The organism is Cohnella phaseoli (assembly GCF_003386235.1).
In the GTDB taxonomy this organism is placed as follows: domain Bacteria; phylum Bacillota; class Bacilli; order Paenibacillales; family Paenibacillaceae; genus Cohnella; species Cohnella phaseoli.
On the sequence record NZ_QRDZ01000041.1, the window covers coordinates 1 to 57,671 of the forward strand.

Genomic DNA, 57,671 nt, shown 5'->3' on the forward strand with positions numbered 1-57,671 from the left:
TTAAAATCCAAACGGATTTTTGGGGCGGGGGGTCTTTTTTTGTCCAAAATCCGTTACAACGCGCGTTTAAAGGTAGTCCGAATTTTCGTATTAAACCGTACAAAGCAGCTCGAACCGGGCTGATATGCGGACGTTTGTTCGGAAAATCGTACAAAGCAGTTCAATTCAGGCTTAAACGACGAGCATTTGTAGGGAAAATCGTACAAATCGTCCAAAATCAAGGGTTTCGATAAGCCTATTCCTCCAGAACGATCGGATGAAAGCTGGAGGAGCTCCACACCGCTCCGACGCCCCAGCCGTAAAACCCGTTTTGGCGGTAAGTGCGGAAGAAGTAGCCCTGCAGATCCTTCGTTACGGTCGGGTCGACTTGGATGCTGGAGAACGGAATGACCTGAATCGAGTTCCAGCGATCCGTTCCGATGGCGGCATAAGCCTCCCATTGCCCGTTATAGCCGCTGTTCTGGACCGGACCGCTGTATTCCAGCTTCAGCGCTTTGGCGTTGTTGAAGAAAACGTAATACGACGCGGCTGCCGGGTGGCCGGTAATGAACGTCTCGTTATCGTCGTCCGACCCGCTTGCCCACCATTCGCCGGGCGCCGTATCGCTAGCCACGATCGCGGCCGGATCGGCGTCAAAATTCTCGTAGCCGACGTACAGGTTCTCATCGTCCCAGAGCAGGCGTACTTTTGTCTGCACGGGTGCCGGATTCTGCGTGTTCATGACGTAAAACTCCGTTACCGGCTCGGCTGCGGCCCACGGCCCCTGCTCGAAATCGGTCGCGCCGACGATGTCGGCCTTGTCGGCGTTCGTTCTGGCCGCCTTCGCCTCCAGATACGGAATGTCGAGCTGCTCTCTTACAACTCGCTCGAACGTCGTCTTGATCGGTTCAATCCTGGCTTTGCCGTCGTCGTCCGCAAGCGCCCATGCCTCGTCCAAGGCGGCTTGGGCTGCGTCCTTGATACCCGCTTCGATGACGTATTTGCCGATATAGGTGTTCGCGCTCGTATTGTACCCGATCGGATCGTCGTATTGATTCCAGCCTTGCTCGATCAGATCGTAATACGTCGTCATCGCGGCGGCGGCCGCTCCGTAGGCTTTGCGAATATAATCCGCCTTCAATTGCTCCAGATCGGCCTCGGGGTCCCACATGAGCTGCTGGAACAGCCAATATTGCAGAGCGTTGATCGACCAGTCGGGAATGCGGGCGTCCATGGCGATTTCCGGCATCACTCCCATTACCCCGACATCGCTGTAATACCGCATATCCGCTTGAACCTTGGCGGCGATCGGCCTTTCGTATACGCCGGACAAGAACGAACCGTAGTATTTGTACATGATGACGTTCTGCGTTTTTTGCAGCCAGCCCTCAAGCTTCAGCCTGTGCGGGTAGTTCGGATTGCCGACGTCCTCCGTATTGAACGGCACGCGGTCGTCCCCGGACAGCGGAGCCAGGACGACGACGATATTGTCCTCAAGCTGCAAACGCGGCGGAACGTCCGTGAAGAAGTAGGCGAACGTCACGATTTGTACGCCCGGATTGGTCGATTTCACTTGCCTGGCGATTTTGTTCAGGAAAGCGAAGAACACCGTCGACTTGTAATCCGGCTCGTTCGGGTACACGGTCACGCCGTCCTCCGTAACGAACGGAGACGAGCTGAGCGAGCCTTGTTGAAAATAATGCGTATCGTTGATGCCGATACCGACGTAGTCGATCGGATTTTCTAGCAGAAACTGCTGCACGCGCCCTGCGATCACCCCGGGAACGTCGGGATGGTAGAAGTTGATCTGCGTATCGTCGGCTACGGGAATGTAGTGCTCCCCGTTCACGTCCATATTGTAATAGTCCGGATGCTCGGCAAAATACTCTTCGTTCGGCAGCCAGTAGCCTAGGTTATGACCCAAGGTGACGGACTTGACTCCGACTCTCTCGTGACGGCTCCAGAGAGATTGGTTGGCAAATTCGGCCAGCTTAGCGTTCATTTTATTGCGCGCGATCATCGCTTCCGTGCCGGGATCCTCGTGGTATTCTCCATTGGCGCCGTAACCGATTAAGTTAAACCCTCGCAGCGCAAAAGGAGAACGTTCGCGGTAGTCGATCTTCGTCGCGGCAATCGTGCTCTGAGGGTCGAACAAGGTACCGATGTCCGTTATGCTCGATCGCGTCCATAATACCCCGGCGTTCTCGTTCAAGAAATCGTAGACGCCGCTCAGAACGCCCTTAGGCTCCGTCCCGAACACGTAAATCCGGTTGCCGACTTTGCGGATCGCGAAGCCGTCGGAATCCGCAAGATAAGCGATGTCGTCCGCGAAGAGATTAGCCAGGCCCGGATAAGAATCCGGGGTCGCCAACACGATCTGCAGCCGCTCTTCTTCCGCTCCTTCGCCGCCTTCGAGGCTCAAGGCCTGAACCTCGGCCGTATCCTTGGCGATCGTAGGGCCGGTTCGGTACGCGCTCGGATTTCCACCTGTTGGCGTCAGCTTCACGTCGTCGATCCACAGCCGCTCCGTTCCCGTTACCGTAAAGAAGAAAATCCAGACGTAATCCAATTGATTTTCCGCAACGGGCGTATACTTCAATTCTATTCTCGTCCACTCGTCGTCGACGTCGAAAGCCGTTTGCGGCGTGCCGGCTTGGGTCGATCCGTCGTTGCCCATCTCCGAGTATTGCACGATCACCTTCTGTCCCGACGGCTCCTCGCCTTTCACCCAAGCTTCGAGCGTATATTCCGTCCCGGCCTGAAGCTGAAGCCGCTGATCCGTACGGGCGTAAATATACTCCCGTCCCCCGAGATCGATGCGAAGCGAGCTTGTTCCTGTTCTCGCCACCTGGTTGTCGCGCGTGCCCGAAGGCACGTCCCAGCCCGTCGGGAGCAGGCCGTCCTGCGACGCCGTCTCTAATCCCGCATTGTCGATCAGATTGCCGTCCGGCTCGGGCTCCTCTGCCGGAACGGTCTCCATGAGCGTAACATCGTCGATCCACAATTGATCGGTTCCTTGAACGGCGTAGAAATAGACCCAGTGAAAATCGAATACGGCGTTGGCGCTCGGCGTGTATTTAAGCTCGATTTGGCTCCACTCGTCCGTAATATCGTTTACTTGCTGTCCCGAGCCGTCTTCGTAGCCTCCGTCGTTCTTCATGCGCATGAACTGCGTGACGATTTTCTGCCCGGCGGGGGCGGTTCCCTTCACCCATGCTCGAAGCGTGTACTCCTTGCCTCGCTCCAGCATGATCTTGAATTCAGTGGTTGCGTTAATGTAAGGATGCGTTCCGAGATCGATGCGCAGAGAGCTTTGTCCGGTTCGCGCCACTTGCTCGTCCCTCGCCCCCGAGGGCACGATCCAGCCTTGCGGCAAGCTTCCGCCCAGCTCGAATCCGCCGTTGCGGATCAAATTCCGGTCGACGTTAACCGTCAGCGTCAGATCGGAGAATGGAACGCCGCCGGCGCTTGCCTGCAGAACAACGGTGTGCGTTCCTTCCGGGGCCGCCTCCGGAACGGTTACGGTTCCTTCGACGATGGCGCTTCGTTTGGCGGCAAGCGTTGTCTCTCCGCCCCACGCGACGGTAATCGGGTCGCCCTCCGTCTGCGCGAAGTCGATCGTCACAGGCTCGTTCCCATTATTAATCAGGGAAATCCGGATCGGATACGCGCCCGACTTGCTCACGTTCAGCGTATCGCTCCACAGCGTCGCACTGACCGATTCGCCATCCAGGTCCCCCTTGTAGATCGAAAGCTCGGCTCCGCTCACCTTCTTCAACGTATCTCTGAGCTCTTCCGCCGCAAGCATCTCCATCTCGTCAGCCGACGAGGAGACGAAGATGTCCGCTTGAGACACTCCGTCGGCGACAATGGCCGGGGCTGTAGGCTCTGGAGTCGGCGATGGCGTAGGCTCGGGGCTTGGCGATGGGGACGGGGATGGAGACGGAGATGGCGTTCCTCCCGACGATCCCGAAGCACCCGTTCCAGCGGTGCCGCCGCCTGACGAAACCCCTCCGCCCTCCTCGCTGTCCGGCTTACGTTCGAACACGGTATCTCTCCCTCTTTCTCCGTAGACGGCTTTGCCGATCTTGCCCTTTCCGAGCACTCGGATCGCCTCGTTTAGACTCAGTTCGGCCACGCTCGCTCCTTCCTCTACGACAAGCGTTACGTTTGCGCCCAGACCTGCCGGAACGATCAGCCTTAGCACCTTGGTCGTCCCTTCCAGCACGATGCGGACGCCTCCGCCGGCCTTCTCGATCCGCACGACGTTCAGCGTCGCATTGCGGAGATGAACGCTGTTCGGTCCGCCTCCCTGAATCGCCGTCTCGCCTTGAACGGTAACGTTGTCCAGAACAACGTCTCCTTCGCCCACATCTTCCCCGACAATCAGATCGCCGGAGATGACCATGTTGCGCAACGTAACGCCAGCCACATTAATCGCGACGTCGCCCTGCACCGCGCGAGCTCCCATGGACGGCCCGTACGATCCCGCCCGTCCGAACGAGCGGCTCTCCTCTGCCAGCGCCCGATCCAACAGGACAACAAGCTCCGCCCGGGTTATGTACGCTTCGGGTTTAAAGCGAGCGTCCGCATAGCCCTTCATGATGCCGGCTCCGGCAACGGCGTCCACCGCATCCTTGCTCCACTTGGCGATTCGCTCCGCATCCGCGAATTGAGCTGCGGAGCCTTGGTGCGCGCCCGGGGCCAATCGGAGCAGCCGAGCGATCGCGACGGCTGTCTCTTGCCGGGTCACGTTCCGCAGCGCTCCGATCTCGCCGCTTCCGTATCCCTGCAAATAACCTGCGCTCACTGCGGCGGATAGCTCCTTATAGGCCCAATTCGCAGCCGTCAGATCCTTAAATGCCTGATCGTTCTCTTCCCCGACGCCGAAACCGAACGTACGGTTCACCAGCGCGGCCATCTCCCCCCTTGTAACCGTCGTGTCGGGCCGAACGGTCCCGTCGGGGTAGCCTTGAATCCAGCCGTTGTCCAACCATTGCAATAGCTGCTCCGCCGCCCAATGCCCGGAAAGATCACGCGGAGCCGAGCCGACAACGGCCCGTTCTCCGTCCTCGCCTTTCTCCGCACCGTAAGCCGCGGGCTGAACGCAGGACATCAGCATCGTCAGAGCGGCGATAAGCGCCATACCGGTTCTTGCCAGGAAGGAACCTCTACTTCTATGCCTGTACCTGATCATAGGAACGCCTCCATACGTAGAATGGATTATGAAGCGGTGTCGAGAATGATCCAATCGAAGACGATAACGAAGTTGTGCACGTCCAGAACGGGCTGAACCTCGTCCTCCATCTCCCACAGCTTGAGCTTAAATGCGGCCCAATTCTCGCGGGCTTCGTCGAGCTTTTGTTCGTAAAACAGTTGGAGAATGCGCGTCATTTCCAGCCAGATTTCCCGATGCTTGCTTAAGTAGCGCCAGGAGACGGAATGGCAAGCTTGCTCGGCGGACAAATTCTTCTCGATCACGGGCCCGAACCGGACGAGCAGCTCGCGGATCTCCGCGAAAGCCGCTTTGAGCGCAGCCGGGTCCTTCCGGTCTCGTTCGGCCCAACGCTCCAAGCCGATTTGTTCGTAACGCTCGGACAAAATAGTCAAATAATTCCGACAATTTAAACCATCCGGACCGTATGCGCTTATGAAATACTCCTCGATCAGCCGTTCATAGTCCGTCGTCTCATCCCATAGCGTCATGCCCATCACCGTCAACCCGAGACCGTTCGGGAAAAAAGCCCTCTGAACCTGGCAGCTGAAGTATCCGTCCAATCCCAGTCGGCGCAGGTGGCGAATGTCCTCGTGCAATATTTTCGCGATCGTCGTCTGTCCCGGGTCCCGTTGATGCGCCCACATAAAATGGTAATCGAAATCAAAGGCTTCCCCGACGAACGATTCCTGCCACTGCTTCAGAAAAGCGACGTTCTCTTCCACCGTAAGCGGAAAAACGATGCGGTTTCTTGTCAGCGGGACCATCTTCGGCAACACTGAAGCTTCGGCGAACGTATGGCGGTACGAACGGGTAATCGGAGCGAACATCATGACGAACCGTTCCGAATGCCTAAACCGCTCCTTGAGCGGCGCCCACAGCAGCTCCTGATAAAGCAGGAACGCGATGCGGATTCCCAAGCCCTTTTCGGTTAATGCCGCATCCAGCTCGTTCAGCAGAAGCACATACCAGTCCGACGGCGTAGCCCCGACGCAGGACGAGCACTCGCACTGGTTGTTGTGCCCGTCGGACAGCCAGACGTGAAGAACGTCGACCTCCGCATGCTCCGAAGCGTACTGTACGATCTCGCCGATCATCCTCCTTCTCGCTTCCGGATTGGAATAACAAAGCTCCGTGTCCAGCGCCACCCCCTTCCATAATCCCCGCGTTCCGTTCACCTCCGCCAAATACGGCGTAACTTCCGCTTCCTCCGCTTGGGCCGCTTTCCCCCAGCCCAATCCCGGAATACCGAATGCGGTGCACGTCCATCCGTGTCCGACGGCGTGATACTCCATGCCGCGCCTCTTCAGTTCCGTTGCAATCGCTTGCACGAATGAAAGCGAAGTCTCTACCGTCAGCTTCGAATCGCTTTGCTTCAACGGGTTGTTCGCATGGTCGTACCATCGTTCGAAAAAAACGTGAGCTTCCCTGAACTGAACAAAATACCCGTTAAAGCCGACTTTGGGCATCCATTCGATCAGATCGACGACGTTCTCGAGACGATTCGCGCCCTCTATGCAAATTCCCCGGAAGCGATAAGATGCCGCCTCCGACACTTCGACCGATTCGGACAGAAAGTCAATTCGCGGCACGACTTCGCCCTCGATGCCTGGTCTTACCCACCTGCAGCCCAATTCGCGCAAATAACGGTAGACCGCGATCAACGCGCTGCCAGGGTTCGAGCCCAGAATAACGCCGCTTCCGTTCGCCACGCGGATGCGAATCTCATCCTTGCGATCCCCTGAGCCGCCCATTCCGGGCGGACTCGATCCTTCCGGCTCGAACAACCCGATCCGTATACCTGGAACGTCCCGGCCTAAACGATCCTCACTGCGAATCTCGACCTCCACTGCGGACATTGCGGACAAATATTTTCGCAGCTCCTCCGCCGCATAAGCGACAGGTTCCTCCCTTCCGGTCGAGAGGATATAAATTACTGCAGATTTCCGAGCCGCCATTCGCCATTCCCCCTTCAAAAACCGTCAGATTCCTTGCAGCTCCTTGTATTCCTGAGGCGTCATACCGTTCTGCTTTTTGAAAAACCGGATAAACGCATGCGAAGAGTTGTAGCCCAGCTTCGCGGCGATCTCATGCACCTTCAGATGGCCGGCCGTCAGCAGCTCCTTGGCTTTGCGGTCGCGAAAATCGGACATATACTCCGACAGACCCGTTCCGGTCATTTGCTTGTAAAGCCGGGACAGGTAGGAAGGATTCAAGTGAACGTGGTCCGCCAACTGTATGAGCGACAGGTCGGCCGATAAATTCGTCTCGATGAATTCATGCACTTTGCGCACGACGTCATGAGTGCTTTGCTCCTGGTCCTCCCGGTTCGCGGCGAAAATCAACGATGCCAGCTGGCCGAAGAAAGCGTACCATTGATGCCACGACACGCCGTCGTCGTACCGGACGAGCTTGTTCCAATCCGCTTGCGCGCTCAGCTCGTTCTCCAGGCCGTATTTGTTAACGAAGGTCAAGAACACGTAGCATAACGCGTGGTACAGCTCGATTTTGCGCATGCCCGGGAAGCTTTCGTCCGCGAACACCGGGGCCAGCTCCTCGTACGTCCGCGCGAACTCCTCCTCGTTGCCGCTTTCCAGAAAGCTCAGCAGCAGCGGAATTTTGCCGGTTAACTGCCGGATGCCTTGCTTTGCGGCCGCGGACCCACGACCATCGGCTCCTTCGGACAGCCCCCCTCCGGCCTTGCCTTCCGTCGCGCCCGGTTCCGTCAGCAGCGCGCCCTTGCGGCCGCCCAGTCCTCGCGCGAGAAGAACAGTCAACTCATGGAACCGGTCGGATGCTTCATTCCACGGCGTCTCTTCTCTGGCCAGCACGAACGACACCGACTGCTTGAGCAGCTCCGCGCATTTGCCCTGAATGTGCTCCAGCATGCCGTTAACGCCGCGGAAGGCCGCCTCCCGGTCGCTCTTCTCCGTCTCCCGGGACTGAATGAGCCAGATGATCTTGGAGGATTCGTAGACGAGAGAGATCGACAAGACAAACTCCGCAAGCAGCTCCTCGACGATGTTCTGAACCGCATACACGATCAACGATTTGTCGGGAGCCTTCATAATCTCGTTCCAATCGTCGATCCGGCCGACGAGCAGCAGCACGGATTGCTCGGCCCGGAGCGAAAGGCGCAAATTCGCGAAATGCTCGGCCAGAAGCTCTTGGCCGACCTTCTTGCCCTGGATCAACGCGCTCAGATACTCCTTCTGCAGAGTCGGCAGAGCCAATCTCATATGCTCTTCGGCTTTGCGGATCAGCCTCGTGGCGTCCGCGTCCTTATCCAGCGCCTGAATCGCTTTCCTTACAGCCAGTACGATCTTATCGTCGCTCTCCGTCTTCAGAATGTACTCCAGCCCGCCGAGCGACAGCGCGCTCTGAACGTAATTGAAATCGCTGTGGCTCGTCAGCAGAATGACCTTGCATGCCGACCAGCGATCGTGAATCTCCTTCAGCAGCTCGATTCCGTCCAGCCCCGGCATCAGAATGTCGGACAATACGATATCGATGCGCTCCCGCTCCAGAAGGTCCAGAGCCTCGATTCCGGAATAGGCCGTGACGATATCCAATTCCTCTCCGAGCTCTTTGCGAAACAGCTTGGCCAAGCCGTCCGTAATGATCGGCATATCGTCCACGATCAGCAATCGGTACACGTTCAATCCTCCCCTTCCGTCAGCGCCAGCCGCATCGTCACCTTCAAGCCTCCGAGCTTCGATCTGGACATCGCCAGGCCGTAATCGGCGCCGTACATAATCTGAATGCGTCGATGGACGTTAATGATGCCCGTCGTATCCTCGATATGGTGCGCCGACAGTGTCAACCTGCGGTTCAGAAGCTCGATGTCCCGATCCGTCAGCCCGTCGCCGCTGTCTTCCACGTATACGAACAAATCGCTCTCCCGCCGCTCCATATGAATCGCAACGCGTCCGCCCGACACCATCGCCCGGATCGCGTGCTTGTATACGTTTTCCACAATCGGCTGCATGATCAGGCGCGGTACATAGCGATCCGCGATATCGCGATCCAATTCGTCGAACCTCACTTGAATTCTATCGCCGTAACAGACGATCTGGATGTCGACGTACGTCCGGACGTGCTTCATCTCCGTCTCCAGCGTCACCTCGTCGGAATCGTCGCGGGTAATGAACTGAAAATAATCGCCGACATATAGACAGAAGCGGTACGCCAGCTCCAGATCCTCCGACTTGATCAGCCGGCACAGAACGAAGAAGCAGTTGTACAGAAAATGGGGATTGATCTGCGATTGCAGCCTTTTTAGCTCGGAGCGCTGGCTGTGGATTTTCTGCTCGTAATTTTCCTGGATTAGCGTCTTGAGATGAACGGCGGTCTCGTTGTACGCCTTGTACAAGTAGTCGAATTCGTCGTGCCGCGAAGGCGACGCCATCGGCATGATCTCCCCGATTCTCATCCGTTTGAAGGAGACGATCAGCTCCTTCATCGGACGGTGGATCATGCGATAGATGGACATCGAGAAGAACAGCACGATAAAGACGGACAGCACGGATACTCCCAGAATCCAATACTGGTATTTATCGAGCGGACCGGTCACATAGCTCTCCGGCACATAGCTGACAAGATAGGACGACAACAGCTCGGAATATTTGTAGGAAACCATATAAGGAATTCCGTTCACCGCCAGCTTCTCGTACCCCGTATATACGCCTCTTTGCATTCGTTCGACCATGTAGGCGCGCAGCTGCTCGATTTTGCCCGGGTCGCTCTCGCTGGCGATCGTCCAATTCCGATTCACGTTCAGAAGAGCGGCATGGCCCTCCGGAATGCCAATCGTTCCGCCAAGCGACCGCCTGAGCTTATCCGTCGAGAACTCCACGCCCACGACGAATGTCGCTCTCCGATCGGGAATCGTCGGATATTGCATGGCGACGAACAGCCGGTCGTTCCAGAACGTCAGCAGCTCCGGCTCGGGAACGTTTCTGAGCTGCAAAGCCTCGAACTCCTCCATATTCACGTCGGTATCGAACTTGGAGCTCAGAATGGTGCGCTTCAGCAGCGGGATGTACGCTCTGACTTCATTGATGTACGTGCTGTTGTATTTAATCAGATTGATTCGTCTCTGAATAGCCCGGATATTGTCGATTTTCTCGTAATCGTTCATCGCGCTCCCGGTCGTACTGAGCGCCATAAGGTCGTTGTCCGCAACGTACTCGGGCAGCATTCGGGCCACCCTCTCGACCTCCATCTCCAGCACCGCCAAATACGAATCGTTGCGGCTTCCGATCGATTGGGCGATTTCGCCGCGGATGCTCTGCGCCCCCTTCTCGTTAATGATCAGCGTGAGGGCGTACAGAGGGGCTAATACGGCGACGAATGTGAGCATCAGCTTCGCGAAAATCGTTAAGCGATTTTTCCTCGTGCTCTTCTGAATATCCATGGCTGCCTCCCGGTCGACGAATGCGTTCGCGTGTCGTATTCACACTGTACCACAGAGACCGGGACGTCCGGCAAGCCGGAATCGAGCTTGTTATTCCTTCACGCTACCCATGACGATCCCCTTGATGAAAAAGCGCTGCAGGAACGGATAAACGAGCAGAATCGGTACGGAGGCGACGAAAATTTGCGCAGCCGAGCTCGTGCGGTCCGAAATTTGCTTCAGCAGCTCCACGTCGTCCGCACTGATAAATCTCATGTCCCTCTGAATGACGATCGTCTGCAGAAACGATTGAAGCGGATAATGCTCGGGGCGATTCATCAGAATAAGTCCGTCGAACCAGCTGTTCCAGTGCAGCACCATCGTAAACAGGCCTACCGTAGCCAGCGCCGGCTTGGACAGCGGAACGATAATGCTCCACAACGTGCGGAAATGGCCCGCTCCGTCCATTCTCGCGGATTCGTCCAGCTCCTTGGGCAGTCCCCGATAGAAGTTGAGCAGAAGAATGACGTTGAATACCGATACCGCTCCCGGAAGAACGAGCGCCCAGATTGAATCCATCAGGCCAAGCTGTCGAATCGTCATAAACCAGGGCACAAGACCGCCGCCGAACAAAATCGTAAAGACGAAAAACCAGGCATAGACGGTACGGAACTGAAAGCTGCGGTTCTCCTTGGACAACGGATAGGCCGTAATAATCGTCAGAACCATCCCGATCAAAGTGCCGAGCGCCAATCTCTGCACCGACACTCCGAACGCCGTCAAATACTGGGGTTTGTTCATAATGTTCTTGTACGCCGCCGTCGTGAACTCTACGGGCCACAATCCCACTTTGCCCGCTGCCGCCGCGGCTCCCGAGCTAAACGACAAGGCCAGCATATGGATCAACGGAAACAAGCAGAGCAGGGACAGCAGCGCCAGAAAAATATAATTGAAGGCAATGAAGCTTTTGCGGCTGGCGGACATACGCATATACGCCAACTCCTCTCTAGAAAATCCGGTATCCCGCGAAACGGTACGCCATGCCGTAAGAAACCGACAGGAGAACGAGCGAGACGACGGATTTCAGCAGTCCAACCGCCGTAGCCAATCCGTAGTGCACCTGTTCGAATCCCATGCGATAGACAAACGTATCAATGATGTCGCCGCTCTCGTAGACGGCAGGTCCGTAAAGATTAAAGATTTGCTCGAAGCCGGCGTTCAAAATGTTGCCGACGCTCAGCGTCGCCATCAGGACGATAATCGGCAGCATGCCCGGCAGCGTAATATGCCAAGTCATTTTCAGCCGGCCGGCCCCGTCCACTTCGGCCGCTTCGTAGAGCGCGGGGTTAATGGCGGTCAGCGCGGCCAAGTACACGATCGTGCTGAAGCCGAACTCCTTCCAGATGTCCGAGATCACGAGCGTATAAGGAAACCAATCGTTGCTGCCGAGGAAAAATACCGGTTCAATGCCGAACGTGCCGAGCAGTCGGTTTACAATGCCCGAGGACGGGGACAAAATGTCGACGAGAATGCCGCCAAGCAGCACCCAGGACAGAAAATGCGGCAAATAGACGAGCGTCTGAACGGTGCGCTTAAACACTTCTTTGCGCACCTCGTTGAGCAAAATAGCTATCGTAATCGGCACCAGCAGGCCGCCGACGATCTTCATCACGGCGATGAAAAGGGTGTTGTACACGATTCTGCCGATGCCGGGATATTCCAGCATATATTGGAAGTTGGCCCATCCGACCCATTCGGAGCGAAAAATGCCCTTGCTGGGAATGAACTTCTCGAAGGCGATGGCAATGCCCGCCATCGGAACGTAGCTGAACACGATAACCAGAACAATCGCGGGCAACAGCAATAGATGAAGAGGCCATTCCTTGGCGAACCTCTTGATGATCATGGCAAGACGCCTCCCGTGCCGAACGGCTCCGCCGCGGCTTCGCGGCGGAACGTCCGGTTCCTTCTTAATCGGTGACTAAACGGCGGTTATTGAACTGCGCTTGCGTACCACTCGTTCACTTCCGCAGCAATCTCGTCTCCACCGAGCCTTTTCCACTCTTCCACGAACTTGTCGAATTCGTCGATCGATACTTGATTCATGATGATTTTGATGAACGTTTCGCTCATCTTCGCGTCGAGGACCGGCTTCTTCTCCAGCATGGCCGAGCCCGGCGCGCCGTAAAATTCGTTGAAGTGATAGCGATCCGCCTTGGAATAATCGAACATGATCGAGAACGCGCCGCCCGGTCCGGAGATCGGATATTCGGCCCACTCCCCGACGTCCCCGTCCAAATATTTGACAATTTTACCGTAACGGTTAGGAGCTTCGAGACCGGTAAGCGAGGATGGATCCTTCGCCTCCACCGCTTTCGGGACCATCTCTCCCAGCATGAGATGCTCGGTCTGCGAGAACACCTTGATCGGACTCAGCTTCCAGTAGCTTGCCGCCTCGTCGTTCTGCAGGAAATACACGCTGTCCGAATCCGTAGGCATCGTATACGCTTGAACCCATTTGTTAAGCAGCTTGATGGCCGCTTCGGGATGCTTGGCTTTCTTGGAAACGACGTAGTATTTGGCCACTCCCAGCTCGATCTGCGATTTGGCAGGCTTGTCGTCGATCGAGGCGATCGGGTACGGCCACCAGTCCTGAACGAGCTTGCCGTCCTTCACGGCGTTGCCGTTCAGCGGGTAAGCGCTAAGCCAGAACGGTCCGTATACGACTCCGATCTTGTCGGAAGCGAGCAGTTCGTTCTCCTTGACCAGATCTTTGACCGCGAATTCCGGATCGATCTGGCCGGCCTTGTACATATCCTGAAGCTGCTTCAGCGCCTCTTTCATCTCCGGCTGGATGTCGCCGCTGACGAGCTGGCCCGAAGCGTCCTTGACCCATTGCGTCGGATAAGCGTGATAGCCGTTAAAGAAGCCGCGGATATCGAATGTGACATCCTTGAACAAATCCTTGGTCAGCGGCAAGCCGTAGGCCTTGCCCGTGCCCCCCGGGTCCTGCTTGGCGAACGCGTCGATGATCGCAAGCACGTCCTGCATCGTCTTCGGCTCCGGCAGGTTCAGCTGCTTCAGCCAATCCCGGCGAATCCACACTTGCGTAGAAGCTCCGTAAGGACCGTTCGTCTGCGGAATCGCCATCAATTTGCCCGCATGCTTGGCCGAATCGAGCTGCTTGCCGCCGTCTCCGGTTAAGTAGGCTTTAGTCTCGGGCGAAGCATGCTGCTCGTACAGCTCCGTCAAATCCGCAATCATATCCGCTTCGATGAGCTGTTGAAGCTGAGCCATCGTGACGGCCATCAGGTCGGGAATGTCGTTCGAGGAGATGCTCATCTGCACCTTCTGCTCGTATTGGGCGGTTTCCGCCACCCACATGTTTTTGATCTTGATGCCGGTATCCCGCTCCAGCGCCTCGGTCACCGAGTTCTGGTCCATCGTCTCCCCGGCGAGAAACTTAATGTCCGCCTCATTCTCGCGGGCCATCGTAAGCTCGATGGGTCCCTCCGCCTCTCCCGATGCGGTCGACGAAGCGCTGCCGGCGGATGGCTTCTGACTCCCTTCGTTCGACTCGTTCCCCTTGCTGCATGCCGCCGCGAATGCCATTGTTGCGGCTAGCAAGCTTAACAGTACGATTCTGCCCATGCGTTTCATCCAGAAATCCCCCTTGTTAATGTGTTGTCGCGAACCGGATGTGCAAGCCATACTCGAGAATAAGTAACATAAAAATAACTTTACAGGTCATTTTATTTAACACTTATATCTCGTGACCTCATTATATCGACCCTCTTGGGCGGCCTCTATACACTAGATTTTACATTCGTACACTTTCGTTTACTTCCTTGCGGAATCCCGGACGCGACAGTGCAGAACGATCATCGACAGCCCCGGCACCCTCGCGTTCAAGGCGATTGTTCCGTCGGATTCTAACAGCTCCTGTTTGTTTCCCAAAGGCTCATTTCTGCTATATAGTACCCAGTCTCCGTTAGCAAGGACCGGCCCCGCGAGCGTTATGCCCTCGATGTCGTCCAAAGAGTGATTGGCCACAGCAATAACTGCGCCGTCGTCCGTCTCGTATTCATACACGGCGGCATGAGGCGCATAGCTGGCAATCCGCAGCGGCTCGCCTCCCGCTCCCGCAATGTTCTCGACCGCCTCGTGAACGACCGCCCGGCGGATCGGATTAAACAAGCCGTAATGCCCCTCTTGCCCGTATGGCATAATAAAAACTTTTCCTCCTGCGATCGCCATGCCGGGACATAAATCCGCCCCGTCCGGCCGGACGATGCGGGAGAAGCACTCCGCTGCGCCGGGATCGTAGCGGATATCCAAATAACGCGCAACCGCCAAATACGGCCTCATCCTGCCCTCTTTAATCCCGGCGTACGTTCGATCGTTGCAGATCCGCTCGATCGTCTGCGCCTCCCGCCATATCGCTTCCCGGATGCCGCACAGTTCACCGAGTCCCAGCCCGACAAGCGTGTCGACCGCTTCTCCGTCCAACAGTACGGCATGCTTGGCGAACAGCTCGCGAATTGCGGCTTCGCTGCGGCCGCGAAGAAGCTGGCCGGACACCGCGACGATTTCCGATTCAAATGGCGTATCGACTGAGACGGCATTGGCAATGCCGTAAGCCGACAACAGCCCCGCCCAGAACGTCTCACTCGGGTAAAGCGCTTCCATCTCAATCCGACCGTCCGTTTGAAGCGAGTAAGAAGATCGCTCGTCTACGAGTACCCGAACTCCGCGCATTCGTCCGGAACGCAGTCGAAGCGACGCGACCGAATTCAGAAAATCCTTGGCCTCGTTCAACCAACGCTGCGCGCCTTCTTCCGGATATACCCCGTTGCCGACCATGTCGACGACGTTTAACGTAATTCCTTTGCTGCCGAGCAGCAGACTTGTCTCCAACTGATATCTCTGAAACTTCTCCGACTTGGCGAAGCGAGTGTAAGGAACGTTCTCCAGCTCGGGATACATGGCCGTCGTCTCCGGCAGCAGCGCCGCCGTCAAGCGCGATACCGCATTGAATTCCCAAGCGTAGCTCATACCGCTCGTCTCCATATATGCCGGCAGATGCGGCCGGACGATCGCCCTACTGTCGCCGTCGACAGCGCCAAGGATTCCGTGCCAATCCCGCCCTTCCGCGGCGTGAGCGGCAGGATGGCTCGTCATGAGCCCGATGCGGGTTTCCGGAGAGACGCGGTGAACGGCTCGGCCGATGGCATTCGCCAATTCTACCATCGTCTGTCGGCACGAGTCCAGCCATATTCGCCGATATTCGTGCGGCTCTCCGGCCGCCAATAAGCCGCGGACGAACTCCTCTCGGCCAATTGAATCCGAGCCCGCCTCGCGGGCGAACAGACGCATATGCTCCTCGCAGAAACAGCCTCCCCATGCAAGCGGTCCGTGATTGTGAAACCGAAAGTCGTCCTCTATCCATAACGAGTAAGGTTGCAGCGCTGCATACCGAGAATACATATCGACGATATATGCGCGCCACTTCGGACAGAGCGGGCAGGGCGTAACGGCGGACTCGTTGCCGTAGGGATCGACCATCATGCGGAAATCGAGCCCCTCCGGCAGAACGCCGCCGGCGGAGTCGTGCGTCAGCGTGTTCAGCGGATTGATCGACGTCGTCACCCCATTGGCGGCAAGTGCATGCTTGGCTCGGCGGATCGCGCTCAACCATTCGTCCGCCTCCTTCTCGGAAATATGATTGAGATTAAGCGGCGCGATAAAAAACATAACATCGTCGACCCGGCTTTGTCGGCAGAAGCGGACCAGTTCCTCCAAACGTTCCTCTTCGAAATGGCCCGGATGAAGGGTAAAACGCAGCATATAAGCGTAATCGGACATTGCTATTCACCTGTTTTCTATTCGATCTCGACGCCGTAGAACGAAAGCATCGGAAGCTGGGTACCGGTATCGAGCAGGGGGAACGCGGACGGATTGGCTTCGAACGCACCATGAACGAAGGCTTTACCTTCAAGCGGACGAGACAAGATCAATTCTATCCGGCTTCCTTCGCGGACTTGCCATCGGTCTACAACATGGAAGCCTTTCTCGTCTTCTATGGAAAAAATCCTTTCCCCAGGCCCCACCGCGAATAACTGTCCATGAATGTCATCGAATTGGAGCAATACGGTCTGCTCGGCTTCGCCGCGCACCGCAAGAGCCAAATTGGGGGCCCGATGGGGGATCGCTTTACCGTAAACGGCCCCCAGCGCCGTGTTCGCCAATCGCCATCCGATCATCAGATTACCAGCAGGCCCGTTATGAATAATATCGGAGAGGGGGCTATCGAGAGAAGGAACAATCTCAACCCCCGCGATCCGTTCCGCGGCGCGACGCTGCGCTTCGCGGACCAGGCCCCAGCAGCGATCTCCTTCAATTCCCTCGGCATAGGCAGCGTTCCGGTTCAACTGTACGGAGAGAAAGGGCAGCTTGTCGTCGCCCGTGTCCTGGCGCCAGCGCTCCACCATCAACGCGAACCGGCGATAGTAAGACGGAGCGTTCTCCGAGTCGCAATCGCTGCAGCCTTGATACCATAACACGCCTTTAATCTCTCCCCCGGCCGCCCCGACGACCTCCATCATATTCCGGTACAAATCCCCGTCTTCGTTCGGATTCCAACGCGAGAGGGGCGATCCGCCCAGAGCCGTCTGCAGCAGGCCGATCGGGATGCCGGTCGCCTTCTTCAGCTCTTTGGCAAACGCCAGATAGGGCGAGTGCCCGGGGTTAACCGGCTCTCCGTTCAAAGGCTGGACGGTATCGGTCGACTCGTTGAACGGATGAGTCGCCAAATCCCAGCGACCGTTATGGCGTAGCAGATGAACGCCCGTCTCCGGCGAATCGGAGACCGCTCCCCTCCCGTAACCTGTCGCATTGCTCTGCCCGGCGATAACCCAGATATCTCCGATTCCGATATGATGGATCATATCTCCCCTCGCAGCCAATTCCATAGGCTGAAGATCATTCAGGCGAAGGCAGGTTTCGATGCGGTAGAGCCCGCCCTCCGGCACCTCAAGGCGGACGGACCACGTTCCGTCTTCTCCCGTCGCGCAACGAATCCAGGGAACTACGGCGCCTCTCCCGTCCTCGTGGACTACGCGCGCGTGGACCGTAGGCTGATCGGGCCGGCTTCCGTCGCGGGTCGACCATTCGCCCGCCAAGGCGATCGTTCCGCTCTCCCGTTGCCTCTGGACGATCGCCCAATGCTGCGGCCCTTCCGTAATTGTTGCGCCGAACGTACGCGTTGTCACACTCGCTCCTCCTCCTTTGTCGAAAATTATACGGGCGAGGGGGAGCGCGTTCTATACACTTGTCTTTACTTTCGGGTACATCTGTTTACCGTTTTGACGATTCGTCAGGAAAGGAGCGGAACCGCTTTAGGAGCCGCGCGCTGCCGCACCCATCATTTTCCACACAACAAACCGTCCTTTCCTCTCGTCAAACCTAATAAGGCATACATAGAAAGGATGATCACGGCAAGATGCTAAAGAGAATCGGATCCATGGCCTTATTGGGCCTGCTGCTCGGACAAGCGCTGCCTGCGCACGCGCAGACGGGCGCCGCGCCGGATATCTACATAGACGGAAAGAAGCTCGTTCTGCCTGTCGACCCGGTCATCGCGGGAGGAACTACGTTTGTCCCGATGCGGGCGGTCTTCGAGTCGCAGAAAGCCGAGGTTCGGTGGTCGAACGCCACTCAGACGGTAAACGCGGTGAAGGACGACATTCTTCTCACCTATCGCATCGGGGAGAAAACGGCTAAACTGAACGGAAAAACGATCCCGCTACCGCAGCCGGGATCCCTGATAAACGGAACGGTCATGCTGCCGCTGCGCTTTGTCGGAGAATCGTTAGGCAATGTCGTGCAGTGGCACCCTGCGCTTAACGACATTTCGATCTCCACCCTTCGAGAATTCCGCAATTCCGTCGCTTACGGCGTGAATCTGCGAACCGAGCCCGACAACAGCCCCGATACTCCGATTCGCGGCATGCTGGCCAAGGGCGAGAAAATTCAGGTGCTCCGCGAGATCGACGCGAAGTGGCTGGAGGTTCGCACTCAGGACGATCGGATCGGTTTTGTCTCGGCCAAGCCGCTGTACACCGATTATACGAGTCCCGAGCTTGCCAAGCTTCAGGGCGAAGAGCTGATTGCCTTCGGCACGCAATACATAGGCACGCCTTACGAATTCGGCGCCGCGCTTGATCAGACCGATACGTTCGACTGCTCCTCCTTCGTTCATCACGTCTTCGAGGAAGTGTTGTCGCTCGACTTGCCGCGCGTCTCGTACAATCAGGCCAAGGAAGGGCGCGAGGTCGGATTGGACGAGCTTCGCGTGGGGGATCTGCTATTTTTCGGAGCGCGCGGGCTTGAGATCGGACACGTCGGCATCTATGCGGGCGACAATCGCATTTTGCATACCTTTTCCAAGGACAAGGGCGTTCACTTCGACGACTTCGACGAGAAGTGGAAAAAAAGATTCGTGACAGCTCGCAGACTGATTTAACTTTATCTATACAACCAGAACAGCATCCATCTCGATCTATTAAGGTCAAGATTTGGATGCTGTTCATTTTTTATTCAGATAGATTCCTTATAATCGCCCTAACAGCGGTGCTTGGGGCATAACGACCCGCACACTTGAGACCGGATAACACGATTTCGAACGCACCAACACAAGAACCGCTGAAAGAAAAGGAGAGAAAAGGAGACCTGTACCGAAATGAAAAAACGCATGTCCGCATTGGGAATCGTATGGCTGTTAATCGTTAATGTATTTGTCGGAGGCTCGGCTGTATATGCTGCGGAGGGAGAAGAAACCGTCGGAGCGCCCGCGGCGGCAATCGAAGAAAACATTCTGACTAAGGTGATCCTGAAGGATGCGCACGGCTCGGTCGTCGATGCGGTCTACAATCCGGATTACCGCTTCGAGATCGGCTCCGCAGTCCATCTGGAATTCGAATGGGAGCTGCCGAACGGTCACGGCTACAAGGCGGGGGATACGTTCTCGTTCGACCTGCCGCCGGAGTTCGCCATTTATACGGAGATTGAAGGGCCGCTCGCCAATGGCGACAGCACCGTCGGCTCCTTCACGGTTGACCGTGGCGGACGAGTCGTCATGACCTTCAACGATTACGTGGAGAACCATTCCAACGTTAAAGGCGGATTGAAAATCGTTACCGAGTTCAGCGTGGAAATCGTCAAGGGCAGCGAGGAGGTCGTCATCCCCGTGCCGGTTCGAGACGGCTTGCAGACCCTTGTTGTCGTACTGAAGCCGGACGTTGAAACGACGGTCGACAAGCAGGGCCGTCCGGCGGCCGACAACAGCCGAATCGACTGGACGATCGACATCAATAAGAAGCTGGAAAAAATCGAACAGGCAACCGTTGCCGACCCGATGCCTGAAGGGGTGAAGCTGATCGCCGATTCTGTCAAGGTGTACCGGCTGCAGGTGAATGCGGACGGCTCGACGGCAAAGGGAGCGACGGTGGATCCGAACGCTTATTCGTTGGAGGCGTTCGATGACCGATTCGAGCTGAAGTTCGCCGATCCGATCGACCGAGCGTACCGGATCGAATATTCCACGGACATCGAGGGCGGTCAGAGCAAGTTCGTTAACACGGCTACGCTGTCGGGAACGAATATCGAGAGCGTTCAGGCAACGGCCAGCGTAACGATAGAGCGCGGCAAACGGCTGGATAAAGCGGTCGGACGATACGATTCGTCTTCGGGCGTCATCGACTGGATTATTCGCTACAACTTTAGCGGCGATTCGATTCCTCAAGCCCAAGCCTGGCTGAAGGATGAGTTCGGCAGCGCGCAGACGCTCGTATCTGGTTCGTTCCAGGTGTTCAAGGGCGATACCGAAGAAGCGCTTGGATCGAACCTGTACGAAATCACGGAAACCGCTCACGGCTTCGAACTGCAATTCCTGAGCGAAGTGACATCGCCGTATACGATCAAATATCGGACAAAGCCCTCGGAACGTCCTACAATCGGGGACACGATCAAAAACGTCGTGACGGACGGACTTGGCGGCAAAGCCGAAGCCAGCCAGCGGCATAAGCAGGGCGTGATCGTCAAGTCGCATAAGTCGGCGGATTACAAAGAGAAAACGGCGAAGTGGGAAATCAAAATCAATACCGATACGAAGCCCGACGGCAGCCGTTACGTCATGAAAAACGTTAAAATTGCGGATACGTTCACGAACGGCGGTCTCGAACTGATTCCGGACAGCCTGAAGATTAGAAATTCGCTAGGCCAGGAGTTGGAAAGCGGAATCGATTACTCGCTTGCTTATACGGACCTGAAAGACGGCTTCGAAATCGTCTTTAATGCCGATGTCGTCGACACCTACACGATCAGCTACGAGACGAAATTCGATGCGCAATGGTTAAAGGATGCCGACAAACGAATTTACAACAGAGCCGTCGTCACCTGGACGGATGAGAACGGCAAAGAGCAAGAGGCGGTTGCGGAAGTCGACTTCGACTTGAACCGCCACACGAAAAACAACGGCGGCAAATCCGGCTCGTATAATGCGGAGACTAAGGAAATCACCTGGACCGTTCTCATCAACTACAACCGCGACAAACTTGGCGGGGTCGGCGTCTCCGACAAGCTGCTGCAAGGCCAGAAGCTGGTGACCGACTCCGTGAAAATGTACCCGATGACGATAAAGCCCGACGGAGGCGTACAGCAAGGAAAAGACGAGGTGTCCCAGGACGAATATGAGGTTGTTCTTCCGAATGCGGACAACGACAACGTCTTGACCGTCCGGTTTAATGAAGAAATCTCTTCCCCGTACTGGCTCTCGTTCAAGACTACGCTGGAAGGCTCGCTGATCGAACGCGAAATTTTTAACTATGCGGATTTTCTGATCGGCGGCGTAAAAAAGACGACATGGGACGCTAAAGTAAACGTACCGAACGGCGGCCAGTATGTAGGCAAGTACGGTGTTCAGAACGGCAAATCGATCGACTGGACGATTCGGATCAACGAGGGACAGTCCTATCTGACCAATGTGAAAGTCATCGACGTGCCGACGCCGAACCAGGAGCTGGAGGCGGATTCCTTCCGTCTGTACGCGACGTCCGTCAAGGCCGACGGATCGATCTCCGAGGCTGAAGAGCTGAAGAAGGACGAAGCTTTCACGCTTCAGATCCGAACCGATACGGACGGTGCGCAATCGTTCGAGCTGGTTTTCAAGGAGGCGATCGACAAGCCGTACATTTTGAAGTACAGTTCCGTAATTAAGGCGAACGATAAAGAGAAAGTCGGCAACACCGTCTATTTGGAAGGCGATGGACTGACGACGGAACTTCGGGAGAAAATGGAGGAAATCGTCGTGCGCACCTCGTCCGGTTCGGGCTCGGGAAGCGGCGAGACCGGAACGCTGCAAGTCGTCAAGGTTGACGCGGCTAATCCCTCCACTGTGCTTGCGGGAGCGGAATTCAAGCTGATCGACAAGTCGGGCAATCGCGCGCCGCGCACTGGCACGACCGACGAGAAGGGCGAACTGCGCTTCGCCAACCTGTTGTTCGGCGACTATGTCCTGGAAGAAACCAAGGCGCCGGAAGGTTATTCCATCGATCGAACGCTTTACGACGTGACCATAGACAGCACGACAGTCGACCATACGAAGACAGTCGTCATTACGGTAAAGAACAATAGAACGTCGACTCCGGTCGACCCGGGCAATCCAGGCAATCCAGGCGAGCCAGTAGATCCGGTCGACCCTGTAGATCCTGTAAAACCGGTTGAACCGGTCGATCCCGGCGAGCCGACGGAAGAAATTCCTGTAGCTCCGACCGATCCGGTCGATCCCGTTAATCCAGAGGAGCCCGAGAACCCGGGCGAGGAGCTGGTGGAAGTTCCGGACGACGACATCCCGCTCGGCGGCACAGAGCCCGAGACGGAACCGGGATCGAATACTCCCGGAGGGTCAGGCGTCCTTCCGAAGACCGGCGAATCGAATCCGCTTCCGTATTATGCGGCGGGAGCCGCTCTAATCGCGGCTGGGTTATGGCTTGGATTTAACCGCAGCATCCGCCGCAAATCGATCTAAGCGGCAAATTGTATTTCGAACAAGGAAACGGCGATATCGGGGTCGGCATGACCCGTATCGCCGTTTCTTCGAATACGTTTATTGTTTCAGCACCTCGAACTCCTTCAGCATCTGATAGAACCGGGCGCCGTGCCCTTCGGACGCTTCGAAGAAATACTTCTCCGTAATCGCGAAGCTGCCGTTCTTTCCATTGTCTACGGCGTAGATGACGACAACCTCGCTATCCCATTCCTTTCCGGCCAGCGCCCGGACCATGTAGCCCTGCACCGGCTCCGACACCTTCTCGACTTTGCGCACGTCCTCGTACTTGCCGGACAATTCCCCGCTCAAGCGTTTGATCAGGTCTTCCGGCTTCACGTCCTTAACCTGCTCGATCGTCATCGACACTTCGGGATATCGCTCGGGCAGCGGCTCCTTCGTCGTAATGACGTCCTTGCCGCCCTCTTGAACGAGCTTGTAACGCTCCTGATCGTAGTAGATGACGTACTTGCTCTCCTCGTTCTGATGGAGCTTCTGGTCCGTCTCTTCCTTCTGGCCCTCCACTTCGACCTCGACTTTCTTCTCCGGCGCAAACCACTGTTTGACGTCTTTCATAAAAGCCGTTCCGGCCGGCATCGCCAGGAAGATCCCGAAAGCCATAAAAGCGACGGCGACCCCCATTGCAATTTGTAATTTTCTCATCGATCGTTTGCCCTCCCCCGTGTAATGTCTCGGTGCCCGCGCTCTTGTTTCCGCTCTCGACGGCGTCGCCGGCTCATCGTCCAGCCTCGCTTCGATCCGGTCCCATAGCTCCTCCTTCGTCTCCTCGGCGTAACGGCTCTTCTCGAGCAGCGTGTCTTTAAGATTCCGTTCCATAGCGTTCGCCTCCCAGCCCTTTCTTCATCTTTTCCCGTCCCTTAAGCAAGCGCGATTTCAGCGTATTCAAATTCACGTCCAGCATGTCGGCGATTTCCTTCTCGCTGTAGTCGTGCAAATATTTCAAAATCAGCGGAATGCGATACAGATCGTCCAGCGACTGCAGCGCTTCGTACACGTCCACCGATACATCGGGCAGCTTCTGTTCCACGCCGATTTTCTCAAGCTGTTCGCTTAGCGGCACGACCTTTTTCTCCCGTTCCATCACCCTGTAGCACTCGCGGAGCAAAATACAATAGAACCATGGCTTAAACGGCTTGCTCCTGTCGTACTGCCAGATGTTCCGATATATCCGAAGGAACGTTTCCTGCACCGCGTCCTTCGCCCACTCCTCGTGTTTCGTCACAAGCTTGGCGGTGCGCATCGCATAGTCGAAATATTCGTCGTACAGCGACCGAAACGCGCTGCGATCTCCTTGGAGAATGCGTTCGATCAACCGATTGTCCACTCGAATCCCCTCTTTCCTGCTGTTCTATAAGTATTACCCGGCGAAAAAGCGGAAAGTTTGCTGTCGGATGAAAAAAGATAAAAAACTCGCGCATAAGAGATTGGCGGAACGACAAAAGCCCGCCGGAAACCCGGCGGGCGGAAGAAAAACGAAGGTCGCGGCTATTACGTCTCCGTCATCACCCCGCCGTTGACATGAAGCACTTGTCCGGTGACGTAGGAGGAATCGTCGGAGGCTAAATAGACGTACGTCGGAGCCAGCTCGAACGGCTGTCCGGCGCGCTTCATCGGCGTCTCGAGCCCGAACGTCTTCACGTATTCGGCTGAGGAAAGTGATCGGCACCTGCCGGCACTTCGTTTCTTGCCCGTAATACGGATATCCGGGAACCGTCGAATAACCCTCCATCTATCGAACTGATAGCAGGGGAGACAGCTTCGAGATTCCCTTGATTTTAATCGGGGTTATCGCAAAATTGCGTACACTTCAATCTCGACAAGGAGCCGAGGGTCGATTAGCGCTTGCACCTCAACCATTGTCGCGGCAGGTTGAACCTCCTTGAAAAACTCGCCGTGCGCCTTGCCGATTTCTTCCCACTTGGAAATATCCGTGACAAACATTCTCGTCCGGACAACGTCCGACATGCCGGAGCCTAATTCGATGAGAGCCTGTTCTATCGTTTGCAGGATGAACTTCGTTTGTTCATAAGGATTGCCGACGCCTACTACTTCGCCGTCTTTCATCGCCGTCGTTCCCGCAACCTCGATTCTGTCCCCGATCCGTATAGCTCGGCAGTACCCTACAAGCGGCTCCCATGGCGACCCTGTAAATACTCGTTTTCTATTCATTGTTCTCCTCTATGGCTGTCGAACCTCCTCGCAACTTGCGTCGGAGGCAGGCGAAAATGTGACAGTCTTTTTCCGATACATAATGTATCATTCATTTAGAAATAGCGATTCGAGCTTATCATCCCTGTTTAACGAGGTGAAGCAATGTCCATTACATCTATGCCCTGCTATGTCTTCCATAACGATTCGGCTGCTACGATGCGGCTCGCGAACAAGTTCGGCGCGTATTTCGGAAAGCTTCCGAGGCATAGGCGCATCGTTGTCGTCTGTATCGGCACCGATCGCTGCACGGGAGATTCGCTAGGCCCTCTGACGGGCACCATGCTCGGTAAGTACCGCTCTTCGGAATTCGATATTTTCGGCACGTTGGAAAATCCCGTTCATGCGATGAATCTCGCGGATACGATGGACAAGCTGCAAATGCTGTTCGACGATCCGTTCGTCATCGGCGTCGACGCCTGTCTCGGACAAGCGTCCAGCATTGGCGCCGTAATGGTTGGAGACGGCCCGCTGCGACCGGGTGCAGGCGTCAATAAACAGCTGCCTCCGGTTGGCGACATTCACGTATCCGGCATCGTGAACATCGGTGGGCTGCTCGGGTATCAAGCCTTGCAGAGCACTCGGCTGCATCTGGTGATGAGCATGTCCGGCCTGATCTCCCGCAGTCTGCTCATCGGAATTCGCATGTCGGCAAATCGCGCGATTAGACCGGCTGTTCCTTGAAATCGAAGAGGCTGTTCCGCAAGTGTAGCACAGCTGTACGAATTGTTTATCGAGAATGAGCGTTGTATGCATCTATCTCCCTCCGATGCTTTTTTCGCTTCTTGATAATCTTGTACGACGCGCTTACGGAACAGCCTCTTAACTTGTCTATTGATTCAATATGAGCTGCATGCCCTGAGCTCTGAGTCGATCGTACGAAATCGCCCACTCTCTGAACTCTTCATACGTCTCTTCCGAGATTCCGAACGCCTCTTTCATGTCCATTACGATCTGTTTTTCCTCGTCGCAATAGTCTCCGTCTGCATAAGCAAGCAGCAGAATTTCCAGAAAAAAGAGATGCTGAACCTGCCGGTCCGTAATCTCGGACAATACTTCCTTCAGCGCTCTCGTCGGCTTAACGATTCGCAAATCCTCGAGCCCCAGCTCGAAGCCTACAGACTGCAAATACCTCTTCTCGTTGCCGCTGACAAAACCGTCCGCATTGGCGACGGCATGAGCCAGCTCCATGAAAATTTCCCGATGCTCTCTTCCCTGTAAAAAATGCAAAAACAACCGCAGTCAGCTCCTCGTATCGCCAGATGTGATCTTGCTTCATCTTGCACCGAAATCGGTTGTTTTTCAATAGCGTTGACAAACATTTTAAGAAGCTGTCGATATGCGCTCCAGCCTTATAGATTTATTGGACTTGTGCGGATTGTCTCTCAACATTCCCCTCAGATAGTTATCCAATTGTCCATAATCCATTTCACGCAGCTTTTCTAGCTCGGCCTGACTGCTTTCTGATTCATTTTTTTCAGTGTCGAGGCAGGCGATCACGCTTGCAAGCTCCGAATCGTCGATCAGGCGCTTTTTCCACATCGCTTTAACATCCTGCTTGAGCTTCTCCTTACTGCCCCCCCTTGCGATCTCCCGTTTAATCGTCTTGCCGTCCGGCAGTTGAAGAAAGTAGTAAGCTACAAAGCCCCCATTCATTCGTGACACTGAATACTGGTGCGAATTCTTCTTCATATTCAGATAATTAGCAATCGACACTGTAATTAGAATGACGCTGTTGCCGACTTGAATGAGGTGAATTATTGTCTCGATTGAGAACGGCTCCTGGGGGCCAAGGGGTAAAGATACATTAAAAAATGAAACCGCTATGCTCCTTACAACATTCTCTAACAATAACCATAAGGTCTGTCCAACGTACTGGAAGTATCCTTCTTGAAACGACTTCACGAGTACAACTTTTTTATCCGAAAGATCAAATAAGAAATAAATCGCAGCAGAAGTTATCATTGTTTCAACAATACTCATAATTGCCAAAATAATCCTTTCGGAGCCTGTAAGCGCAGAACTCTTGGGCTTCGGCGAGATAACATCTTGAAGAAAAGCTCGACAAACCCCGATCGTACGCTGAAAAAGCCGAACGCTTAATAGAATTAACAAAATGAGCAAAACTTCTTCTTTTCGCTCTATATAAGGCAACACGAATAATACGATTACAATAACGTTAAGCAAAAAAACAATCGAAACATAAACATTGATCGTGTTGCCGAACTGCAGATACTTGGCTTTGACAACAGGAAGATCCTTAGACGCATCTATTCGTACCATCTTTTTGATGAGAGTTAATCTTTCGTGATAAGTTAAACCCTTAAGGTTAACAATTTCTTTGAGTACATCCTGCACCACGCGAAGTGAAAAAGACTTTCCCGTCAGGCTGCCTTTGAACTGAATGTCATGCTTATTAAAAAATTTCCCCCAGCGATTAACTATCAATCTACGATATTGAATCTCTTTCCCCAGTTGCGCCGCTCGGTACTCATTTGTTGCCGCAGAAGCGATCATTCCAATAAACAAATAAGTAAAAATCATAAAGGCATGGGCGAGAAACACCCACAGCAGACTTTTCAAAACGATCAGCAAACCGGTTGAAGCCGACCAGTTGTCATTGTTTTCAAAGCTATAAATGAATAGAAAACAAATCAAAACAAGAGCGGAAACGCCCGCTGCGATGTACCGATACTTTCTGCCTACTCGACGGGCATATTGATAAAAGAAACAAAAGGAAATTAGCAGGAAAATGACTATAGGATAGATTTTCTTGGTTGCTGCAAGTTGCGGGATTCCCATAAAATCCACGTGTGCTCCCAAATATAGAAAAGTCCCGCCCCAAAATAATAAATCCCAGTTAAAAAACAATTTGAGCTTGCGCTGCGTATCTTCTACGTTAAGCGTTTGAAACAACAGCACATTCAGAAACGTCAACAGCAAATAAAAGTAGGGCACCGACAAGGCTGCAGAAAAAAAGTCCAGCGGGCTTCTCACTTGATTCAATGAAAGCAAATTTTGCAGATCGCTTGATAATGAACCTCCAAAATCAAGAAAAAACAGATATACAAACACCACAATTAAACCAATCTGCAAAGCGAGAAGCGCCTTCCAGATACTCCCATACTCCGACATCGACTTCAAATCATCATCTGAACGAGTCCGCTTCCGCATTCCTCTAACCTCTTCATCCGCAATAGTTCGACGCATTCGGATGTAATTCGACATTCAATGGGAATTTCCTCCAACAGCGAATGCTATTGCGGCATGAAGAGAGGGATTACCGGTAACAAATTCATTAAGAAAGAACAGCGGTTTATTCCTGTGAGGGCCCAAAGACCATTCTGATCGCCTCCAAATAGCCGAACCCGTGAACCGTGTCCGGCTCCAGGTAGCTGCCCTCCGTCCATTCGTTCCAGGCGTTGATCGTGACGATGTTCAAGCCGCCGCTTTTCTGTTCCGCCAGCGCTTTGGTCTGTCGGAGCGCCGTTTCGAATTCCGCGGGCGTATTGCCGCCGACCGTGGCCATGTACTGGTAGCCGATCGGCTCGTACTTGTCCGACTGCACCGTGCGCGGACTCGTGTCCCAGCCCATCGTGACGTTCGGAAAATAAGGCAGCTGAAACTCGTTCGCCAGATCGGACATTTTGGCGACGGCTTCGTCCCGCCATGCTCCATAGTCCGATTGCGGAAACTCCGGAAGTCCGACGTGATGAAGCCATACGTAGGAGGTGACCGAATCGAAGCCGAGCAGGTCGAGCAGCTCGTTCGGATTGTCGATGCGCTTCTCCCCCGGCAAAATCTGCACGCCCCAGACGACCGCGTTCAGATGCAGCTCGCCCAAGCCCGCTTGGCGCACACGTTCGCGGAATTCGCCGAGAATCCGCTTCGTCTCGTCCAAGCCGCCCAAACCTTCGACAAGGTTCATTAGCTCGTAGATCGAGAAGTACAACCCGCCCCCGACTCTCCAGTAGGACGGATGGCGAAAATAACGCTCGATCATATGCTCGGTCGCCGCGACGAACGCCTGCTCAGACACCTTGCCGGAGGCGAGCGTCGCCGGCTGCAGCGCCCGGGTCAGCGGGTGAATGTCGATCCAGTCGTGATTCGCCCACATGAGCGAAAACTTCAGTCGGTCCGCATTGTTCGCCTGCAGAAATCCTTCCTCCAGCCCCCTATGCAAGTATGGACCGTCCTCGTACCAATACCAGTCGAAAATAAAGCAATCGATGCCGTGGTCCGCCGCAGCGTCGATTTTGCGCGCCATCGCCTGCGGATCGGATTCGTCCTCGTAGCCCCAGAGCGGAACCTTAGGCTGCGCATGGCCTGCGAACCGGGGCTCCGCCCGCTTCACCAGCTCCCATTCGGTCCACCCCCGGCCATGCCACTTGTCGTTGCGCGCATCGGGGTGATAGTTCGGAAAATAATATACGGCCACTTCCGTTTTCGTTTTCACTCGGGATTGATACCCCTTTCTAGATTAACTATTTCTCGCCCAGCCCTATTGCCTTCCAATCCTACTCCTTCACGCTGCCAAGCGTAATCCCCTGAATAAAATGCTTCTGAAGAAACGGATACAGCAGCAGAATCGGCAGCGCGGCCAGGAAAATCTGCGCCGCCTTCGTCGTCTGATCGGAGATTTGCGACAGCGTCTTCAGTTCCTCGGTCGTCGTCATCAGGCTTGGATCGCGATTAATGACGACCGACTGCAAATACGTCTGCAGCGGAAAATGCTCCGGCTTGTTCATATAGATCAAACCGTCGAACCAGGAATTCCAATGGCCGACGCAAATGAACAGCAGCAGCGTGGCCAGCGCGGGCTTCGCCAGCGGAACGGCAATCCGCCATAGCACCGACCAATGTCCGGCTCCGTCCACGAAGGCCGCCTCGTACAGCTCCTTCGGCTGCGAGCGCATAAAGTTAAGCAGCAGAATGACGTTAAAGACGGGAACGGCTCCCGGCAGAACGAGCGCCCAGATCGAATCGAGCAAGCCGAGCTGCTTGACGACCATGAACACAGGGATCAGACCGCCGGAGAACAGAATCGTCACGACGAAAAACCAGGCGTATACCGAACGCCACCGGAACTGACGCCTTTCCTTGGACAGCGGATAAGCGATGAGCACCGTCAGCGTCATATTGATAAGCGCTCCCAGCGCAACCCTCTCCAGCGATACGAGGAAGCTGTCAATGAACTGCGGCTTGTTCAGGGCGTACTTGTACGAGGCCAACGTAAAATCGACGGGCCACAGCTTCACGAAGCCGGCCGTGGCGGCGGAGCTGGCGCTGAACGAGACCGCGAGCACGTGGATGAGCGGCAGCAAGCACAGCAGCGCGGCTCCGCCAAGGAAGACGTAGTTCGCCCAATCGAACGCTCGTCTTCCGAATGCGTTTTTGTAGATCATCCGTATCCCTTCTTCGTTTAGAAAATTCGGTAGTTCGCCAGCCGGTAGGCAAGCGTGTAGGAAATCGTAATCAGGATCAACGAAATGACCGATTTGAACAGACCGACTGCGGTTGCCAGACTGTACTGCGCGTCGACGAGCCCGATTCGATAGACGAGCGTGTCGATAATATCCCCCGTGCTGTACACTTGAGGACTGTACAAATTGAACACCTGGTCGAAGCCCGCGTTCAGAACGTTGCCGAGGCTAAGCGTCAGCATCAGCACGATGATCGGCATCATTCCCGGCAGCGTGACGTGGATCGTCTGCTTGATCCGGCCCGCTCCGTCCATGACCGCGGCTTCGTACAAGGTCGGATTGATCGAGGTGATGGCGGCCAGAAACACGATCGTGGAGAAGCCGAACTCCTTCCAGATGTCGGAGACGACCAGCACGTAAGGGAACCATTTCTCATCCCCCAGGAAAAAAACGGGCCCAAGGCCGAAATACCCGAGAAAGGAATTGACGATGCCCGAGGACGGCGACAAAATATCGATCAGCACGCCGCCCAGAATGACCCACGATAGGAAATGGGGCAAATAGACCATCGTTTGGACCGAACGCTTAAATGCCGTCCGGCGCACTTCGTTCAGCAGCAGCGCGAAGAGAATCGGCACGACCAGCCCCAGGACGATTTTCATCGTCGCGATCCAGACGGTGTTGCGCAGCACCGACCCGAAGTTCGGCAGTTGAAACAAATAGTGGAAATGCTCCAGACCGACCCATTCCGAACGGAAGAAACCCTTGGTCGGAATAAAATGCTCGAAGGCGATCGCGATGCCCGTCATCGGGTAATAGCAGAACGCAAGCACGAACAGGACGCCGGGCAGCAGCATCAGGTGCAGCGAAGCTTCGCCGCCTTGCTTTTCGCGGATCTTCAAATTCCGTACCTCCTATCGTTGCGCGGGAAAGAAAAGGAGGGGATCGCCCCCTCCCTTCGGCTTATTTGGATGCCGCCCACTCGTTTACTTCGTTGGTGATCTCTTCCCCGCCGAGCTTGTTCCAATTGGCGACGAACGTATCGAACGTATCGATCGATGCGGCGTTCAAAATGATTTTGGTGAATGTCTCCAGCTCAAGCGTATCGAGCGTGGAGCCCTTCTTCAGCATCGTCTCCGTAGGCGCTCCGAGGAAGCCGTTCAACGTCACCTGCCCGTTGTTGTCGTATGCGTCCTCCACGCTGAGCGCCCCTTCCGGTCCCGACCATTTGTAGCTGCCCCAGAACGCTTCGTCCCCGGCCAAGTACTTATTGATGCTCTCGTAGTTGTCCTTGGCGTCGAATGAAAGGCCAGCATCGCTCTTGCTTTCCAGCGCCTGCTTGACCCCGCGGTAGATGTTGATGTTCTGCAGCGGATCTTGGGCCGTAACCGCAGCGTAAGCGTACAAGTTCATATTCGTGTCCTCGTTATTGAAAAACCGCTTGTCGCGTCCGTTCGGGCCGTACTGCTTCTCCAGGCTGTAGTTCAGCAGCTTGACGAGCGCTTCGGGGTTTTTGGCCCCTTTCTTCACCGCGTAGAAGAAGACGGCGCCGTTGCCCGCGAGCGAGCTGGCCGACGAGCCGTCGGCGGAAACGATCGGATAAGGCATCCAGTTCGCCTCCGGGTCGTTCTTGAAGCCGTCCGGCAGCGGCCAGAACGCATTCCAGTGCTGACCGTAGAACATGCCGATCTGTCCGGAAGTAATCAGCTCATTTACCTTATTGGCGTCGTAGACGCCGAACTCGGGATCGATCAGCCCGGCCTTGAACATCTCCTGCAGCTTGGCCAGCGCCTCCTTCATCTCCGGCTGAACGGAGCCGTAAGCCAGCTTGCCGTCTGCTCCCGCCACCCATGCCTTCGGATAAGCCTTTAATCCGTACGCCAACCCTCCGATGCCGCCATAACCGGAATAAATGTCCTTGCCCAGTCCGAGCCCGTACGTTTTCGCCTGGCCGCCCGGCTTTTGCTTGACGAATGCTTCAGCGACGCTCCATACGTCGTCAATCGTTTTCGGCGCGTCCATACCGACCTTCTTCAGCCAATCCTCGCGAATCCAGATCATTTGGGTGCCGTCGATGACGGAAGCGGTGGAGGGCAGCGCCATCTTCTTGCCACCGAACGTGGCGGCCGTCCAGCCGACGCCGCCGTCCATCGACAGCGTCGTCTTCGTCAGCTCGGATGCGTACTGCTCGAAGACATCGGTCAAGTCCATAATCATGTCCGACTCGATCAGCTTCTGCAGTTGGGTCAGATCGACCGTCACGATGTCGGGAATGTTGCCCGATGCGATGGAGACGTTCATTTTCTGCCCGTACTGGCCTTCCGGCACGGTCCATTCGTTTTTCAGCACGATGCCGAGATCTTCCTGATAGCCCCGATACCATACGTTGTTGTCCAGCGACTCGCCTTCGACGAATGTTACGGTGCTCCCAAGGCTTCGGGCCGTCGTCACTTCGATTGGCGTTTCGTATTTGCCCAGCGGATCCTGCGTTCCTCCCGTCGCGGCCGGCGAGCCGGATTCGCTCGGAGCCGAAGCTTCGGAGCCGGACGGCGTCGCGCTTCCCGTCGCCTCACCTCCGCCGCCGTTAGAGCTGCAAGCGCTCAGCAGCAGCATGACGGCGATTAGACCGTATCCCATTTTGCGTTTCATAGTGCGTCCCCCTCGATTGCGTTATGGTCTAGATGATCATCTGTTTCTATTGTAGAATCGCGGCGGACGCCGTTAAATCGTAATCTTTCTACTTTCTGTTCCGATCTCTACCTGTTCGACGACGGGAACGCAACTTCCACCCTCAGGCCTCCGAGAGCGCCGCGCGAGAGACGAAGCCCGGCCTTCTCGCCAAAGCGCAATCGCAAGCGGCGGTGCACGTTGCCGAGACCCGTCGTTTCCCCGCTTTGTCCCGCCGACTGCAGCTTGCGCCGCAGCGCCTCCAGGGCGGTATCGTCCAGTCCCGTTCCGTTGTCCTCGACCGCGATGACCGCCTCCTCCTCCTCCGTCAGCAAGAACGACACATCCAACAGCCCGCCTTCGGCCCGTTTTTCCAAGGCATGCACGAACGCATTCTCGATGACCGGCTGAAGGGTCAGCCGCGGAACGGACATCCGCGCGAGAGCTTCCGGCACGTCCTCGAAACGCACGGAAATCCGGTCGTGGAACCGGAATAACTGGATATCCGTATACGTCCGCGCATGAACGACCTCATCCTGCACGGTCACCTCCTCCGCGCCGTCGCGCGTAATGAAGCGATAATATTCGCCCAAGTACTTTGAGAATTGAGCGACGTTGTCGTTCTCTCCGAATTTCGCCATCCGGTAGATCGTAAAGAAGCTGTTGTAAAGGAAGTGCGGGTTGATCTGCGATTGCAGCTGCTTCAGCTCCGCGGTCTGGGTCCGGTATTTCTGCTCGTACACTTCGTATACAAGCTCCTGCAGCTTGCGGATCGTCTGATTGAAATGGCGGTACAAATAAGCGAATTCGTCCTTGCTGCTCCGTTCGATCGATACGTCGAAGTTGCCGTTGCCGACCTGGCGGAAAGCGACGATCATTTTGCGCAGGGGATGATGGACAAGCCGGTAAACGACATAAGAAACTACAGCGATAATTAGCAAGGAGACGAGGGAAACGTAGCGGATGCGGTCCCGGTTCGCTTTGAGCTTGCCCAGCACTTCCTTCTCCGGGACGAACACGGCGAACGTCGCGCCCAGAAACGCCGAGCGTTCGCTGTAATGAAGATAGTCTCCCTGTTCGGTGTGCAGCGTCTCGACGGCGGTCGGCCCGATGCCCCCCGCGGCATCCGCCGCCCGCAGCAGGCTCGCGCGCTCCTCCCCGCTTCCGTCCGATGCGACTCGCCAGCCATCCTCGGAGCCAAACAGCGCGGCAATGCCGACGCCGTTGTACTTGAATCGGTCCATGGCCGCCGCCAGACGCTCCCGGTCGAGCTCGATCGTCAGCACGAAGGACGGAATCGCCACGCCGAACAGATACGAATTGGAATAACAGATATAAAGGCGGCCCTTCTCCTCGATCAGTGCCGCAGCGGACGGCCGGACGAACCGCTGGAGCGATTCCCGCTCGGATTCCGAGATATCGCGGTACGTCTGGTTGGCCGTAATCATCGTGCCCAGGTCCGGCAGGTAAGCGGTCGTATCGGCAATATATTGGCTCATCGATTGGAGCTGAATGAGCTGGCGTTGAATCGCCAGAACGGCTTGCCGCTTCTCTTCGTTGGTCATGATTTCCGAGGCGTTGGAGAGCGTGTCCAGCTCCGGGGAAGCCGACAGCTGCTGCTGGAACTTGATGACCTGCGACAGCTCGGTCTCGAGGCTGCTCAAATAATAATGCGCCTGCGAGCGCACGGATTCGGCGACGCCGTCCCGCACGCCCGTCGCGTCGGAGCGGTTGATCTGCAGTACGATCAAATAAAACGGAAGGACCGCCACGAGCAGGGTGACGACCATTTTCGTATAGATGGATTGGAAGAGGGAGCCGAGAGGCAAGCGAATTTCCCCTTTCTGGTGATGTCCGTCAGCTTTCTCTGTATTCTTGAGGGGACTTGCCGGTCAATCTTTTGAACAGGCGGGCGAAATACGAGGGAGATTCCAGCCCGACGGCGACGGTAATCTCTTGAATCTTCATGTCCGTGGAGCGCAGCAGCTCCTTGGCCTTCCGGATTCTCCGGTCCGTTACGTAATCCGACAGCCCGACTCCCGTAAGCTGCTTGTACAGCCGGGACAGATAGGCGGGATTCAAGTAAACGGCCTGCCCAAGCCGGTTCAGCGACAAATCCTCGCTCAAGTGCCGGGCGACGAAGTCCTCGACCTTGCCGACGATTTCCAGGCCTCGGTCGGCCTGCATTTTTCTCCGATGGGCGAACAACGCGGCTGCCGTCTCCCGGAAAAAAGCGATCGTATCAACCCACGACGGAAACGCATCGTATCTCGTCAGCCTGTGCAGCCGATCCGAGTCCTCCGAAATTTCCTGTAGGCCGCTGCGGTTAAGCTGGGACAGCAGGAGACTCGAAATTCGGTTAAAGGCTTCTAGCGACAGCGCCAACGGCACACGATTGCGGTCCGCGGCGTTCAGAAGCCGAACGAGGCCGAGGTCGAACTCTTCCGCCTTGCCGTTCTCCAGATGCGCCTCCAGAAACACGAATCGCTTCAGTTCGGCACGCAGCTCGTCCGTCCGACGCTCGTCCATGCCGTCTCCGCCTCCGCTGCCCAGATAGGAGATTTCCTCGCCGATGCCCGCTCCCTGATGCAGCAGATCGCGAAGCCGGTCGTACACCCGGCCGATGTCCGTCCATTCGAACAGGCCGCTGCAGGCAAAGGAGAAGCGCAAGCTCAGAAATCGGACCGCGGCCTGCTGAATCCGGTCGAGGCTAAGCTGCAGTTCGGCATCGACTTCGTCTTCGCCCCTAGGCTGAATGAGCCAGAGAAGCGCCGCTCCGTCCAGGGAAAGCGACAGAGTGGCGCAAGAGGGGGGAAGAAGCTCCCCCGCGATATTTTGGAGCGCATAGAGCAGCAAGGTACGGTCGGAAGGGCGATCGATGCCTTCCCACGAATCCGCCTTGCCGAGCAGCATGTATATCGGCGCCGCTTCCGAGAAAGGAATGTCCAGCTCCTCGAAGCGGGCCTTCAGGCCCGCCGAGGCGAACGGCTCTCCCAGCAGCAGATTGCCGATATATTCCCGTTGCGCCAGCGGCTGCAGCTGCTTCATTTTCGACTTGGCCTCCGCGACGAATCGCTCGACGTCCAACTCCTCGTGAAGGTCGGCGATCGCCTTGCGGACGGCCGCTACGATGTCCTCGTCTCCCTCCATTTTCAGCACGTAGTCCGCACCGCCCTTGCGCAGCACCTCCTGAACGTACCCGAAGTCGCTGTAGCCGGTCAGGAACACGACCTTGCAGCGCTTCCAGCGCTCGCGAACCCGGTCGAAGAGCTCCAGCCCCGTCATCTCGGGCATGCGGATATCGGTCAGAACGATGTCGATGCGGCTTCGTTCCATGATTTTAAGCGCTTGGATGCCCGAGTTGGCGCGGTGAACTTCCAAGTCCGGAATGCCGGCCGTATGGAACAGCTCCGTCAGACCGTCCAGTATAATCGCCTCGTCGTCGACGATGAGCAGATTGATCAAGTTGCGTTTCCTCCTTCATTACAGCTCCACCCGGTAGACGTGAGCTCCCGCTCCCGTAGTCGAGAAGCGAATAAATCCGTCGGCGTCGGCGGTAAACGTGCTCCATGCCGCGCCGTCCCGCTTCACCTGATACGCCGTCCCGGGTGTCAGGCTTCCGATTTTGAGCTTCTTCGCTCCGGACGACGAATCGATCGTTACGGCCGTCTCGGTCGCGGACGCATATACGGACGCTTCCGCCCCGTCGTACACCAGCTTCTCGACCTTCATCCAGCCAAGCGCGGAAGGCCGGCGCGGCGCGACGGAAAGTCCGTCCTTCTCCGTATCGATGCCGAGGAACCCGTAGAGGAACGCGAGCGGAACCAGCGCCGATTCGGTAAACTCGGCATCGATGCCGATGCCTCCCGCCGAACCGTCTCCCTGCATTCCGATGCCGCGGATGCCATAGTAGGACCGATAGCCGCCTTCTTCCTGCGCTTCCTCGTAATGCTCCAAGATCGCCGCGAAGCGGTTCCACGCGTCGTCCGCGGACTTGTATTTCAGCCTGGCCATCACGTCGTAATAGCTGACGTACATAATGGCTCCGCCGTCCTGAACCTGCGTGCCGAAAGGATGGGTGTCGGACTGCGTCCAGATGATGTTGTACCATTCGGTGTTGCGCTTCGTCGAAGCCCTTGCCGCGAATTTGGGCGCATAGATGTCCGCGCCCGTCGACGTATCCCCGACGACCGTACGCGTGCCGTCCAGCCACGAGAAAATGCTCGCCGCCCGGGTCGGGTCGGCCAATCCCTGGGCCAGCGCCTCGAGATTGACGAACGTATACCCGTAATCGTGCATCGCTCCGTTCGTATCGACGCTCGGCACGTATCTGCCGGTCGCCGCATTCCAGAACGGGGAGGAGCTTCCGGTCATCGCCGCCGCCACGTTCGCCGCCTTCGCGCTCAGAGACGCCGAATCGTCGCCGTACGGATTTGCCGCGATCGACCAGCCGGCATTGTCCTCGATCAGCTTCTCGATCTGCGCCATCGTTTTCAGCGCTTCATAGTAGTAAATGGTATCATAGAAATCCTTGTATCCGATCGGCAAAATGTCCCAGTAATTCGAACCGACGCCCTTCCCGTGAACGTAGCGGTCGGCAACGTTCGGCTTCGTCATGTCCACGCCGCTCGTTCCTTCGTGGCCGACCCACGGAATCGTCAAATAATGATTCGAGCCGGAATCGAACTCCGTTTTCAGAAACTGAAGAGCGGATCTCATCCGCGAAATGTTGCCTTGCAGGAACGCGACATCGCTCGGATTCCACAGGAACAGCTCGGCGCTTCCGAGCACGAAAGCAGTGTTCGTCTGAACGTGCCGGGTATCGTATTCTCCCGCAACTCTCTCGAGCCCGACCTGGCTGCCGGGCTGCCCGCTGTCCGCCGGATCGATCCGGTACTGCTTGATCGTGCCGGTCCAGTGCGGATTTTTGAACATCGGAATCTGGTAGCCCTTGCTCGCTCCCGTCGTATCGACGGTAAAAGCGACGCTTTTCGCTTCGTTCCAGGTCGGGTCGGCATCCGTCGTAAAATAAATTTTGCCCGACGAGTCGGCGTTCGTACTGCTCATCTGCACGTAAAGATACGGCATACGGGAAGCCGGAGTATTCTGCACGGGCGACACGACGAAAGGATCGGCTCCGGTCGTCTGCAGCACCCATTTGCCGCCGGAGATCGCGTGGGAGGCGACGCTTGTCGTCCATCCCGAGACGCTTGTCCCGAACGCATACTTGCGCACCGCGGGATCGTCCGGACTTGACGTCGAAGGAAACGGCCATCCGACGAGACTTGTCCCTTCTCCCCACCAGTTGGTCGGGTTCAGGACGTAGACGTAGCCATCGTCCGTCATTCGCACGTCGTTGAGCAGATGCTCCCGAAGCACCTCGTTATAGTCCGCGCCGTATTTTCCCTTGTTGAGCCCGGTATTCATCCAGGCCGTCGTCATGGCGTCCCATTGCATCCAGTTCGTCTGCGGATTGCCGTCGACGGGACTCGGGCCGAATTTCAGCGTGTACAGCGTTTTGAACATCCGGTTGACCGTCTCCGCGGTCGCCGCATCGGACGAAGAGAAGACCGGAAGGTCGGGAAGCACCTTGCTCGGCGTATACGTGATCCGCGACTTGAAGTCTCCGTAGGCGGAAGCGACCGCTCCGTCGATGTACGGTGTGCCGGGGAAAAAGTTGTTGCCCGACGTCTGCCAGACGCCGACCCCGTTCGTTCCGGCGCTCAACACCCACAAATAATCGCCTGCCGGCTGTTCAGGAACGTCCAAGGCGAGCCACGCATTGTCCGCAAAATCGACGAACGTCTTCTCGACGATCGGAGCGCTCGCAACCGTCGTCGCGTAGTCGGTGTTCCAAGCGTATAGGGAAAGCTTCAGACTGCCTTGGTCGTCGCCGTAGCTCGGCGTATTCGTCTCGATTCTCGTAAACGGCCACACGGCCTGGAATCTCTCTCCGGCGGAGCCCGCTCCCGAGATCGGCACGTCGCGTACCGTCGTATCCACGTGGCTGTACATTTCCTGCGGCTCCGTGCCGTATTCTCCGTAGTACAGGCGAGCCTGGTAGTCTCCGGACGTTTCGCTCCCGTTGAAGTATGCGGTCGCCGGATGTCCGCTATCCGTCAGCTTCCAGACGCCGACCCAGCCCGAAGCGCCGGATAGCGTCCATACGTATTGTCCCGCGGACTTTTCTGGAAATTGAATGCGAAGCCAGGCGTTGTCAGCGAAATCCGTAAACGTTTTGCTGACGAGCGGCGTTCCTCCGACCGAGGTCGCGTAGTCGGTATTCCAGGCGTACAGCTTCAGCGTCAGGCTGCCGTCGTTGTCCGAGTAGCTCGGCGTTCGAACCGCCAGGCTGTAAAACCGGTCGTGAGCCGCAAAGCGCGAGCCCGCCGTATCGGACGCGCCGATCGTCACGTCCTGATAAGCGTTCCCGTCGTACAAATAAGGGTCCTCATCCGCATAGTAAATCCGACCCTCATAATCGCCGGACGTCGGAGTCCCGTTCCAGAACGCCTCCGCCGGATCCGCGCTGTCCGTCAGCTTCCAGACGCCGACCCAGCCGACCGCTCCGGACAACGTCCAGACGTATTGGCCGGCCGGCTGCTCGGGAAAGTTCAGGCGCAGCCATTCGTTGTCTTGGAAATCGACGAACGTACGGCTCGCAACCGGAGCGGCCGCGACCGTCGTCGCGTAATCCGTATTCCAGGCATACAGCTTCATCGTCAAGCTTCCGTCATTATCCCCGTAGCTCGGCGCCCGCACGGCGACGCTATAGAACGGACCGCTCGCCGCGAACTTCTGGCCTGCCTCGTCCCCTGCCCCGATCGTCACCGAGGCGTAATGGATGCCGTCGTAATGCCTGACCGGCGCCGACGCAGCAGAGGCTGATGGCGCGCCTCCTGCAACCGTCCACGTTCCGAGTATGAGCGCCAAAGCCAAAGCGAGCGCGATCCATTTTCTTCCCTTCATTCGGCATTCCTCCCTGATTGTCCGAGCGATCGGCCTCGCCGCCCGCCCTCATCCGGAATGCGCTTACATCTCGCTTGGCGCGTTTTCCGGTTTCCTCCCTTCATTGTAGCTTGGCCTATACGCGCGAGATAGGCTAAAACTTCTACTTTCTGTTCCGATTTCTACTTCCTATTCGTATGGTCGGGCTATTCGTATGGTCGGGTCTAGGCGTATGGTCAGGTCTAAGCGTATGGTCGAGCTATGCGATGGTCGGGCTATGCGTATGGTCGGGCTATGCGTATGGTCAGGTCTAGGCGAAATTGTGGGGCTGCAAGCCGATAGAGTCGGGCTCGAGCGGATAAATGGTGGGTTGGCGGAGCTATAAGCAGACTGAGTTGGGTTCGAGCGGATAAATGGTGGGGTGACGGGGCTGTAAGACGACTGAGTTGGGTTCAAGCGGATAAATGGTGGGGTGACGGGGCTGTAAGACGACTGAGTTGGGCTCTAGTGGGTAAATGGAGGGGTGGCGGGGCTGCAAGACGACTGAGTTGGGTTTGAGCGGATAAATGGTGGGTTGGCGGGACTGTAAGCAGACTGAGTTGGGTTTGAGCGGATAAATGGTGGGTTGGCGGGACTGTAAGCAGACTGAGTTGGGTTTGAGCGGATAAATGGTGGGTTGGCGGGACTGTAAGCAGACTGAGTTGGGTTTGAGCGGATAAATGGTGGGTTGGCGGGACTGTAAGCAGACTGAGTTGGGTTTGAGCGGATAAATGGTGGGTTGGCGGGACTGTAAGCAGACTGAGTTGGGTTTGAGCGGATAAATGGTGGGTTGGCGGGACTGTAAGCAGACTGAGTTGGGTTTGAGCCGGATAAATGGTGGGTTGGCGGGACTGTAAGCAGACTGGGTGGATGGAGCGGGTAACCTCCTTAGGATACAAACAAAATGAGCTAACCCGTTATATGCTTATCTCACGCATGCGAGTCCAGATCAGACCAATAAGACCGCCTGGCGGCCTTATCTCTTGCATCCGAGTCCAGATCAGGCCAATAAGACCGCCTGGCGGCCTTATCTCACGCATCCGAGTCCAGATCAGACCAATAAGACCGCCTGGCGGCCTTATCTCTTGCATCCGAGTCCAGATCAGGCCAATAAGACCGCCTGGCGGCCTTATCTCACGCAACCGGGCTATGAAATTAAGCCTGCCGGAAGCAAATGATCTCCTAATGCAACTAGGTTGGCTTATAGGTTGGCTCATAGGTTGGCCTATAGGTTGGCTTACAGGTCAGCCGCTGCTTGAAGCTGGAACGGTTTCAAATTTCGCCGCGGACTTCTATGAACGATATTCGGCGTAGTGGCGTACGGCCGCGATGTTCATGCCGCTCTCCCACGGTCGGCACCTTGTATTGAAGGGCCGCCCCGCGTCGTAATATTCCACCCATGCATCCGTCGAATCGGCGATGCTCACGACATGCGCCAGAACGGCTTCGGCGCCGGGATGCCGCAAAAGGGTCAGTCCGTACAGCAGCAAGCTTTCGTCATAACCGACGAAATAGGAGGATCCCGGAACGGTAGGCAAATAGCCGTAACGCTCGAATATATCGTAAGCTCTGCGAAGCTCCTCCGCCTTCTCCTCGTCTGTCAGCAACCCAGCATGTACAAAGGAAGGAAGCAGCCCCGCGGATTGAACCGCGACGACTTGAGGCGCGACCGCCTCAAGCGGCGGCTCGTTCGCCAGACAGGCCGGGCAAACGTAACGGCCCGCGGCCGTTCTTCGCGTCCATTTTAACGCATGAATGCCTCGTGGATGACAGCTTTCGCAGACGCCGTGACGGTAAGCCGGCAGTTCTGCCGTCTCCGCCCTTTCGGGCGCATTGGCATAAAAACGTCCGTCCTTCCGGAAGCGCGTTCGGAACACCGCTTCCGTTCGCTCCAGCAAGCTTTCGCAAGCTGCGGCTCGTTCTTCGTTCCATAGGCCGCGGCCGACCGCGAACGGCAGCAGCCTTCTGCCGGCTTCCAGAAACAGCAGCGTTGCCTCCATAGAGCCGTCATTCAGGGAAGTGCGGGGCAGGAAGCCTCCTGCGACGTAAGTCTCGTCTCCGTTAAAGGGCAGCATGCCGTCATGCAAATGCGGCAATTGGACCTGCCAGCAGTCGTCGAGCATCGGGAACAGAGAGGCGACGTAATCCCAGTCTCCCGTCGCCTGCCCGTAATCGAAAGCTTGCACGATCATATAGGCGGTAATCTCTACGTCGTCGTTCTCGTGCACATGGCGGGCGCGATCGTGCCCCATGCTCTCCGCGTTCCGAATCCCGCCTAGCCCTGTCCACTTCCCATAGCGGAAAGCCAGATTCCTTCTTGCTTCCTCGTACAGGCCGAGCGAGAGCAAACCCCTCGACGCGCCGTATTGATCCCGCACGTAGGCCAGCGCGTAGTTGTGGCCGGCCATGATGCCGCCGTCCTGCGACTGCTGCGCGGCAATCAGGAAAGCGACGCTCTCGGACAACTCGTCGATGCGCTTCCTCATTCCTTCCCCGATCCGCTCGCCGTATTCAAGCGAAGCAATGCGCGAAGAGAACCGGTGATCCGCCTCCTCGGCTTGCGCTCTAAGCAGCTCATAGCCCTGCTCCAGCATCGCACGGGCGTGCCCCTCGGCTTCCGGATAAGAGGGGCCACCGGCCAGCGCGAAATACGATTCTCCTGCGGGCACCGCAATGCCGACTTTTCCAGTGCCCGGTTCGAACTCAATCCGGGTTTCCTGTCCCCAGAAGACTGCGGCAAGGAACGTCTCCTCGCCCATCGGATAACGGTAGATACGGGCCGTGTCGGGCGCCTTCACGAGAACCGACTTGACGGTCGCCTCTGCGGAAGTCAAGTCCCCGCTGCCCGGATAGCATTCGTAATCTTCCCCGAGCGTCAGCTCGAGACGCAAGGGTTCGTCGGCATGCAGCCGGCATAGATAGACCGGCAGCTCGCTTGCGACGAACGCTTCGGCCAAGGCAACTTCACGGCCCGCTTCGTTCAGATACTTATGCCGCCAGCGGTTCGTGCCCTTGTCCCGGCACGATTCGTAGCAAGGCTCCGCGCCGTCGGCAAGCGCCCATTTTCCGTGCAGCATCGACGGCGAGCTATACGGAGGCCCGTAAACTTCGGCGATGTCGTTCCCGCGCCCGTATACGAGAAAACGTCCGTTGCCTAACGCATGGATCGCGCCGTCGTTGTTCTTTTTCCACATCTCCGTCACTCCCTCCATTCGCTCTTCGATTCGGGGAACCCGTCACCCGACCAAAAATGCTTCTCTTTCGCGGAAGTACGCTGCGGTTCTCGCGACCAAGTCGTCCAGCTTGGCCGCATCCGGCTTGCCGTACATCGCCGGATAGGGATCTCCTCCCGGGCCCAGCGGTTCCGGGGTCACGAATCGGCCTTCGCGGTTAAATCCGAGTACGTACAAAGCCATAATGATCGTATCCAAGTCCATGAAGCCGTCCCCGAGCGCCCCCCGGTTGCTGTCGGCCATGTGCAGGTTGACGAGCCGTTCGCCCGCCTCCAGCAGAGCTTCGCCGATGTGAGCCTCCTCCGCTTGCATGTGGTACACGTCCGCGTTGATATGTTGAACTCCCGGATGATCGACCGCCGCGATGTAGGCCTTGGCATCGGCAATTGTGCGGACCAGACTGACTTCCGCCGCGCGGATCGGCTCGATGGCGGCCTTCACTCCGTACTCCACGAACCGGTCCGCTACGATGCCCAAAGTGTCCACGCTGCGCTGAAACTCCATATCGTCGTAGGCCTTCGGTCTGCCTACCGCTCCGGGCACGACCAGGAGATAAGAGCCTCCCATCTCGGCAGTAAATTCGATTTCCCGCTTCAGATAATCGATGGCCGCCTGCCGATGCGGCGCCCGGCTGCTCGACAGATCGTTGTCGGCCGAGAACATGCCGCATACTCCCGACGTCTTGATGCCATGCGCTTCAAGTATGTCGATCGTTTCCTTCGCCCGGTAGCCCAGATCGGGCCCGTAATGATTGCCGTGAAGCTCGATGTAGCCGATACCCGAACGTTGCAGTCTCTTCGCGGACGTCTCCAAGCTTTCCATTCCAAAGCCCCAGTTGCTCCACGATAAGTTCAGCCTTTCGCGCAACCTTTCCGGCTGTTCCCTTTTCAATGCGAGGAAGGCGCTCCTAATCCGCTCGTTCTTCTCTTCGTACCGTTGCTTGGTCATTTCGCGCAGTCTCCTTTTATTAAGTATAGGTTCAAGAAGTCCGATTTTCAGAACAACCTCTTTAAGGCATCTCCGGATGATTAGGCCCGAAATGCTTGAGAAACACCATAGGCTCCCACTTGCTGTCGTTGACGATGCGCACGCCCTCCCGGGCGGCCGTCTCGCTAACGAAAAACTCGTCTCCGCTCATTTGACCGAACCGAAGCATATTTGCCGCCTCGGCTTGATGGGGACCGAACCGGCCGTGCCCCTGAACAAGCACCGTGCCATACGCCGCCGAATCGCGAACGATTACGCTCTGTCCGGGATTTACGGTCAGCTCCTTGGCGCCGATGTACGGATTGCCGTAAGTGACCCACTTCTCCGCATGCCGTTCGTCGGAATGCCCGCAAAGGAGGGGCGGACGATAATAATGCCGCTTATAGTGCGGGTCCGTATTTTTCTCCCAATCCATCAGGCTCAGAATATACTCGATATCGCGCTTCCGGTCCTCCGGACAATTTTCCGTCAGAAACTCGTACGGATACGTTTCGCCGCTTACGATATTCTCGTGCACGGAGTTCACGTCGCTGTTCCACTGAGGTTCATAAGTAAGCACAGATCCCGGGGCATGCACTACGCCAGGAGGCGTATACCAGCCCGTCCCCAACTGAATGCGATAAGCCCGCGACAGCTCGGTGATGCGGTTATCCGCTTCTTCGTACTTAAGCAATCTCTCCCTAACCTCGTCCAAGGTCGTATCCGGATCGTAGCCGAAATAGGTGACCGGGAATACCCCCAAATGGTTGTTCAGCTGCGGCGGAAAATAATAGGCCTCCGGCTTGCCGATCCTCCCGACCAGGCTTGCGGCCGCGTCGTCCAGATGGAGATGGTGGAACAACGGCGTCTCGTAATCGAAAAACTTGGCGTACATCGGCCAAGTGCCGTAACGTTCGTAGAGCGTTTCGCCGATCAGACGGCTGCCCAATTGTTCGACCGCATCCTTGAACAAAAAGACGACGGAGCCGTCCTCGTCGGCGGCGACGTAGCTCATCCCTTCGTCGGAAGGCGCCAGCGGTCCGTTCATGGCCGGGATGACCGAAGAGAACCACCGTTCTTTAATGGAGCCCCGTTCGGTTCCGAGCGCGTAATAGTCGTCGGGGTGCAGCCGCAATCTCCGGCCCGCTTGCGCGAAGCGCCTCGGCACGAACACCGGCTTCAAACGCAGAATTCCTTGTCCCCTATCGTAAGTTTCTTGAATAATCGAATGGTTGGACACGTTGTCATTCCCTCCTTAGGTCGTGTAGACGGACGAATCCCTCTTCGTCCAATCTACACCGTCATGCCGCCTGGAGGAATTCCATATCTTGCGATTCATCTCAGCTTTCTTGTCGATTTGGCTTGACGGCAGGTATACTGTGTACAAAACAAACGATGCGAGCCAGGAGGTTCCGAGATGTTTCAAATTCCGTTCGAGCACCGGGAATATCCGCTCTTCGCCGACGATGCGCGGCCGCTTCTCGTATACGCCGGTCAAATCGGCGACGAACCGGACTGGGCGTTCGAAAGCCATAAGCACGACCACTTCACCGAAATTATCTACATCTGCGACGGCGAAGGGGATTTTCGGATCAACGACCGGCCGTACCGCGCGCGCAAGGGAGATCTTCTCATCTATCATCCGGGCGTGCTTCACGAGGAGAGATCCGATCCCGCGCGACCGCTACGCACTTATTTCTGCGCCGTAAGCGGGCTTCGTCTCGCCGGCGCGAAGCCCGGATGGCTGCTCTCCGAGCAAGCGGAGCCCGTTATCCGGGCAGAGAGCTGCGGACCTCAAATCGAACAATGCTTCTCCGTGCTCCTGAACGAGCTGCGGTCCCAGACTTGGGGGCACGAAATGATCTGCCAGCATATGCTTAACTGCATTCTGATCCTGATTCTGCGAATCGCGGACGGTCAGGGCTCCGAGAGCGTCGGCGGCTCTTCGCACACGATCGGGGCGAAGGCCAAAGCCTTCATCGATCTGAACTATACGCGCGATCTGCCTTTATCCGAAATCGCGAGCCGTCTTTATCTCAGCCCCCATTACTTATCCCATGCTTTCAAGGAGGAGACCGGCAACTCCCCGATCAATTACTTGATCCAGAGAAGAATCGGCGAGGCCAAGACGCTGCTGCTGACCACGACTCTGACCGTACAGGAAATCGCCGGCCGGATCGGGTACGAGAACGCGAATTATTTCAGCATGGCGTTTAAGAGAGGGACGGGGCTTACGCCAAGCGAGTTTCGCAAAAAGACCAAAAAATAAGGCCGATGCAGGCACGATCAAGCTTTAAGCCGAGCTCCCGTCGGCGCAGGATCGGCCGGGGTGGGCTTGCGGTTGACGATGACGATTCCGCCCGCGACCAGCGCAAGCGCCAGCCAAACGGTCAAGTGCAGCGGCTCGGACAGCAGCCATGCCGACAGGAATACGCCGAATACGGGAATCAGGAACAGATACATGGAGATGCTGCCCACCTGGTTGTATTTCATGACCGTATTCCACAGCACGAAGCCAAGCGCCGACAATACTGCAAGATACAGCAGCATGCCGATGGCGCGCCAAGTAAACTCAAAAGGCATAACGCCCGCGCCTGCCGCACCAATCGTACTAAGCGCAAGCCCGCCGAGCAGCATCTGGTAAGAGGTCATGTATAGAATATCGAGGCGTACGGATTCTTTTTTCGACAGAACATTCCCCAAGCCTCCGAAAAACATCGCTGCCAGAAGACACACTTCGGCCAAGCCAAAATGAACGCCGGTCGCCCCGCCCGACAAACCGACTACGACAACTCCGGCGAAGCCGACGACAAGTCCGGTCAGCTTGCGCGACGTAATCCGGTCGTCCGCATACATCCGATGGGCGATGAGAATTTGGAAGAAGGAGGTTGTCCCGGCCAAAATCGAGCCCTGCACCCCAGTCGAGCCGCTCATGCCATAGTAGAAAAACACATATTGCAGCAGCGTCTGGGAAAGCCCGATCTTCGCTACGCCCTGCCATGAGCCGCGTTGATAGCCGACGCTTCTGCCCATCAGCTTCATGAGCGCCAATATCAGCAGCGCCGCCATCGTAAACCGGAATCCCGCGAATAAGATTTGCTCGTACACCTGCCCCTTCCCGATCTCCAGCTCGGCGTAGCTCAGCTTGATGATCGGAAACGCGCTTCCCCACAAAAAAGTAGCACCCGTCGCTGCGGCCAATATGCCGAGCGGGTGCGTAAATATTTTCTCCGTTGTCCATTTCATTCGTGTTGGTCTCCCCATGTTTGCGGGCGTTTTTAATTCCTGTATCCAAAAAGTCCGCGATTATCTGATTTTATTGCTGGTTGTTTATCCCGAGCGCTTCTTTTAACCCATTCTGAAGGATTAAAGAATAGTTAAGCCCAGCCTCATCACCGGCATCTCTAAGCCATTTCGGCAATGTACAGTTTTTCGTAACCGACTTGTTTGCAGCTTCATCCCGGTAGGGAGGAAGGTATACTTCGACAAAAACGATTTTGTCGCTTGCATCTTCCAGTTCGATCGATTCAGGCGCAGACGGCTCAGGGTAAGAAATGCCTGCCTCTTCTAATTCGAGTGCACGGGTGACAAGCAGTTCCTTCGCCCTGGGGAGTCCTTCTATTAGATCCGTAGCTGTTACGGCCGTTCCGGGAAAATCAGGAAAATACATACTCAGATTAGTTTCCAACTTTTCGACGACAATCGGATATACAAAGTGATTTTTCTTTTCCAAATTCAATCACGCTCCCTTAAATAAAGTCACGAAGTAGTCAACATCCGGAATTAGAATTTGATCCCAGACTGGCGTTCGATACTTTTTAGTGTACCTTTGGCCAATGTGTCACCAAGACCGTGAACGCTGATATCGGCGAATTTGGTTGGGTCGTTCGGGTTTAGGTATCGCCGATGGCTTGTTTTGTTACCATGATTAGGGGATTCAATGAATCCGGCCTGTTTGAGAGCCTTTAGCACTTCTCGTACCGTTCGTTGTTTGCCCACTTCGTCTCCTACTCTCTACCTTTATTATAATGCGCATAAATAACACGCGTCAATTTTGATCGATATCATGGAACAAAAAAAACACACCTCGAACGCTTAGGCGCTCATAGGGGTGTGCTTCACTCACCGAATCGCTTTATTTTGTAGTTGAACTGCCACAGTGAATAGGTAGAGCGATACTTAGCCATGATGTTATCACTTCATTTTTCCTTACCCAGCTTCAGAACTTCTTCCTCGCTCAGCTCCGTCGCTTCTACGATTGTGCCGATATCGACTCCGAGCTTCAGCAGCTTGCGGGCCACCGTAATTTTTCCTTTTTGAATCCCCTCTTTCTCGCCTTCTCTCCTCCCCCTCTTCAACACTTCGGGGTCTATGAACGTCTTGATCATTCGGCTAACCTCCTCGGTTTGTTGATCGTCGCCGTAGCTGTTGTACAAATATTTTAAGATGCTGTCGAGAACCCGAAGCAGCCTGTCGATGTCGCCAAGCCGCAGCAGGCGTTGCTGGTGCAAATCCCGAATCGTGTCCAGCGTCTGTCCGACAACGGCCTTAAGCCGCTCGAACTCCTGGGCGAACAACCGCCTCTTCTCTTCGTCCGATCGACCGCTTGACGCGATGCCGCGCATGCTTTTCCGTGAACGAAACACCTGCAAGGGGAGCAAAGCGATCAAGCGGCGCTCCTGCAAATCGCGAGGGGTTAGCGTCCAGTAGCGCAGCGTCGGAACCGTGTAGACCGTCTCCGAGCCGTTCGGCAGACGCAAGCGAAATGCCAGCTCGTCGCCGATCGCTTCGTTTTCCTCCAGGAAAATGACGATTTGACGGGGAAACGCCAGCAGCTGCGGTTCGTTGTCTTCCTCAACCCCGACCGCCAATTCCACCGCTTTTTCAAAGCCGTATCTAAACATTCGAATGATCATCGACTGATCGTTTAACGTCTGAAACTCGACATGATAATGATAAGTGCCGCGAACGGTCGTCAGCTTCAAAAATAGATCGCCGACAATGCGATCGTACGCGTCCGTCACAAACTCCGAGTTGCCGTAGTGAATCGATTGAACTTCCTCGCTGGCGAACTGCTCTCCGAACAAGCCGTTGACGAGCTGCACGGTCAGCCGCTTCGATAGGCGGAACAGAACGCGCAGCATTTGATCGAGCTTAAGTCTTTCCTTATTGCCGCGATCCGATGGCTTCATTATACTACACTTCCTTTCCGGCTTCATGGCACAAAAAAAAGCACACCCCCGAGCGCTTCAAGCGCGCAATGGAGTGTGCTTCACTCACCGAAATTCCTTAATTTGTAGATTTATTGTAGCAGACGCGCGCTCGCAAGTAAAGTCCGATAAGCCTCCCAGCCTGCGGTAGCCCGTTCAATTAGCTCTCTCCTGAAGGAGGCGGGGAGCCCATATTCAAAGGCAGCTTAATTCTCACCTGAGTCCCGATGCCTCTTCTGCTGAACAGTTCAACGCCGTAGCCCGGCCCGTAGGCCAACTGAATCCGCTCATGGACGTTACGGATGCCGTATCCGGCGTCCATATGGGATTGCAAAGCGTTCCCCGCCTGCTCCGCGGTCATTCCCGCCCCGTCGTCGACGACTTCGAAGATCATCCCGTCGCCTTCGCGATACAGACGAATAATGATATTCAAAGTTTGGTTGTCGTCCCATATAGCGTGATTGATGGCATTCTCGACAAAAGGCTGCAGCATCAGCTTTAAAGTGGGATAAGGATATAACGACTCGTCGATCTGCCAGTGAACTCGAAATAAACTCTCAAACCTCATCTGTTGAATCGCGATATAGTGACGGGTAATGTCCAATTCCTTCTGCACAAGAATATTCTTTTTCCCTTTATTGAGAGACGTCTTATAGAAATTGGAGAGATGGGATACGACTCTGCCGACTTCCGGATCTTGGTTGCGGATAGCGAGAGACGAGATGATCGACAGCGTATTGTATAGAAAATGCGGGTTGATCTGGCTTTGCAGTGCGTATAATTCGGCTTCCTTCTTCAAGATTTCTTTCTTATATACTTCGTTAATCAGTTCGTTTAATCGATGTCTCATCACATGAAAAGCCTCGGCGAACTGCCCAATCTCGTCCCTTCCCCATCCTTGGGTATCAAAGATGAAATCCTCGTTCTCCACTTTGCGAATGTAACGGTAAAGCGTCAGGAAGCGATTCGAAAAATAGCGCGAGGTCAGGAAAATAAGCACGACCGCCAGCACAACGCTTAATCCGGACATCAGCAGCATCCGATTGGTTTCCTGCCGGACGTCGGATAAGACGAAGCCGAGCGGCACGACAGAGACCGTCTTCCAACCGAACTTCATGCTGTTGTACACGATCAACGATTGCTCTCCGTCGATGTCCGTTTCGAATGTCCCTACGCTCCCGTTCTCCCACGGGCCGGATCCGATCAGGGAGGACAGAGGCTTGGCGATTTGCTCCTTATTTTTGGCCGAAAGAATGATCCCGTCGCTGTTAACGATGTAAATATCCTTGTTTAACGTTTCCTTCTCGTAGAGCGAGTAGAGCACGTTCTCTTTAATATCGATCGTGAGAATTCCGTAAGGATACTGCAGCCTATGGTTATTCAGCAATCTGGCCAAGGTGAAGTTCGCTTTATCGCTGTTCACGATGCTGTAGATCGCGTCTCCGTACGACTTGGACAGCTTTTCATACCAGCTTTGGGACTTTAGCTCCTCGTCGATGTGCTTGACGAACAAGCCGTCGCTCGGAATCGTCTCGTTGTACGGGTACAGAGTAATGGCCTCAATATCGGCATTGGCGGCCATCACGCCATATAAGAGGTCGTTGATATAGTCGTAGGCTTCCACGAACTCGATGCTTTTGTCGTACGTTTGGGCCAAATATTCCTTCAAAGTCGTGTCCATGTAAAGCAGGCTCGATATTTGTTTATACGTTTCCAGACGGTTCTCGATGTTGTTATTGATTTGGGCATTCATCGTATTCATATTCTCGTGCGTTTGCCTGACCAATTGGCGTTCGGTGACGGTGTAGGAATAGAAGGAGACGAAGAGCAGCGGTATAACCGATGCAAACAGAAATAAGACGAGCAGCTTCCCCCGAATCGGCAAATTCATGAAAAAGAGCTTCATTTTCCGCAGCATCATCTCACAGCCTTAACGTTTGTTTGCGGTATTGGTTAGGCGTTAGTCCTATTCGCTTCAGAAAAATGGCGCAAAAATGCGACGGATTCTCGTACCCGACTTTTAACGAAATTTCATGGATTTTAAGCGCGCTGTTGCGCAGCATGTTCGACGCATGCTCCATTCGAACTTGCGTTACGTATTCGAGAACGGTGCTTCCTGTATGCTCTTTGAAAATGGTGCGCAAATAATTCGGAGACATAAACACCCGCTCCGCCAAATATTCGATCGTAAGCGGCTGGGCATATTGTTCCGAAATCAGCTTCTTAAGCTGGCCGACCGTTACCGCATGCTTGTCCGTCTCCTGCTCGGCGATGCGCTCGATCAGCTTCAGGACGGTTTTGCGTATCGTCTGCTCCATGTAAGGCACGCTCTCGATCACGGCCAGCTTGCCGATCAATGCCGCTTTGTCCTCCATTTTTTCTTTTATTCCGAGATGGGCCGCTACATGTTCCCCGTAGATTTGATCTAGAAGCCTTAAGCATGCCTGCTCGATCGGTTCGATAGACATCCCTGCTCCTTCGATCAAGGAAGAGAAATAATCTCGCAACCAAACGGCAGCCTCCTGCGGCTTCCCTTGCCGAATATTCGCATGTAGGGAATCGACGGAAGGTGTCCGTTCGGCGAAGGAAGCTGCCGACAAGGAAGCTTGCTCCGCCAACTCGTCCGCGACGATCAAATGACCCGCTCCGTACAGGAAAACATGACGATCCCGCATGTCCATCAAAACTCGAAACAAATCGGAGAGCCGTTCCAGCTTCGCCGGTTGAGGATGAGCGCATAACGTGACCCATTGGGATAAGGAGCCCAGCTCCCGGTACCAGGGCATTACGTTGTCTGTCGGCTCGTTAGCGCTGATCGCGAGATGCTGGCGTTCGTTCAAGGAGACGATCAATGCGCCGTGTCCGATCGCCAGACGTTCGATCTCTTTCTCAATCCTCAGGATTGCCGCTGGACCGTCTGCTACATATCTCGATAAGGCCGCGTATTCATCGATCGTGATCAGGGAAAAAGTGAATTTTCCGGTTTCCGAGATAAGGAGCTCAAGCTTTAAGCTTAGAATTTCATCCGCCTTTGATTTCTGGACGGCTTCGTCCTTCTCGTTCAGCAGATCTTTAATATATTGGATCGCCAGCGCACGCGAGGAAAGCTTGACTCGCTGCTCATCCGCGCATCTCAGCTTGACCTTCTCCATCAGACTTCGAAGCTCCCCCATATCTAGCGGCTTGAGCAAGTAGCCCATCGCTTCCACATGAAGCGCGGATTTAACATAGAGGAAATCGTCGTGGCCGCTTAGGAAGACGATTTTAAGGTGGGGAAGCAGACCGCGGGCGATCGTCGCGAATTCTATTCCGTCCATGATCGGCATTTTGACGTCCGTAATGACGATATCCGGAAGCAGCTCGCCGATTTTCGCTAAAGCCTCTTTCCCGTTCTTGGCCGTTCCTACGATCTCGAAGCCCATATCGGGCCAAGGCACGAAGTTCTGCAAGGTGTCCAACTCCAGACGTTCGTCATCCACCAGAAGAATCGTATGCATCCCGTATCTCGCCCCTTGTCGCCGCGATTTGAATGATTCTAAGTATCCCACTCTCGTAAAATGCCTGTCAATTCGCTCCGAAGCAGTTTCGTTCGTTTGCGGTATAAATCAGTGGAACTCGTTATGGATATCGCGATTCGGCGGCCCAATAATAGAGACAAGCGGCCGGCGCTTACGAAATGAGGTGGTTCCGATCAGCGTGATCAATCAGGCATCGAGACTCAAACTAAGTAAAAAAATAGTCAAGCAGCGTTATCTTTATCTCATGCTTGTCCCCGGATTCATCTGGGCCATTCTGTTCTCCTACGGGCCGATGCTGGGCTTGTATATGGCATTCGTGGATTACAAGCCGACTCTCGGAAACTTCTGGTCGACCTTCCTGAACAGCGAGTTCGTCGGGTTTCAGTGGTTTACGCTCTTCTTCGCGGGGGACGATTTCTTATTGATTATGAGAAATACCTTGGTTTCGAGCATGCTGACGATCGGCATTGGATTTCTGGTCCCGATCCTCATCGCCGTTGCTCTGAACGAGGTCAGAAGCGCATCCTTCAAGCGCATCGTCCAAACGGCGTCCTACATGCCGTACTTTATCTCATGGGTAATCGCGGCGAATATTTTCGTCACGTTGTTGTCCGCGGACGGCGTCGTTAACGAACTGCTGAAGCTGCTCGGCCTGACCAAGGAAAGCGTGCTTTTTCTGCAGGAAGGGAAATACTTTTGGGGAATCGTCGCCGGAGCCAATACGTGGAAGGAAATGGGCTATAGTTCGATCATCTATTTGGCCGCCATTGCCTCGATTAACCCCGAGCTATACGAGGCCGCCAAAGTAGACGGAGCGACGAGAGTGAAGCAAATCTTCCATATCACTCTGCCGCTGCTTAAGCCGACGATCGTAATTTTGCTTATTCTTGCCGTAGGGAACATCGTCAATACCGGATTCGACCAATATTTCCTGCTGGGCAATTCGCTTAATCGCGATTATTCCGACGTTATCGATACGTATTCCTTCCGCTACGGCATCCAGAACGGCATGTTCTCCTATGCATCCGCAGTCGGATTGTTCAAGTCGGTCGTCGCTTTCATCATGGTGCTCGGCGTTAACTCTCTGGCCCGACGCATGAACAATAATTCGCTGTTCTAAGGAGGAGGGAAACATGAGAAGTCGGGATACGCTGATGAACTGGTCGGGCAATATTTTGTTATACGGATTTCTAAGTCTGTTGTTCCTTGTGACCTTTTTTCCTTTTTGGCAAATTTTTGTCTTGTCCATTAACGACGGAACCGATTCCTTAAGGGGCGGATTTCTGCTCTGGCCGCGCGACGTTAGCCTGGAAAGCTACTCCGCCGTCTTCTCGAATCCGGAGATTCTAACCTCGGTTAAAGTGACGCTGCTCCGTACGGTTCTGGGGGTACCGCTATCCGTTTTCTGTATCGCCCTTCTCGCCTACGTGTTGAGCAAGAAAGATCTCGTCGGGAGCAGATTCGTCAATTTATTTTTCGTATTCACGATGTATTTCAGCGGAGGCTTGATCCCGACTTATATGATCGTGAAGTCGTTGGGTTTGATTGACAACTTCCTGGTCTTTCTTTTTCCGGGATTAATCAATATTTTTTGGATGGTGCTGATCCGTACCTTTATGGAGGGACTGCCGAGGGAGCTTGAGGAATCGGCCCAGATCGACGGCGCCAACGACGTGAAAATCTTCGTTAAAGTCATTTTGCCGGTATGCGTTCCCGTGCTGGCCACCGTCGGATTGTTCTCGGCGATCTCTCATTGGAACGCCTGGTACGACTCCTACATCTATACGTACAACCCGGATCTCAAGACGCTGCAGGCCGTGCTGGTGAAAATTCTCAATCAATATCAAACCGGAGATATGCTTAACGAAGCGCAGCAGCTAGCCAATGAATCCAAGAAAATACCGGTTACGGGCGAGAGCATTCGTATGACGGTGACGATGGTCGCTACCTTGCCTATTATTCTCGTCTATCCTTTTGTCCAACGGTTCTTCCTGAAAGGCATGCTGCTCGGAGCCGTCAAAAACTAATTCAATCAAGGAGGCATTCGAGTGCCTAAAATTACTTTCATCGGAGCGGGAAGCTCGATATTCGCTAAAAATATTCTTGGAGACTGCATGAGAACGCCATCGCTTGAGAATGCCCATATGGCCTTGTACGATATTAATATGGAGCGCTTGAGCCAATCGGAAAAAATGCTGCAAAACCTCAATCAAAACCTAGGCGGCAAGGCGACTGTCAAAGCCTATACGGACCGTAAGGAAGCGCTGCGCGGAGCGGACTATGTCATTAACGCGATCGCCGTAGGAGAATTGATACCGACAATTTCGTCGGACTTCGAGATTCCTGAGAAATACGGACTTTATCAGACGGTAGCCGACACGCTGGGCATGGGAGGCCTGTTCAGGGGGCTTCGGACGATTCCCGTCATGCTGGATATGGCCAAGGATATGGAGGAAGTATGTCCCGATGCGTGGATGCTGAATTATACGAATCCGATGGCGATCGTCACCGGCGCGATGCAGCAAGCAACCGGAATCAAAACCGTAGGACTGTGCCATAGCGTCCAAACCTGTGCCCGCGAGCTGCTGGAAGGCTTGGGAATGGATCATCGGGACGTTCGTTGGAAAATCGGCGGCATTAACCATCAAGCTTGGCTGCTGGAGATTACGAAGGACGGGCAGGATCTCTATCCGGAAATCAAACGCAGAGCCGCCGACCGCACAGAGCTTCATACGGATATGGTGCGCTACGATTTCATGAAGCTGTTCGGCTACTTCGTTACGGAATCCAGCTCGCATGGATCGGAGTATGTGCCGTATTATCACAAGCAGCGTTATCCCGAGCTTAAAGAAAAGTACTCCTTGCCTACGAACGGATATAAAAACTGGGGAAAAGGCAAAGCTTCCTTCTGGAAGGAAGTCAACGACATGATCGAGAATCGCAATCTCACCCATGAGCGCTCCCATGAATATGCCTCTTACATTATGGAAGCAATGGAAACGAACGTCCCCTTCGAAATCGCGGGAAATGTGCTGAATACGGGCGGACTGATCAGCAATCTGCCGGAAAAAGCGTGCGTGGAGGTTCCCTGCATGGTGAATGCCAACGGAATTCTTCCTACGCGCTTCGGGGAATTGCCGCCGCAATGCGCCGCGCTTAACCGGACGAATATCAATATGCAGCTGTTGACGATCGAAGCCGCATTAACGGGTAAAAGGGAGCATGTCTACCATGCCGCCATGTTGGACCCGCACACCTCCGCCGAGCTGTCGCTCGACGACATCGTCAGCATGTGCGACGAAATGCTTGAAGCCAATCAATCTTTCTTGTCTTATATCAAGTAATTTTATGCGGAGCCTACTCTAAGGGGGATACGACCATGTTAAAGATAAACAGAAAGATTGCGATTGCGGGAATGCTTTCCCTGGTTCTGCTGATGACCGCTTGCTCGGGCAAATCGGGCAACGATCCGGCGCAATCGCCGGCTGCCCAGGGATCCGGACAATCGTCGGCAGGCTCGGAGCCGGAGAAGAAAGAAACGATCACGCTGAGCTTTTTCGATAAAAACACGGGCGACCAATTCAACAATCCCGTTGCGCAGGAAATTACGAAAAGGACCGGAATTACGTTCCAGATTCAGCAGCCGACGGGCAATCCCGACGAAAAGCTTAATCTGATGCTGACCAGCAACGATCTTCCGGATATCGTGCTGATGGATCGTCGCAGCGACATCGTCAATAAATATATCGCCGCAGGCGCCTTAGTTCCACTGAATGACCTGATCGATCAATACGGTCCCAACATCAAGGAGATGTACGGCGATGTACTGAACAAAAGCCGCTATCAGGACGGCAAAAATTATTATTTGAACAACTGGTACGGCATGGACCCGGATCCGGGTTGGAGCATCAATATGAGAATGGATATCTTAAAAGAATTCGGCTACGGCGAAAAAGCGGAGAAAGGCGAAAGCTTCACCCAAGCGGAATTCGTCGACTTGCTGCGCAAATTCAAAGAGAAATATCCACAGGTTAACGGCAAGGACTCGATTCCTTTTACCCTTAACGCGGATCATATGCCGACCATCGTAGGTACCTTCAAAGGTATGTACGGCATGAAAAGCTATTACGAAGTCGACGGCAAGCTGGAACTGGACGTACGCCATCCCCGTTATTTGGAGATGATCAAGTTCATTAACGGACTGCAAACTGAAGGACTGCTGGACAAGGAATGGGCGGTTAACAAAACGCAAATCTACGATCAGAAGACGACAAGCGGAAGAGTATTCGCAACGGGAGGCGGACTTCCGACGGAGCCGAACCGCCTGCTGAAGGAGCAATTCGGCGAAGAGACCGACAAGCAGTTCTATTCGTTCAAGGTCGTCGCGGACGGCGTGGATCCTTCGCAAACTACGTTCGGTCCAAGAAGCTCGCTCGGCTGGGACGCGATCGGCATTACCGTCTCCAACAAGCATCCCGTTGAGACGATCAAGATGATGGATTTCCTCGTTAGCGAAGAAGGACAATATTTGCTGCAATGGGGACTCGAAGGCACGCATTGGGATATGAAGGACGGCAAACATACGCCTCGGCCTGAAGTGCTTCAAGGCTTTAAGGACAACTGGAACGAATATTCGAAGACGACCGGCATCCGGAAATGGACCTGGTTCATCAAGAACGGCAACGGCACGGACGGAACTCCTTACGACCTTGCGGCCAAGTACGACAAAGATCCGATTAGCGCTCA

The 57,671-nt window shown here is 55.3% G+C and carries 39 protein-coding genes and 1 pseudogene (1 of these 40 running past the window's edge); 9 read left to right on the forward strand and 31 right to left on the reverse strand.

Going from position 1 to position 57,671, the window contains the following annotated elements; genetic code table 11:
- On the forward strand, nucleotides 1-233 hold a 233-nt coding region (locus DFP98_RS39570; RefSeq protein WP_220377211.1), incomplete at its 5' end, for a hypothetical protein.
- A 2-nt stretch (nucleotides 234-235) separates the two neighbouring features.
- On the opposite strand, the gene DFP98_RS33720 is transcribed toward DFP98_RS39570, so the two are convergent.
- From DFP98_RS33720 to DFP98_RS33760, 9 genes are all read right to left on the reverse strand, one after another.
- Nucleotides 236-5,176, reverse strand: coding sequence for a DUF4838 domain-containing protein (locus DFP98_RS33720; RefSeq protein ID WP_116065032.1), 4,941 nt, complete (start codon nucleotides 5,174-5,176; stop codon nucleotides 236-238).
- Nucleotides 5,177-5,202: 26 nt separating this feature from the next.
- Nucleotides 5,203-7,152 carry a DUF4838 domain-containing protein gene (locus tag DFP98_RS33725; protein WP_116065033.1) on the reverse strand — a complete coding sequence of 650 codons (1,950 nt, stop codon included), beginning with the start codon at nucleotides 7,150-7,152 and terminating at the stop codon, nucleotides 5,203-5,205.
- 24 nt (nucleotides 7,153-7,176) lie between these two features.
- Entirely contained in the window at nucleotides 7,177-8,850 is a 1,674-nt protein-coding gene (locus DFP98_RS33730; protein ID WP_116065034.1) for a response regulator, read from the reverse strand.
- Between the two features lie 2 nt (nucleotides 8,851-8,852).
- Nucleotides 8,853-10,610, reverse strand: a complete 1,758-nt coding sequence (locus tag DFP98_RS33735; protein ID WP_116065035.1) for a sensor histidine kinase — start codon at nucleotides 10,608-10,610, stop codon at nucleotides 8,853-8,855.
- Nucleotides 10,611-10,700: 90 nt separating this feature from the next.
- Nucleotides 10,701-11,579, reverse strand: coding sequence for a carbohydrate ABC transporter permease (locus DFP98_RS33740; RefSeq protein WP_116065036.1), 879 nt, complete (start codon nucleotides 11,577-11,579; stop codon nucleotides 10,701-10,703).
- Nucleotides 11,580-11,595: 16 nt separating this feature from the next.
- The gene (locus DFP98_RS33745; RefSeq protein ID WP_116065037.1) at nucleotides 11,596-12,495 is read right to left on the reverse strand and encodes an ABC transporter permease; all 900 of its coding nucleotides are present in this window, start codon (nucleotides 12,493-12,495) and stop codon (nucleotides 11,596-11,598) included.
- A gap of 86 nt (nucleotides 12,496-12,581) precedes the next feature.
- Entirely contained in the window at nucleotides 12,582-14,249 is a 1,668-nt protein-coding gene (locus DFP98_RS33750) for an extracellular solute-binding protein (RefSeq protein ID WP_116065038.1), read from the reverse strand.
- Between the two features lie 180 nt (nucleotides 14,250-14,429).
- Nucleotides 14,430-16,454 carry a hypothetical protein gene (locus tag DFP98_RS33755; protein ID WP_116065039.1) on the reverse strand — a complete coding sequence of 675 codons (2,025 nt, stop codon included), beginning with the start codon at nucleotides 16,452-16,454 and terminating at the stop codon, nucleotides 14,430-14,432.
- 17 nt (nucleotides 16,455-16,471) lie between these two features.
- On the reverse strand, nucleotides 16,472-17,860 hold the full coding sequence (locus DFP98_RS33760; protein ID WP_116065040.1) for a sialate O-acetylesterase: 1,389 nt from the start codon (nucleotides 17,858-17,860) through the stop codon (nucleotides 16,472-16,474).
- Between the two features lie 251 nt (nucleotides 17,861-18,111).
- On the opposite strand from DFP98_RS33760, the gene DFP98_RS33765 reads away from it, so the two are divergent.
- Together DFP98_RS33765 and DFP98_RS33770 are read left to right on the forward strand one after the other, a co-directional pair.
- Entirely contained in the window at nucleotides 18,112-19,113 is a 1,002-nt protein-coding gene (locus DFP98_RS33765; RefSeq protein WP_246016995.1) for a stalk domain-containing protein, read from the forward strand.
- 216 nt (nucleotides 19,114-19,329) lie between these two features.
- Nucleotides 19,330-22,674: a collagen binding domain-containing protein gene (locus DFP98_RS33770; RefSeq protein WP_116065042.1), complete on the forward strand. Its 3,345-nt coding sequence runs from the start codon at nucleotides 19,330-19,332 to the stop codon at nucleotides 22,672-22,674.
- 78 nt (nucleotides 22,675-22,752) lie between these two features.
- Here DFP98_RS33770 and DFP98_RS33775 read toward each other — a convergent pair whose 3' ends face one another.
- The 4 genes and pseudogenes from DFP98_RS33775 to DFP98_RS33790 form a co-directional block, all read right to left on the reverse strand.
- Nucleotides 22,753-23,529, reverse strand: coding sequence for an anti-sigma factor (locus DFP98_RS33775; protein WP_116065043.1), 777 nt, complete (start codon nucleotides 23,527-23,529; stop codon nucleotides 22,753-22,755).
- The gene (locus tag DFP98_RS33780) at nucleotides 23,513-24,037 is read right to left on the reverse strand and encodes an RNA polymerase sigma factor (protein ID WP_116065044.1); all 525 of its coding nucleotides are present in this window, start codon (nucleotides 24,035-24,037) and stop codon (nucleotides 23,513-23,515) included. Before DFP98_RS33780 ends, DFP98_RS33775 begins: the two co-directional genes overlap by 17 nt.
- Before the next feature lie 164 nt (nucleotides 24,038-24,201).
- Nucleotides 24,202-24,363 (reverse strand): annotated as a pseudogene (locus DFP98_RS33785) (SDR family oxidoreductase); the annotation flags it as partial.
- A gap of 135 nt (nucleotides 24,364-24,498) precedes the next feature.
- A complete protein-coding gene (locus DFP98_RS33790; protein ID WP_116065046.1) occupies nucleotides 24,499-24,882 on the reverse strand; it encodes a RidA family protein in 384 nt (127 codons plus the stop codon).
- Between the two features lie 144 nt (nucleotides 24,883-25,026).
- Between DFP98_RS33790 and yyaC the strand changes: the two genes are divergently transcribed.
- Nucleotides 25,027-25,605, forward strand: coding sequence for a spore protease YyaC (gene yyaC, locus DFP98_RS33795; protein WP_116065047.1), 579 nt, complete (start codon nucleotides 25,027-25,029; stop codon nucleotides 25,603-25,605).
- A 147-nt stretch (nucleotides 25,606-25,752) separates the two neighbouring features.
- Here the strand turns inward: yyaC and DFP98_RS33800 are convergent, their stop codons facing one another.
- The 12 genes from DFP98_RS33800 to DFP98_RS33860 all read right to left on the reverse strand — a co-directional run bounded on the left by DFP98_RS33800 (nucleotide 25,753) and on the right by DFP98_RS33860 (nucleotide 45,437).
- The gene (locus DFP98_RS33800; protein WP_116065048.1) at nucleotides 25,753-26,157 is read right to left on the reverse strand and encodes a tellurite resistance TerB family protein; all 405 of its coding nucleotides are present in this window, start codon (nucleotides 26,155-26,157) and stop codon (nucleotides 25,753-25,755) included.
- 87 nt (nucleotides 26,158-26,244) lie between these two features.
- Nucleotides 26,245-28,095 carry a hypothetical protein gene (locus tag DFP98_RS33805; RefSeq protein WP_116065049.1) on the reverse strand — a complete coding sequence of 617 codons (1,851 nt, stop codon included), beginning with the start codon at nucleotides 28,093-28,095 and terminating at the stop codon, nucleotides 26,245-26,247.
- Between the two features lie 142 nt (nucleotides 28,096-28,237).
- Complete coding sequence (locus tag DFP98_RS33810; protein ID WP_116065050.1) at nucleotides 28,238-29,377, reverse strand: glycosyltransferase WbsX family protein; 1,140 nt, start codon at nucleotides 29,375-29,377, stop codon at nucleotides 28,238-28,240.
- Between the two features lie 61 nt (nucleotides 29,378-29,438).
- Nucleotides 29,439-30,326 (reverse strand): carbohydrate ABC transporter permease, encoded by an 888-nt coding sequence (locus tag DFP98_RS33815; protein WP_116065051.1) that lies wholly within the window; start codon nucleotides 30,324-30,326, stop codon nucleotides 29,439-29,441.
- Between the two features lie 17 nt (nucleotides 30,327-30,343).
- Nucleotides 30,344-31,201 carry an ABC transporter permease gene (locus DFP98_RS33820; RefSeq protein WP_116065090.1) on the reverse strand — a complete coding sequence of 286 codons (858 nt, stop codon included), beginning with the start codon at nucleotides 31,199-31,201 and terminating at the stop codon, nucleotides 30,344-30,346.
- Between the two features lie 106 nt (nucleotides 31,202-31,307).
- Entirely contained in the window at nucleotides 31,308-32,993 is a 1,686-nt protein-coding gene (locus tag DFP98_RS33825; RefSeq protein ID WP_116065052.1) for an extracellular solute-binding protein, read from the reverse strand.
- Nucleotides 32,994-33,100: 107 nt separating this feature from the next.
- Entirely contained in the window at nucleotides 33,101-34,840 is a 1,740-nt protein-coding gene (locus DFP98_RS33830; protein WP_116065053.1) for a sensor histidine kinase, read from the reverse strand.
- A gap of 28 nt (nucleotides 34,841-34,868) precedes the next feature.
- Complete coding sequence (locus DFP98_RS33835; protein ID WP_116065054.1) at nucleotides 34,869-36,476, reverse strand: response regulator transcription factor; 1,608 nt, start codon at nucleotides 36,474-36,476, stop codon at nucleotides 34,869-34,871.
- 18 nt (nucleotides 36,477-36,494) lie between these two features.
- Nucleotides 36,495-39,980, reverse strand: a complete 3,486-nt coding sequence (locus DFP98_RS33840; RefSeq protein ID WP_116065055.1) for a hypothetical protein — start codon at nucleotides 39,978-39,980, stop codon at nucleotides 36,495-36,497.
- Nucleotides 39,981-41,290: 1,310 nt separating this feature from the next.
- Nucleotides 41,291-43,192 (reverse strand): hypothetical protein, encoded by a 1,902-nt coding sequence (locus tag DFP98_RS33850; protein WP_116065057.1) that lies wholly within the window; start codon nucleotides 43,190-43,192, stop codon nucleotides 41,291-41,293.
- Nucleotides 43,193-43,234: 42 nt separating this feature from the next.
- The gene (locus DFP98_RS33855; protein WP_116065058.1) at nucleotides 43,235-44,179 is read right to left on the reverse strand and encodes a sugar phosphate isomerase/epimerase family protein; all 945 of its coding nucleotides are present in this window, start codon (nucleotides 44,177-44,179) and stop codon (nucleotides 43,235-43,237) included.
- 61 nt (nucleotides 44,180-44,240) lie between these two features.
- Entirely contained in the window at nucleotides 44,241-45,437 is a 1,197-nt protein-coding gene (locus tag DFP98_RS33860) for a hypothetical protein (protein ID WP_116065059.1), read from the reverse strand.
- Nucleotides 45,438-45,614: 177 nt separating this feature from the next.
- Here DFP98_RS33860 and DFP98_RS33865 point away from each other — a divergent pair, with 177 nt between their 5' ends.
- Entirely contained in the window at nucleotides 45,615-46,466 is an 852-nt protein-coding gene (locus DFP98_RS33865; protein ID WP_116065060.1) for a helix-turn-helix transcriptional regulator, read from the forward strand.
- A gap of 17 nt (nucleotides 46,467-46,483) precedes the next feature.
- On the opposite strand, the gene DFP98_RS33870 is transcribed toward DFP98_RS33865, so the two are convergent.
- The 6 genes from DFP98_RS33870 to DFP98_RS33895 form a co-directional block, all read right to left on the reverse strand.
- Nucleotides 46,484-47,443, reverse strand: a complete 960-nt coding sequence (locus DFP98_RS33870) for a DMT family transporter (RefSeq protein WP_116065061.1) — start codon at nucleotides 47,441-47,443, stop codon at nucleotides 46,484-46,486.
- 70 nt (nucleotides 47,444-47,513) lie between these two features.
- Nucleotides 47,514-47,930, reverse strand: coding sequence for a type II toxin-antitoxin system HicB family antitoxin (locus DFP98_RS33875; protein WP_181918116.1), 417 nt, complete (start codon nucleotides 47,928-47,930; stop codon nucleotides 47,514-47,516).
- 50 nt (nucleotides 47,931-47,980) lie between these two features.
- Nucleotides 47,981-48,196 carry a type II toxin-antitoxin system HicA family toxin gene (locus DFP98_RS33880; RefSeq protein WP_116065062.1) on the reverse strand — a complete coding sequence of 72 codons (216 nt, stop codon included), beginning with the start codon at nucleotides 48,194-48,196 and terminating at the stop codon, nucleotides 47,981-47,983.
- 200 nt (nucleotides 48,197-48,396) lie between these two features.
- On the reverse strand, nucleotides 48,397-49,389 hold the full coding sequence (locus DFP98_RS33885) for an RpnC/YadD family protein (RefSeq protein ID WP_116065063.1): 993 nt from the start codon (nucleotides 49,387-49,389) through the stop codon (nucleotides 48,397-48,399).
- Between the two features lie 178 nt (nucleotides 49,390-49,567).
- Nucleotides 49,568-51,298, reverse strand: coding sequence for a cache domain-containing sensor histidine kinase (locus DFP98_RS33890; protein ID WP_246016997.1), 1,731 nt, complete (start codon nucleotides 51,296-51,298; stop codon nucleotides 49,568-49,570).
- A gap of 31 nt (nucleotides 51,299-51,329) precedes the next feature.
- Nucleotides 51,330-52,904 (reverse strand): helix-turn-helix domain-containing protein, encoded by a 1,575-nt coding sequence (locus DFP98_RS33895; protein ID WP_116065064.1) that lies wholly within the window; start codon nucleotides 52,902-52,904, stop codon nucleotides 51,330-51,332.
- 199 nt (nucleotides 52,905-53,103) lie between these two features.
- Here DFP98_RS33895 and DFP98_RS33900 point away from each other — a divergent pair, with 199 nt between their 5' ends.
- The 4 genes in view from DFP98_RS33900 to DFP98_RS33915 are tightly spaced (at most 35 nt apart) and all read left to right on the forward strand, a layout consistent with a single transcriptional unit that may run on beyond the window.
- Entirely contained in the window at nucleotides 53,104-54,045 is a 942-nt protein-coding gene (locus tag DFP98_RS33900) for an ABC transporter permease (protein ID WP_246016999.1), read from the forward strand.
- Nucleotides 54,046-54,058: 13 nt separating this feature from the next.
- Nucleotides 54,059-54,952 carry a carbohydrate ABC transporter permease gene (locus DFP98_RS33905; RefSeq protein WP_116065065.1) on the forward strand — a complete coding sequence of 298 codons (894 nt, stop codon included), beginning with the start codon at nucleotides 54,059-54,061 and terminating at the stop codon, nucleotides 54,950-54,952.
- A 21-nt stretch (nucleotides 54,953-54,973) separates the two neighbouring features.
- Nucleotides 54,974-56,269: an alpha-glucosidase/alpha-galactosidase gene (gene melA, locus DFP98_RS33910; RefSeq protein ID WP_116065066.1), complete on the forward strand. Its 1,296-nt coding sequence runs from the start codon at nucleotides 54,974-54,976 to the stop codon at nucleotides 56,267-56,269.
- A gap of 35 nt (nucleotides 56,270-56,304) precedes the next feature.
- A protein-coding gene (locus DFP98_RS33915) for an extracellular solute-binding protein (RefSeq protein ID WP_116065067.1) crosses the window boundary here: on the forward strand, nucleotides 56,305-57,671 show its 5' portion. Its footprint extends 268 nt past the window's final position; 1,367 of the gene's 1,635 nt are visible here — the first part of the coding sequence; the start codon lies at nucleotides 56,305-56,307; the stop codon falls past the right edge of the window.

Coding starts and splice junctions, on each gene's coding strand:
- DFP98_RS33720 (WP_116065032.1), bottom strand. CDS start 5,176: ATGATCAGGTACAGGCATAGAAGTAGAGGTTCCTTCCTGGCAAGAACC.
- DFP98_RS33725 (WP_116065033.1), bottom strand. CDS start 7,152: ATGGCGGCTCGGAAATCTGCAGTAATTTATATCCTCTCGACCGGAAGG.
- DFP98_RS33735 (WP_116065035.1), bottom strand. CDS start 10,610: ATGGATATTCAGAAGAGCACGAGGAAAAATCGCTTAACGATTTTCGCG.
- DFP98_RS33740 (WP_116065036.1), bottom strand. CDS start 11,579: ATGCGTATGTCCGCCAGCCGCAAAAGCTTCATTGCCTTCAATTATATT.
- DFP98_RS33745 (WP_116065037.1), bottom strand. CDS start 12,495: ATGATCATCAAGAGGTTCGCCAAGGAATGGCCTCTTCATCTATTGCTG.
- DFP98_RS33750 (WP_116065038.1), bottom strand. CDS start 14,249: ATGAAACGCATGGGCAGAATCGTACTGTTAAGCTTGCTAGCCGCAACA.
- DFP98_RS33755 (WP_116065039.1), bottom strand. CDS start 16,454: ATGTCCGATTACGCTTATATGCTGCGTTTTACCCTTCATCCGGGCCAT.
- DFP98_RS33765 (WP_246016995.1), top strand. CDS start 18,112: ATGGCCTTATTGGGCCTGCTGCTCGGACAAGCGCTGCCTGCGCACGCG.
- DFP98_RS33770 (WP_116065042.1), top strand. CDS start 19,330: ATGAAAAAACGCATGTCCGCATTGGGAATCGTATGGCTGTTAATCGTT.
- DFP98_RS33775 (WP_116065043.1), bottom strand. CDS start 23,529: ATGGAACGGAATCTTAAAGACACGCTGCTCGAGAAGAGCCGTTACGCC.
- DFP98_RS33790 (WP_116065046.1), bottom strand. CDS start 24,882: ATGAATAGAAAACGAGTATTTACAGGGTCGCCATGGGAGCCGCTTGTA.
- yyaC (WP_116065047.1), top strand. CDS start 25,027: ATGTCCATTACATCTATGCCCTGCTATGTCTTCCATAACGATTCGGCT.
- DFP98_RS33805 (WP_116065049.1), bottom strand. CDS start 28,095: ATGCGGAAGCGGACTCGTTCAGATGATGATTTGAAGTCGATGTCGGAG.
- DFP98_RS33815 (WP_116065051.1), bottom strand. CDS start 30,326: ATGATCTACAAAAACGCATTCGGAAGACGAGCGTTCGATTGGGCGAAC.
- DFP98_RS33820 (WP_116065090.1), bottom strand. CDS start 31,201: ATGCTGCTGCCCGGCGTCCTGTTCGTGCTTGCGTTCTGCTATTACCCG.
- DFP98_RS33825 (WP_116065052.1), bottom strand. CDS start 32,993: ATGAAACGCAAAATGGGATACGGTCTAATCGCCGTCATGCTGCTGCTG.
- DFP98_RS33840 (WP_116065055.1), bottom strand. CDS start 39,980: ATGAAGGGAAGAAAATGGATCGCGCTCGCTTTGGCTTTGGCGCTCATA.
- DFP98_RS33850 (WP_116065057.1), bottom strand. CDS start 43,192: ATGTGGAAAAAGAACAACGACGGCGCGATCCATGCGTTAGGCAACGGA.
- DFP98_RS33855 (WP_116065058.1), bottom strand. CDS start 44,179: ATGACCAAGCAACGGTACGAAGAGAAGAACGAGCGGATTAGGAGCGCC.
- DFP98_RS33865 (WP_116065060.1), top strand. CDS start 45,615: ATGTTTCAAATTCCGTTCGAGCACCGGGAATATCCGCTCTTCGCCGAC.
- DFP98_RS33870 (WP_116065061.1), bottom strand. CDS start 47,443: ATGAAATGGACAACGGAGAAAATATTTACGCACCCGCTCGGCATATTG.
- DFP98_RS33885 (WP_116065063.1), bottom strand. CDS start 49,389: ATGAAGCCATCGGATCGCGGCAATAAGGAAAGACTTAAGCTCGATCAA.
- DFP98_RS33890 (WP_246016997.1), bottom strand. CDS start 51,298: ATGAATTTGCCGATTCGGGGGAAGCTGCTCGTCTTATTTCTGTTTGCA.
- DFP98_RS33895 (WP_116065064.1), bottom strand. CDS start 52,904: ATGCATACGATTCTTCTGGTGGATGACGAACGTCTGGAGTTGGACACC.
- DFP98_RS33905 (WP_116065065.1), top strand. CDS start 54,059: ATGAGAAGTCGGGATACGCTGATGAACTGGTCGGGCAATATTTTGTTA.